Source organism: Cupriavidus sp. PB-02, from assembly GCF_058252315.1.
The window spans coordinates 3,335,500-3,391,874 of the sequence record NZ_CM177694.1; the positions used below are offsets into that span (position 1 = coordinate 3,335,500).

A 56,375-nucleotide genomic window follows, 5' to 3' on the forward strand; every position below is an offset into this window, starting at 1 on the left:
GCCGGTGTGAAGCTGAACGCGGCGGGCGCATCCTTCGGGGAGGGCCTGTTTGTGCTCGGTGAAATCGAGACCGATGGTCGCATCTACATCTGCGAAGGCCTCGGGCAAGCGTGGGCTGTGGCGCGCGCCGACTATAACGCCGCCGCCATAGTGGCCTTTGGCTGTGGCCGCTACCCTGCCGTGGGACGTGTCCTACGTGAGCGCTTCCCCAATGCCCAACTCGTATTCGTGGCCGACCGTGGCAAGGAGTCCCAGGCCGAAGCCATCGCCCGCGAGGTAAACGGCGCATGGGTGGAGATGCCCACCGACAAACCCGCGAACTACGACGCCAACGACTACGAAGCCGAGCACGATAGCGAAGCCTTGGCGAACCTGTTGCAAGGCGCCAAGACGCCGCCCATGCGCTACCGGCTGCAATCGGGCGATGACCTGCTGAACGCTCCGCCGCTGCGGTGGTTTGTGCGTGGTGTGCTGCCCGCCGATGGCCTGGCCGCTTTGTATGGCCCGTCTGGTTCTGGTAAGTCCTTCCTGGCGTTGGACCTGTGCGCCGCCATCGCTGACGGTGCGCCGGAATGGTTTGGCAAGCGCGTGACCCCTGCCTCTGTCACGTACTGCGCCCTGGAAGGCGAGCGCGGCATGGGCAAGCGCGCCCAGGCATGGAGCATCAAAAATCGCCGCCCTCTGCCCGGTCGCCTGCGCTTCGTCACGCAATCCCTGGACCTGCGCCAAGAGGCCGATATTGCCGACTTGGCCGCCGCCGTGCTGGCCGCTGGTGGGCGTGATGGCCTGCTGGTGGTAGATACCCTGAACCGCGCCGCACCGGGGGCCGATGAGAACGCCAGTAAGGACATGGGCGAGCTTATCGAGTCCTGCAAGGAATTGCAGCGCCGTATTGGCGGCGTGGTCCTGCTGGTGCACCACACAGGCAAGGACGGCACCAAGGGCCTGCGCGGGCATAGCAGCCTCTATGCAGCACTGGATGCCGCCATTGAGGTTTCGCGGACAGACAGCCGCCGCGAGTGGTCGATTGCCAAAAGCAAGGACGACGAGGATGGCGAGCGAACCGCCTTCCGGCTGCACGTGGTGGAACTTGGCGACGATGAGCACGGCGAGCCGGTTACGTCCTGCGTCGTGGAGCCGGATGAGAGCGCGCCGACCGCTTCCCGACCCATGCCCAAGGGAAAGACGCAGAACATTGTCTATTCCGTCTTGAAGGCCCTGTTGCGCGACTCAAAGGACTTCGCCAAGGGTGGCGCGCCGATGGGCCGCCCCTGCGTGGAGGTGGAAACCGTCGTGCCAATCATCGCAGAGCGGCTGCTGTGTCGACCGGACCAAAAGACATACCAAGTCCGCCGCGCGCTCGCGGCGATGACCGGCGAAGGGGAAATCTATCAAACGGGGGGCGGCTGGCTATGGGTGAACTGATGGCACGCACAAATCGCACAAATACTCACTTTGTGCGGTCTGTGCGCACCGCACACACAACACCCTTTAAGGGTGTGTGTGCTGTGCATGAGTTTGTGTGTGAGGACTCTTCTCTGGAGCAGGGGGTTTAAATGGGCGTGAAATCTCGGGACAGGGGCGACACGCTCGCCTCGCTTCATCTGGCACTGGTGCGTGCTGCCATATTCGTCAGGGAGGTGATGCCATGGGCCTGACATCGAGGGACAAGGACCGGGCGGGAACCGTGCCACTACCGTAAGTTATGGCGACCTTCTCGCGACTCTATTTTCAGCGGTCAAGGCTAACTTTAATTAACTTTAGCCCAACAAAAGTTAACAAAGCATCACCCTTTGGCTTGCGCTCTGCTCCGGTCATCGAAGGGGCGCGCGGCTTTGCGAGGCGCGGTTACCTCTCCGGCGGCAGCAGAATGTCCGGCATCACGAACTCCTCCGCCTGGTGCTTGGGCATGCCCGCTGCCATCAGTGTCGCCACCTGCGTCGCCGCCTGCTTGCTCAGACTCTGGGCGAACTCCTGCAGCGTCCCGTCCTTCTGCATTTCCTTGTACGCCTTCGGGCGCCACTGTTTCCAGTGCCGGAGTATCAGCCCCGTGTACTGCAGTCCTAGCATTGACTCTCCATCATTAGTGGTATCCCGGGATTCAATCGTTGTCGCTGCCGATGGCGTTGCAATGTTGAGCTACAAATCCGGCACCGCGCTCATCCCTGCTACAGCGTCTTTATTTCTTCTTGGCGGCATACAGCGCGAGCGCAAAGTTCAAAACTATAGTAATGGCGCAATAGGCTATGTTGGCCTGCGAGGGACGCCATACCGTGAAAGTCAAAGGAAGGACGTTCGAAGCGGCCAGACATGCCAACATAGTCGCCGGGCGTGCTCGTTGCTCCTCAATTAAATCGCGGAGCAAGACGATGAAAGTGTATGGACCCAAAACGGCCATTGCTAGCGCAGTTCCGACCCCAGTCAGAACACTTCGCCCAATAGCCCTTCCTTGACGCTCCATCCAGACAGAAACGTATAAGGTCAAACCAAAGCCTGCCAACACGCTGTAAAAGTACAGCGCCAGAACATGCTTCTCCATGAGGATTCCTTGTGAATTACCTGCGCCGCTACTCTAGCCGTCGGCACGCTTCGGATTCAGTCCGTCGGTAATCCGCATCGCGCTCATCCAGGCACCTGAAGTGACCGAAAATGTCGTGACCGCGTGCTGGCGCGATGGTTTGGCGACTACCTAAGCCTGCCCCATCTGAGCCTCACCCCTTGCAACTGACAATCAGGCTGCGAGTAACGAGTGGCCCATAGCCCGTTGGCGTGCTGTTGCCGCTGGAATTAACGATGTCGTAATTCCCGCCGCACGCTTTCGCGGCCGCGTTGTAGCACTTCGACCAGCTATCCGCCGACCCATCACAGGAAATGGAATACCCCTGTTTTCCATTCGGCCCGGCGATGGGTTCAACCACTGCCGCGCAGGCGGTCAGCGCCAGCGGCAGCGCAAGCACATACAGCGCACGTTTCATGCTCCTCTCCCTTAGCAATTAACTACTTTTCGATGTTGTTGCGTACTACCGGATTTCCGGCAGTAGCGCCGCCACGCGGCCAGCAGCACAGCGTGAAAGGTGCGCTGGTTCCTGAGCCAGTCTCCCACGTACTAGCGGCCGCAGTCTGTGCCATTCCGGCAAACCCGGCACGGTTGATGGTGCGTTGTGTTTGTCCGGCGTTTTTTCCCGGCAACTGTCTACTGGCTGTCCGCTCAATCCCTGGAAGCTGCGTTTGCCGCGCGGACCGGGTCGGTCAGCTTCGGACTCCGTTTGCGGCCCGCAATGGGACTACAGACGACTACGCCAAGCAAAAGCACACGTGCGGACATGCCAAATATCTCAGTTGAGCTATAGGGATTGGAATTGATTTGGGTATCCTATCCCGTGGTATCGGGTCCGTCAAATGCAGAACATTGGCGCATGGCGAGACCCTCACCGAAACACGCTGGCAATCCCGCACTTGCATCTATTGGCAAGACGGTGCGTGCAATTCGGAAGGTCCAAGGGTTTTCGCAGGAAGAGCTAGCACTCGCTACAGATATGGACCGCTCCTACATTGGCGGAATTGAGCGAGGCGAGCACAATCTGACAGTGCTGAATTTGGTCAGAATCGCCAGTGTGCTGGGCACCTCGGCAGGTGAGCTACTCGCTCAGTCCGGCGTATAGTCGCAGCATTCAGAGCCCCTGCGGCCACCCTATTGAAAGCTAAGGCGGCGTGCTCCACGTGCCCGGCCTAATTGCACCACCGCCAGCGACGGGTAAGAGCTAAGACGCCGCGACCGCTGGCTGACGGGGAGCCGGTTTTCCCTGCCTGCGCGCTCAAGCCGGGTACGGGCGACAACAGCGACGCGGCGAACCTGCCAACAACGCTAGAAGTGGGCAGACCGGGACATCTGCGTGTTAAGGATTGTCCAACGGAAAAGAAATTGCTCTCGACGGTCCACGGCTTCGCAACAGGTACTCGTCTCTTACAGCGACGCATTCAGCGTCTCTTGTTCCGCGCCCCTCCTGAATTAAGCGCCTCTAGTCAGCCAGCGCCTTCATCAACGCATCCCGCCCGTCCTGGTAAAACTCAACATCAAGCTTCGTCGCCATTTCATCCGACAGGTCAAATAGTTGTCGACGGCAGGACACTGGCAGCAGCAATGACTTGGCGCCCTTCTCAACCGCCAGCTCAGCCAAACTCACGGCGTTGTGAATTGGCTCGATGGTGCCGCCGAGTGTCACTTCGCCAACGACCACCAGCCCCCCACGTACCGACTTCTTGAGAAGGGCACTAGACAGAGCAATCAAGGCGCCAACCCCGGTCTTGGCCCCAGACTTGGCGGCGTCGAAGCCCCGCAGTTGAACGGAGAACTCATGCGAACGCGGGTCACGGTCTCCAACAAGTTGCTGGGCGCGGGCATACAGATTCTGCTCGGCACAGCGAATCGATTCCTTGAAGGAGGCCGGCACCGGATTGTTGAGTACTCGGACACCGCTTCCGGGCCCTTCTGTTGCTTCCAGCCGGAACAGTCCCGGGTGCTCGTCCTGCCCCCCCGGGCTCAGGACCCACACCTGGCCGCACTCGAGCGGCTCATCACCGATGCCTCCCTGGCTCTGCAACTCGGGAGTACTAACGAACTTCTCGACCCCCTCTGTCCCCATGGTGTAGCTAAAGTGAGTATTACGGAACTCCGCTGCACCGATGCGCTTCTGCTGCTCCTTAACGCGGCGGCGCACTTCTAGAGCTAACCGGACCGCCCACTCCAGGTCTTCATCGCTGACCGAAGTCTCGGCGCTCGGGTAGAGCAATTTGAGCAAGCCGCTTACTGTCTTGTTGACGCCGTTGAGGTCGCGCCCAGAGAGTGCTCCGCCCCAGTACACACGACCCTGCAAGGTGGAGACGCGGCTTTGGTTACGCAGTTGCGTGAAGCATTCCGACAGGAAGTCGCTCACCAGGCCGAAATGCTCGGTAAACAGGCTAGGGTTGAGCTTGGGTACATCCCAGCCTGGCAGGAAGCAGTGGATTCGGTCCATAAAGGCCGTGTCGTCTCGCATCTCTGGCGGCAACGGCCCGAACAAATGGCTGATGCGCTGCTGATGCTCAACGTCAACATCGAAATTGCCGACCAGCACAATGGAGCCGTCAGCACGGATGCTCTCCTTGCCCCGGGAGAACTCGCCGCTCTCCATGTAGCCCTTCATGATGTTGACGCCGTCCTTCTGGTCAAAGGAGACGCCCGACACTTCGTCGAAGCAGACCACATCGTATTGGCACACCAGACCGCGTTGCCCGGTGGAGTTGTTGACGAACATGCGAGCCACGGTAGCCTTGCCACCGGAAATAAGGTGCGCATAGGGCGAGACCTGTTGGAACAGGTGCGATTTCCCTGTGCCGCGCGGGCCCAATTCGACAAGGTTGTAGTTTCGCTCGACGAAGGGGACCATACGTAATAGCAGCGAATCTTTCGCGCGCTCTGGTAGGGTCTCCGGCTCAAACCCAACACTGCGAAGCAGCAGGTCTCGCCACTCAGCGGTCGAGAAACTCTCGCGCCCTTTGGCCAGCACATCCAGCACCTCACGCTTGGACAGTTGAATGGCACGCAGTGCGTCGACGCCAAAGGGCCTGCCCCCCTTCTCCTGCGCAATCGATGCGTCGTAGCCCAGCGTGACCTCGGCGTAGAAGCCACCTGTCAGCATACGCTCGTTCTCTTTGACCATCTCTGGTGTCAGCCGGACATCCGTCAGCCGCAAGCTGGGAAGTGTGGCGATGTAGGAGTCAGTCTTGGAGTCGAGCCGAGCGGTAATGATGTCGATGATTTTGACCGAGCCAGACTCCCGGGCCCGGGCCTTGAACAATTCCTCCTCGCCCGCCTTGACGGTACGGGAAGCCAGCTGACGCTGGACGATGTCGAGGCCCTCTTGGATTTCAGCCTCATCCGTTGTCGCGCAATAGCGGCCAAGCAAAAACTCGACGACATAGGTTGGCACCGGGAACTGGCGACTGAACGTGCGAACCAGGTCCTTCCGAACTACATAACCCTCGAAGGCAGTCGAAGCTATTCTGTCCAAGTCATCGAGTTGCATCTTTTCTACCTATTCTTGTGCCCTGGTCTTAACCAGAATCCTACTTTGGGTCTTGCTTCGGCGGTCATGCGGCAGTGTGGGTCACACCGCATTCCGTCATCCTCCTACCGTGGTCGCCTGCTTCTGCAGCACATCGCCAGTTGTACTTAGGACCACCACCACCGCAGCAGAACCCATGTGTTCATCGTCGGCAATGGCTAGGCTCGCCTTGCCGCCATCCACTGGCTTTGCTCTTGCCACCAACGAGGTGGATGCCAGTGCGGGCTTGGTGCGAACATCGACACTCAAACCCGGGGAAGCGCTATCCACTTCGACAACGCATCGCAGACCTTTCCAGGTGACTGCTTTGATGGTGACCGCCATTACTGTTGTGGCCGAGTTCGTTGCCTCTAGCTCTAGTACTGGCACAAGGCACTCCTGCAAACTGATGCCGCCATGGGCGTATTCCGCCCCCGCTATGAAAGATGCTACCCCGGGGGCGTAGGCCACCTGTACATCCTTGCACCAATCCCAGCCGAACGTCAGTGGGGTGCCATGGGCGGTGTCCTTTAGCACCGCGCAGCGGCCCCAACGGGTCTCCGCCTGGTGTTTGGGCAGCTCGGTCTTGGGCAATCCCCCGGGAAGCAGCAACCAACCGTGGTCCGTCACGATGCGCACGCGCTTCCAGCCGGCCTGGCACAGCTCGCTAATCCGCTCCACCACTTGGTCCAACTGAGTCTCCAAGTCACGCGCCAGGCGTACGCCGTGCTCGTGGCCGTAGTGGTCCAGGTCGCCCGCCTCGGTCCAGGCGCAGCCCTGTGGGTCTCCGGTCTCGTGCTTATCCAACGGCTGTACGCCGTGCTCGGCCAGCAGTTTGCGGAAATTGTGCGCCGACAGCGGTTTGCCGTCTGCGGCCACGCGGGGCTCGAACTCCACGTCGTCAGCCGCGCCTGATACTTGGCCTGCAACGGGCGAACACCACGCCTTGCCGGAAGCCGTCACCGAAGGCAAGCTGGTCCAACGGGCGGAAAGGCGCGTTTCGCCCAGCCCCGACAGGCGCTGACGCAGTTGCACCGCCACGTCGTAGCGCAAGCCATCGACGAATAGCGTGCAGGTGCCTGCGTTTTTTTGTCCTACCGGGTCCGCGGACAGAGGCGTCAGCCCGCCAGCGACCTTCGTAGCCTCCTGCAGCCGCTTGGCTGCTTCCTCGACCCAGGGCAGGTAGACCGCGCGAAGGGCCGCCGAGACGGCATCCACGTCGGCCTTCAAATGCACAGAACCCAGAGCCTGCAGCGCGGCCTTATCCACCTGCCAACCCGTCTGCTGATAGCTGGCGGCCAGCTCAGCCGGTGTCTGGCCGATGGGAATCGTTGCGCTCAGCTCAGCAGCTTTGCACAGATGCGCCAGCGCCGCCGCCAGCGGTGAACGGCCCATGCGGTTCCATAACCACCCGCGCCGTATGCCGTGCTCTGTCTCGGCAGCCAGAATGGCTGTGCGTGCCAGTTGTGCATCCATCGCGGCGCATGCCAACAACACATTTCGCAGCGCAGACTCACTCTGCTCGTTCGCTTGCGGATAGCCGGCCAGTTGGTCGAGGTCAGGAAACAGCCCCATCTGTGGGGGCTGAACCGTAGCAAGCAGCGCGAATACCTTCGGAAAGCTGGTGTACGAGTCTTTGTAGAGCTCGGCGACCGCTGCCCATTTACCTCCGGCCTTGGCCAACAACTCGGCCGCCACAAGCGCTCCATCGGAGATAGGGTCGACGCCAAAGTCCGACCTGCACCGCTTGGTAAACACATCCCATCGAACACCTTTCCACTGATTCCGGGTGCTCTCCGGGTCGTTCAGCCAAACCAGCAGGTCGCGTGTGGGATTGGGCGCCAGCAGACTGTGCAGCCACTCGGCGTTAATTTGCCGGCCTCTGAGCTCTTCCAAGCTGCGCTCCAGCAGCACGCCCGCCTCGAGCGCCTGGCCCAGGGCTTCCTGCGTGGCCTTGTCCTGTGCCACATCCAGACCCAGTCCCCCGTTCTTCGATGCCAGAAAGGCGCTCAGGGTCCAGTCTTTGGTGTTGGCCTGGCTCCAGAACACACCGCGGTATTGAAGCTCGGCCAGGGGCTGCAGGTCGCGCGGGCAGCTTTCGATAGCGCGCAGGTCGGCGCGGCTGACGCCGTGCAGGTAGACCACGGGCACGCCCTCGAGTTCAACGCCTGCAAGAGCGCCGGAAATAGCGCACTTTAGCCAGAGGGCGGGACCGCTGCGCTGCTCGTGCTCATAGGGGCCGAGTACACACAGGCTGGGGAGCAGCTTCCTCAGTGCGGGTAGCGCGGCTTGCCAGTGGCCGTCCTTGTCGGGCCAGAGAATGGCAGCGGCCGGTGCCGCCGTGTGCGAGTTGCCCTTGGCTGCGGACATCACTGCAGTCGCCAACAACTCGCCAACATTGGCGGGCGAGGATGGTCCGCGAAACTGTGCGCCAATGTTCTTCTGGGTCATGATTGTCTTTGTTGCTCCTTGGCAGCCCCCCTCGCTGCCGTCTTCTCTGCTACCGTCAAGTGGTAGTCGTTAACGCGCTCGCCCTCGAATACCTTGTACCAAGGTGCACTTTCCACGTCCTTGCCGCGGTCCTTGTCCCAGGTGATGTTGAGCTTGGGCTTCTTGCTGTGACGCAGGACCTCGGCGGCCATGAACGGCCGAATGTTCAGGCGCACGCCGTCGTTGAGGTCGGGGTTCCAGCCGATGGGCTGCTCGGCCAGCGGCTTCCAGCGCACGAAGATGTCGTAGCCAACCCTTCCGTTGAATTCGCCTTCGAGGATGAGTTCCAGGCGGAGTTTCAGGTCTTGGGCGGCGGCAAGACGGGTCTGGGCGCCATCAACACCATCGCGCACACCGAACTCCTGCAGGCGTATCCAGTCGCCCAGGTAGGTGTGGATAAGGCGCTCCAGGTTCTTCTTGTCGAGCCGGTGGTAGTTCACTAGCGCGGCAAACCCATCCTTCAGGCCGTCCCACACATGCCAGATGAAAGGGCGGTGCTGGAAGCGCTTGGCATGCTGCTCGAAGAACTTGTCGCGCAGCCAGACGTCCATTCCCTTTCCCGCGCAGTCGGCATCGGCGAGCAACTTATCGAGCACAGCGGGCTTCCAGCTACCGGGCCGTACCGTCTCCCAGGCGGCAATCAGCAGCTTGAGCAGCCGCTCGTGCGCTGGCGGTTCGCCGCGCACCGAGGGCAAGCAGACTATGCCGTCGTCGTCGGTGTACTCGGCCAACCGCTCGCAGCGGGCAATCCAGGTGCGCGCCTCGTCGGCGAGGTCCATCGAAGTATCGCTCTCGGCCGGCCAGCGGTATCCGGCCAGTCGGGCGACGGCTACTTGCAGCGGGTCGGTAGCGGGTTGCGGGTGGCCGTGGAACAGCCACTGGGCGGGGTCGTCAGAATATGGCTTGGGCAGGCCGTTGGGGTAGCGCTCGACAGCGATTTTTTGCCAGTGAGCAAGGTCGAACTCAATCTTGCCAACATAGCCATTGTCTACGCTCAGTTTTTGGTTAACCGCCCTAAGCCTCTCGGCAAACTCTGATGAAGAACAGAACGCCCAAACAGATGGCAAGTCCTCCTCCCTATGAGGAACAATTACCGGCGTTGTGTTTGCGAACAGTTGACCTCCATAAAGTGTCGCTGGTAGACCGTTCATCTGGCCAATTGCAACGCCGGAGCGGGACCACGCAGCCTCACCTCGAACTGCTGAGCTAGCAAACTCTTTCACAACTGACCATCGCACAGAGGCTTGACGACCATCGTACGAGCTAGTGGCTCTGGCCGGTCCTTGGAAAAACCGATACTCGTCGCCAACCGTCACCTCCCAGAAGAGCTGAACGAATCGCGCGTTATCGCCTGTAGATGTCCCCTGATAACACCCTGCGACTGCCGAGAAAAGCTTGGCCGAATCCACAGCGCCGAAGCTAATCGCTGAGTCGGGATTGGCAAGCATCGCTTTTTGTCTCATGGCCACCAGCGTGCAGTCATGCATCAAGTCTGCCTTCTCAGCGGCACTTCTCGGGGCACTAACATTCAAGCCACGTACCTGAAAATCTTCGGTAGCAATCGCACGGGTAACTGACAGCAACTGAACATTGAAATCCCACATGGGCGTCTGAAAACCCTTGGCGCCAAGCAACGCAATTAGGTTGAATTGCACGCACCTCAACAGTGTCTCGCGCTGTTTTTTGTAGCTTGCGAGAAACAGCCAGTTCTGCGGCATCACGATTTGCACCACGCCCGCGCCTTGGTTGCCATTGGGCTCGCGCGCCAGTTCCAGGCAGCGCATCAAAAACACGTTGGCCAAGTCGTTCTTGGCCTCGGAGAAGTGTGCTTCGCAGTAGTCCTTCAGCGTGTCGTTCTGCTTGCCGCGGGCCAAATAAGGTACGTTGGTCACCACTAGGTGGTAGCGCGCGTCTAGCAGCCGCGCGGCGTCCAGCAGGCCCCGGGCGGTTAGGGCCAGGTCCCACGTGTCGTCCCGTAGCTCGCTGGGCTCACCCCACAGCGTGGCGGGACGCTCGGTGGCCAGGGCGCGTTCCAGCAGGTCGCGCAAGGTGTCGAAGCTGGAGGTAGCCAGGTCGTTCCTCAGGCTGCGGGCCGGGTCCAGCAGGCTGCCCAGCAGCGGCGCCTGGGCGAATCTTGCGTGCAGCAGGCGCAGTTCCTGCCGCAGGTAGACAGCGTTGGGCGCGTCGTCCGGTACCAGGGCCACCCAGTCCTCAGGCTTGGCGGCCACCGTCAGGCCGCAACAGGCCACCTGCGGCGCGGGCATGTCAGCGCGCACACCCAGTGGGTCGCCGTTTTCGTCCGGCAAGCGCCACGCCGCCAGGGCCAGCGCGAAGACGGCGATTTCCACGCAGCGGGCGTCCAACTCCAGGCCATGCAGGTTGTCGGCGAGCACGGCATCCACTGCATCCCTCGCGCTCAGACCCTCGGCTTCCATCCGCATGGGCACCAGCATCAGGAAGGCCGCCACCAGGAAGTGGCCCGAGCCGCAGCAGGGGTCGAGCAGCGTGAAATCTTCCAGGCGGTCGGGCCAGCCTTCGAACTTGCCGGCGGCGGGCGTGCCGTCCTCGAGCTTCCGCAGGTAGGTCAGCGGCACCGGGCAGGTCTTGCCCGGGTGTCGCGTCACCCACCAGGCGCCCAGAGAATTGTGGAGCAGGAAGTCCACCATATAGGGCTCGGTGAAAAGCTGGGTGACGGCGGGCAGCTCGTCTGCGCCTATCTTCACCTCCGAGTCGTTGACCTCGTCCTTGCGCTTGGCCTGCCAGAACTGGTAGACCCAACCCAGGCTGTCGCTGGCCTTGAACACCTCGGGGGGCAGTGCGGCCAGCAGACGCTCCAGCTCGCGTTGGTGCTCAGGCGCGAAGACCAACTCGAACACAGGGCTGTGCGGCTTGAACACCTGCGGCAGCATGCGGGCGGCGAGCTTAGCCGCAAGCTCCCACTTGGTCTTGGCGCCCAGGTTCATCGCTGGGTCAGGCTCCTGGACCAGCGCTTCGCAGTCGTCCAGCGACACTGCCGCACCCGGCTCCCACAACAGGAGGCCGTTCTCGGCCAAGAAGCGGGCGAACAGCATGCGGTGCCAGTGCTCGTAGGCCGCTTCCCACACCAGGTGCTGCACTCCCTGAGTGTCGTCCTTCGCCTTGGCATCGCCCAGCGCGCGGCCGTGCGCGCGCAGGCGGCGGCGCAGAGCCTTGAGCTCGTCCGTCAAGTAGTCGGGCGCCTTGGCCTCGGCTACCGCCAGTTGGCTGAGGGCGGCGCGGGCACCCTTCTCGGCAACATCGCGCGCTGCTTTGACGGTGTTCTCGAGCTGGGTGCGCAGTGCTTTGGCCAGCGGTTGGTTGTTTATGCTGTGTGTCGACATGGGCTCATTCTGTCTTATCTGCGACGCAACGCGTGTAACGAGATAACGTTACCCGCCCTCTTGGTTTATGGGTCAGAGTGCCACCGGCCCCTGCTCGAGCTTCGCGGTCAACAAGACCTCCACCTCAGCCAGCCAGGCTTTTAGCTCTGCCTCGTCGTTCAGGGTCCGGCGCGGGATGGTCACGTGCACAACGTTTGGCTTGAGCAGATGCACGGCGGCATGGCGGACGCTCTCAAAGCGGCTCGACAAGGCTTGCGTCTTTGCCACCCAGTGGTCGAGGTCACACTCGTCAAGCGCGTCTTGCAATAGCTCGGGCGTGCCCAGTGCCCCCGCAATCGGTGCGGCTAGGTGATGAGTCTGAGTCAGCTCTGTACGTTGAGCGTCGGTGAGCTTGGCCCAATCAGCGTCCGCCTGCAGTTGGGCCTGCTGCTGCGAGAAGGTCTGCTGGAACGTATCGAGCTTGGCCTTGAGCGCCTGGCGTAGCAAGTCCACAACCTTATCCAGCAGCGGGCGCACCGTGTCGGGCTCGGCCAGCAAACTACGCTGCGCCTCGATGGCATCCAGTTCAGCCTTCAGCGCGGCATAGGGACCCAGGCCTTTGGCGTGGCGCAACAGCTCGGTGAGCTGACGCCAGACGGGTAAACGCTTGGCGATAGCATCGGCCGTTTGGGTCCAGGACTTGGATAGGCCAACGATTTCATCAAAACCTGCAAAAAGGGCCAGCAGTTGCGCATTGCCTGATTGACCTTCGATGGCTTCAATGAGCGCAAGTTTGGGCGCTTCTGGCGCGGGGGCGGAGCCGCCAGCCCTGGCGGCCTGTTCGCGTAGCTTAGTCAGCAGTGCGGGTACCTTGGCCAGTTCCTCCTTCGGCTGGCACGGCACGCCCACCGTGCTGAACAACGAGCGAATCTTAATGAGCTGCGGCGGCGTGATGTTGACGCTCTCGCACTGGAAGCTCGTCTGCGTCAGCTTGGCGCGGTCCAAGCTCCTGGCATCAACCGCCTTGGATGTCACATCGCTGGCTTTGAGATGGCCACCCGCTAGCAAGGCATAAAGAGCGCCATCGATGGCATCGCGCGGCCAGCCATAAGGCGGCGCTTCGAACTGCTCACGAATCTCGGCGCCCTTCTTGCCCGGACCGATATAGCTCAGCAGCTTTTGGCAGACGGGGTGCTTGTCGGCCTCCTGACTGTGCCCCACGGCCTTGAGGGCCTCAAGGTTACCTTTGCGCGCTTCGTCGAGCACCTTGCTCCATTGGTCGTGGTCGGCGGCATCGAACTGGCTGTACAGACGGATGGCGGAAGCTTTGGCAGCGCGGTTGATGCGGTCGGCCAGGTCGTTGCCGTCCTGCGCTTCTTGCCCGCCGGCCTGGAACACGCGCACGCCACCAAAGAGCTGGTCCAGCAGCTCGGCCAGCTCCCTTTCGGCGGTGCGTTGGCGGCTCTCCATTGAGCGCTGGGCATCGCGGCCCTCTTCGGTGGAGGGGCTACCCTTTTTCTGCAGCGTGGTGCGGGCCGCTTCCAGCGCCACGATAGCGTTTGTGAGCTCGGTTTTATGCTGCGCCGGCAGGAAAGCGAACAACGTAGGGTTGTCGGCCGATTTGGCCCTTGCCTCGGCGATAACGGACCTCTCATCCGCTTGCCAGCCGTCCTGTATCCACAGATAGAGGTTCTGCGCGTGGTCCTTGGGCAGGGAGTCGTCGTAGGTAGGTGTGAGGCGGCGCTCAACGTTGTCCTTGCCCTGCACCACACGCACTTTCTTCAGCACCTCGCCGAAGCGGGTCTTCAGCAGGTCGGCTCGTTTTTGCTCCACGCGCTGCGGCGCGGCCTTCAGTTCGGCCTCCTGGGCGCGGAATTCGTCGTACCAGGCACTGGATTCGCGGGTCTGCAGTCGGTATTCGGTGCCGCTGCCGCCAACCAAGGCCATGACAAGTCGGTCCTTGTTCTGCAGCTCGTCCAGCAGCGCGGGCAGCTTCTTGCGCAGCTCGGCGGAGCCGGCGGCGAGGTCGGTCACCAGCAGGTCGGCTAGTGCATCTTCTGTGGCCTTGAGGCCGATGTCCAAAGCGGCATCGGCGGGCAACTTGTTGATGAGATAGACGAGCTTGAGCAACCTAGCCTTGAGCTGGCTGTCCGCATCGCCAGCGGTGAAGCGCTGGACGTTCTCGAACACCTCCTTGGGCAGTTGGGCGGTAGAGACCAGGTTCGCGGCAATCTGGTCGTAAAGGAAGTCGCCCGAAACCACATGGCCCAGCGGTGCTTCGGCGGTGGCCAGCACCGCCTCATGAACGACTCGGAGCTGGCTGCGGAGTTGCGAAACAGTCCCAGTAGTATCGATGGTTCGGAGAACACGTTCCCAAAAGCGGCGGCGCACTGGCAGCAGCGGGTAGTCCGAGGTCATCACGTCTTCGTCATCTGTGACGTGCTCGAGCTTGGTGCCGCGCAGGTGACGTGAAATCTCGCCGAGATTGATGCGCCAGACGTGCTCCACGTCAGGCTGGGCGGTGGGCTTCTTGGCCAGAATGATTTGCCGCGTGACGTTCTCAACGTCCCAGTCGCCGAGCATAACCTGCACCGGAAAACGGCCCATCAGCCGCTGCAGATTGGGCATGCCGGAGAGCGCCGACTGGCCAGTGCCCACAAAGAGCAGCTTGCCGTTAAAGTGCTTGGAAAGGGTCTCGGTGACCTCTTGCACCTGGAAAGCCTTCTCGGCATCGGCGCCGATATATTGCTGCACCTCATCGAGGACAATCAGAGTTAGCGGAAACTTGCCATCGACCGACAGAGCGTCGGCAATCGCGGTGGTCATCTGTTCGCTCGTGATATCGGTGACCTGGGGGAACTGTTCCTTAAGCAGCTTGCGGGCATCCGCCTCGGTGTGAGCAAGGTCAGGCCGGGCCTTGAGTAGCGCCCTGGCCAAGTGGCTGGAGACGTATATGTGCGGGAGCTCCTGCGTCAGGGAGCGACCAGCAGCTTGCAGTTCTGCTTCCACCATGGGAAGGATGCCCTCACGCCTCATCCACAGAACAAACTGGGCCTGATTGTATTGCTCGGGCAGGCCCGTTGACTTGAACACGATTCCGAGCAAGGCTAGCCGCACTTTGTCACCGGCTCCGGCGCCCAGCTTGCCAGCAGCAGCATGCAAGGCTCCGTGGCGCTTGCCTTGGGCACTGAGTTCCTTCAGATGCTCGAACACGCCCGTAGGCAACTTGGCACGGCTGCGGGCGGTGGCACCATCGGCGAATTGGTAGTCAGTCCAGAGCGTACGCAGCATCTTGGCCAAGTGCGACTTACCGCTACCGTAGAAGCCGGAAATCCAAACCCCGGGTTGCTCGGCGCCTGCGTCCAGATTGAGCAGAAATTTGTCGAGAATTGTCTCCAGGCCTTTCTCGTACTGGCCGTCGCAGACGAACGTCTCCAGTTCGTAGCGCAAGATGGCCTGGGCGGCATCGGAGTGGTCTTCAGAGACCTCCGCAACACCGTTGTTAACGAGGCGATTGTCCTTCGGAGGCTTGTTGTAGATGTCCCTATTCAGCATGGTGGTGTGTGGTCTTTTTTTATTGGTCGCGTGCTCAGTCTTGGGCCAGCAGCGGAACGGCAAGGTAGTTCCAGCCGTCCCGCGCGTCCAGCAGACGATAGGTATGGGTTTCTGGGTGATGTTCGCCTGGGAAAAACACCAGCAGCCGGCCTTGAACGGCTTCCTTGATGCCTTCGACGACTGACGAAACTCGCGCCAACCCGAAAAGTGTGCCCACGCCTAGTAACGCCACTACGGTGTCGGGACCGGCTTCGGCGCGGATGCGGGCCTTCAGCTTGGTATTTAGGTCGGCAACGAATTCGGTGAGCTCTCCAGTCTGGTAGCCGGCCAAGTCCTCGGGGGACTCGAAGTAGGCGTCGCGGTATTCCTGCGCCGCCATCCACTCGGGAAAGGCTTGGGTCACGTCCAAGAGCAGCCACTGCTTGCCGGCTTGCTGCGTGACAAGTTCGAATTCGCCGACGTTGGAGCGCAGGCGTAGTTCGTCGGTCTTGTCATAGACCGCGAAGATGACGCGCTGGATTGCCGCGAGCCCTGCCTGCCAGGGCACCGTGAGGTGTTGGCGGTAGGCGGACACCAGTTTGGCGACCTTAGACGACATGCGAAGACTCCTGACGAATCTGTTCTTCTTCGGGGGTGAGATAACCAGGGAAGCGCACCTCCTTCACGCCGCCAGCGTTCATGAAAACTAGCAGCCCCCGATGAGACGCCGAGTTTGTAAGCGCCTCCAGCTCATCTGGTGAGCAGCCCAGCAAGGCCACCCACTCCGATGAGAAAAGCCGCTGGCCAGTACGGCCTTCGAGGTAGCCCATGAACAACAGCAGCGTGACGGATTCGGGATGCAGCAGGGGCATGGCTCTCACCTTGCGCACCTTCCCGTGCAGCAGGCCGGCAGCGGTCCAGGTGCCGGCGACATTCTGCGCGAAGGATTTCAGCGATGCCGGGCTGAAGCGGTCTGGGTGATTGGCGCCGAGGAAGTCCTCGACAGCCTCGCGAGGGACGGTCGCCCCTGGGGATTGCGCCAGAACAAAAGACTGAGTGCCACGCAGCAGCGGGTCGCGTGCTAAGGCAACGGCAAGGGCCAGCAGTGGCTGGGCTGCTTCGTCCAAGGCCCACAAGCGACGCAACGCGCGGAAGATGGGGTTTGCGGAGTCCAACGCGTACAGTGTCGCAAGGTGGCGCAACGCGAGTTCTCGCGCCTTGCGAGTGGGCTTCCCCAATACATTGTCGTCGACCACCGCGGTGGTGTAGTCCGCGCGCGTGGTCTGCGGGGGGGTGTGCGACAGCAGCAGGCGCAGGTCGTCCAGCATCATGGTCCGAGCGGCATGCGGGCCATTGATGCCAAACCGGAATCCCAACTTCGAGAGGAGGGCTTCCCGTTGTTCAGTCACGTTGCTGTTCCCTCGGCATGGTGTTAGGCAGCGCGTCGTTTAGAACCCCATCCAGGGGATAGCCTTGGGAACGACAATAGGCCACCACCATGACCTCAACCATATTGGCCAGGCTACGCAGTTCGAGCTCAGCGGCAGACTGCAGCGCTGTCTTGATGTGCGGCTCCACCCTAACACTGACCACTTGGGATTTGGCGATGGCCATGCCGTGGCTCCTGTAAGTAAAACGCTAGCAATGCGCGAGCATAGCGCAGCATGCGTGTGCTTTACTAGCCGGGCGGGCGGTATGCACATAAGTCCGCGGCCGTAGGCCCTCCTGTACCATCAACAGCAACCCAACCCTCCGCGTGCCGTGACCGCGCGCGATAACGCTGAAAAGAATCAAGGCGCACATGTGGCTCGCCGACTTCCGCTTCCACGGCTCGTCAGCTGGGCTAAGCCGGACAATCTCTGCCTAAGGTGCAAATTCGCGTATCCCGAATCCGCTTACATAGCGGTTACATGACGCGGCACAAAATAGAAAGGGTTTGCAAGCGCTAACCTGCAAACCCTTTTGACATCTGGTGGGTCGTGCGTGACTCGAACACGCGACCAACGGATTAAAAGTCCGCTGCTCTACCGACTGAGCTAACGACCCCAAAAAACAGAACCGCGATTATAGTGACACGATTCCCGATGTGTCAAGCGCACGGCAGCTCAGGCCATGCGCTCCAGCCGCCATATCTGGTAGCGGAACGCCAGCACCGCACCCGATAGGATACCCCCCAACGCGATAAAGGAGCCGATCGCCAGCGTCGACACGCCCGACAGCCCCTGCCCCACCGTGCACCCCAGCGCGGTCACGCCGCCGGCCCCCATCAGGATGCCGCCGACCATATGGTTGGCGACGTCCTCCGCATTGCCGAAACCTTCCCAGCGGAAAGTGCGCGTGGCCAGCGCATAAACCGCCGCACCGGCGATCACGCCGAACACGCTGACGATGCCGATAGTCAGCACCTTGCTCTTGTCGCTGAACATCATCAGCCAGTCAAGCGTATAGGCATACGGCGCGACGAAGCTCAGGCTTTCCATGCGGCCGCTGTTGGTCGACACAAACAGTTCTTCGAGCGTGTTCGGGTCTTCCGACACATAGCCGAGATGGCCCGACACGTACCACATCGCCACGATGATCAGGCCGACGCCGATGCCGCCGAGAAGGTTATCGAACGAGCGGAAGCCACGGCCCGCCAGCGCCCACAGCACCAGCACGCCGCCCAGCAGCAGGCCCAGGCCGAGTTGCAGCGCGCCGCGCGCGAGCCCGGTGCCCAGCGCCAGCACCGACGGCAGGTCCTGCGTGGTCGGCAGCGTTACCGCGACAGCATCAACGGTGTTCACACGCACCACGCCAAACAGCCCGCGCAGCGTCATATAGGCCGACAGCCCCAGGAACACGAACACCACCAGCGACTTCAGGTTGCCCGCGCCGATGCGCACCAGCGTCTTACTGCCGCACCCCGACGCCAGCACCATGCCGAAGCCGAACATCAGCCCGCCGGCCAGCGCCGACAGCCAGCCCAGCTTGCTGGCGGTGTAGATGGTCTTGGTCGGGTCGACCGCGCCCATCCACGCCAGCACGCCGGTGCCGATCATGGCCACGCCGATCGCCAGGCCCCACATGCGCATGCGGGTCCAGTCGCCCATGTTGACCACGTCGGAGACCGCGCCCATGGTGCAGAAGTGCGTGCGCTGCAGCACGGCGCCGAACAGGAAGGTCAGGACGAAAGTGCTCAGCAGCACGGTGCGCGAGAGCGCGGCGAGGTCGATATCGGGCATGTGTGGGGGGCGGAACGGCGGCGGGTGATGAGGCGGTCTGGGTGCTCAGGCGGCGCCCTGGTAACGCGTGGGATCGGGCACGCCGGCGGCCTCGAAGCCGGCCCGCCGGATGCGGCATGAATCGCACACGCCGCAGGCACGGCCGTCGTCGTCGGCCTGGTAGCACGACACCGTCAGGCTGTAGTCCACGCCCAGGCCGATGCCGGCGCGGATGATCTCGGCCTTGGTCAGGTCGATGATGGGCGCGTGCACGCGAAAGCGGTCGCCCTCGACCCCGGCCTTGGTGGCGAGGTTGGCCAGGGTCTCGTAGGCGGCGACGTATTCCGGGCGGCAGTCCGGGTAGCCGGAGTAGTCGACCGCATTGGCGCCGAAAAACAGGTCGCGCCCGCCGACGGCCTCGGCCCAGCCAAGCGCCAGCGATAGCATGATGGTGTTGCGCGCCGGTACGTAGGTGACGGGGATGCCGGTGGAAGCGCCGTCGGTCGGCACCTCCAGCGTATCGTCGGTCAGCGCCGAGCCGCCGAAGCGGCGCAGGTCCAGATCGATGATCTCATGGCGGGTGGCGCCCAGGGCCGCGGCCACGCGCCTGGCGGCTTCCAGTTCGGACGAATGGCGCTGGCCATAGCGCATCGACAGCGCATAGGTCTCGAAGCCCTGGGCGCGGGCCATGGCGAGTACGGTGGCGGAGTCGAGTCCGCCGGAAAGCAGGACGATGGCGCGTTTGGTCATGATGGGGGGCGCGCGCCGAATCAGGCGCGCAAAACGTTCAGGCGAATCGCATATTCTAGCGCGAGCCAAGAAAAAGGCCCGCCGGAGCGGGCCTTGCGGACAGCCAGCGGCAAGCCGCCGTCGCCAGTTACTTCAGCGTCTTCAGCCGGTTGCTCGCCGCCTGCGCGCCTTCGGTGCCCGGATACTTGGCCACCACCTGCTCCAGCGTCTTGCGCGCGGCCGCCTTCTGGCCGGACTCGAGCTGGTTGTTGGCGACCGCGATCATCGCATCCGGCACCTTGGGGTGCGTCGGATTGTTATTGATCATGGTCTGCAGCACCGAGGTGGACCCCTTGTAGTCGCGCTGCGCGTAGAGCGAGTTGCCGAGCCAGTACTGCGCCAGCGGCAGGTACGGGCTCTGCGGGTACTTCTTGACGAAGGCCGAGAACGAATTCCCGGCGCTTTTGAAGTCGCCCGCCTGGAACTGCTTGAGCGCGGCATCGTATTCGGGCTTTTCGCCCGGCTGCGCCACGCCTTCGCGGCCTTCGACCGTGACCTGCTGCGGCTCGAATTTCTTCAGGCGCGCATCCAGGTCGGCGTAGTAATCCTTCTGCTGCTTCTGCAGCGCGTCCACCGTGTTCTGCAGCACTTCGTTCTGGCCGCGCAGCCGCGCCACTTCCTGGCGCAGGCCCTCGAGCTGGTTCTGCATGTCGAGCGTGGTGCGGCTGTTCTGCTCGATGCGCTGGGTCGCGGTCGCCTGGAAACCGTTGAACTGGTCGCGCAAGGTGATGACCGCTTTGCGCGCCTCGTCATCGTCGAACACTCCGGCATGCACCTGCGTGAGCGGCAGCATGCCGCCGCCGGCGACGGCGGCGAGCCACAACAGGGTGGAAACGCGTGCTTTCATGGATGGCAATCCGCAGATCAGTAGTTGATGTCCGCGCGGCGGTTTTCAGCCCACGAGGCTTCATCATGGCCGGTGGCCTTGGGCTTTTCCTTGCCCAGGCTGACGGCTTCCATCTGGCCGTCGGGCACGCCCATCGAGCCCAGCGAGCGGCGCACGGCTTCAGCGCGCTTCTGGCCCAGCGCCAGGTTGTACTCGCTGGTGCCACGCTCGTCGGTGTTGCCCTGGATCAGGATCTTGCGGCCCTTGTTGGAACCCAGGTACTTGGCGTGCTCGGTCAGCATGCCCTGGTAGTCAGACTTGACGGAGTAGCTGTCGAAGTCAAAGTACACGCTGCGCTTGGCCAACGGGCTGTTCGGGTCGTTCAGCGGGTCGGCGGCCGTCACCGGGGTGACCGCGCGCGGATCCGTACCGACGCCGCCCTTGCCGGCGCCGGCATTGGCGGTGTCGTCCAGCTTGACGCCGGAGCTGCAGGCGCCCAAGGCCAGCAGTGCGGCAACGGCAAGGGTTTTGCTCATCAGTTGGGGCATGGTGAATGACTCCTGTTATTGCATGAAAGGACCCCAGGACGGCTCGCGAACATCGCCGGACTGGAGGGACAGAACCTGCCGGGTACGCCCGTCAGTGGAAACCGCCGCCAGGACCGCGCGACCGCCCACGCGGGTGGCATAGAGGATGTACTTGCCGTTGGCGGCGAAGCTCGGGGCCTCGTCGTTGGCCGTATCGGTCAGCGACGTCACGTCGCCGTTGCTCAGGTCCTGCAGTTGCAGCTTGAAGCCACCCGCGCGCGAGATGTACGCCAGGTACTTGCCGTCCGGCGAGATGCGCGGGCTTACGTTGTAGCTGCCCTTGAAGGTGACACGCTGCGCCCCGCCGCTTTCCTCGCCGCCGGCGGGCATACGGTAGACCTGCGGCGCGCCGCCGCGGTCGCTGGTGAAGTAGATGCTCTTGCCGTCGGGCGAGTACTGCGGCTCGGTGTCGATGGCGCTGCTGCGGGACAGGCGGCGGATGCCGGAGCCGTCCGCGTTGACCTGGTAGACCTGGGTATTGCCGTCGCGCGACAGCGCCAGTGCCAGGTGCTGGCCGTCAGGCGACCACGACGGCGCGCTGTTGTTGCCCTTCTGGTTCGACACCAGCGTGCGCTTGCCGGTAGCCAGGTCGTGCACGTACACCACGGGCTTCTTGGCCTCGAACGAGACATAGGCCACGCGGCGGCCGTCCGGCGACCACGACGGCGAGATGATCGGCTCGTTGCTGGTCAGCGCCACCTGCGAGTTCTGGCCATCGGAGTCGGAGATCAGCAGCTGGTAGCGGCCACCCACGCGCGACACGTAGGACAGGCGCGTGGCAAACACGCCGCGCTCGCCCAGCAGCTTTTCGTAGATGTAGTCGGCGATCTTGTGCGCGGTCACGCGCAGCTGGCCCTGGTTGACGGTGAAGGCCAGCCCGCCCAGGCTCTGGCCCTTGACGGTGTCGTACAGGCGGAAGCGCACTTCGTACTGGCCGCCACCGGCCGGGGTTACGCTGCCGGCGACGAAGGCGTCGGCGCCGCGCGACTTCCAGCTGCCGAGGTCGACGTTGGCGGATTCCGCCACCGTGGCGCCGCCGGGATCGACATTGCGCAGGCGGCCGCTGCGCGCCAGATCCGCGCGGATGATGGCGGTCAGGTTCTGCGGGGCCTGGGCTTCGCCCTGGAAGTTGGCGGTGGCGACGGGGATCTGGCTGGAGCCGACGCCGGAGATCTCAACATTCAGCTGCGCGTGCGCGGCGCCTGCCGCCATCGTCAGCGCCGCAGCCAGCCACGCCATCAGCGCGCGGCGGCCCGCCAGGGGACTGGCGGAAAATGCGGGTAGGGTTGCGGGTTGAGTTGCGTTGTGCCGCCTCGCGGACAGCCAGTTGGGGGCCCAAAGCTTTCGCATGCTGCTCCTCAGTCGATTTCAAGATTCGTCGGGCACGGCAGGCATCGGCAACACGGGCAGGTCGGGCGCTGCGCATGGCGCACTCCCGTTCTGCGTGCGCGTTGCACACTGCCGGCTGCGTCAGGCAACCTGCCATGGTAGCGATGGGACCGGACCCCGGCGATGATGGTTGCATTATGTTGCAAATCATGACGCCCGGGTCACTCAGTCCTTCGGCCGGAAGGTGATGGTAAAGCTGCCTGGCGCCTTGCCATCCTCATCGCGCGGCAGCGGGTCGGAACGCTCGACCGCGCGCAGCACGGCGTTGTCCCAGTCCGAATTGCCGCTGGACTTGGACAGGCGCGCCGACATCAGCGAGCCATCCGGCGCCAGCCGCACCGACACCACCGCGGTCGGGTTGCCCTGCACGTCTTCGGTGAAGACGATGTTCGGTTTCACGCGGCGGCGCACGCGGTCGGCATAGCCCGGCGACGCCTTGCCGCCGCCACCGGCGCCCGCGCCGGCCGAACTGCCGACTCCGCCACCGCCCGCGTTCGAGCCGCTGGCCAGCGCCTGCAGGCGCGCCAGTTCGCTCTGGCGCTGCGCATTGGCCGCGGCCTCGCGCTTGGCCTTGGCGTCGGCATCCGCCTTGGCCTTGGCCTTGGCCTCGGCCTCATTCTTCGCCTTCGCGTCCGCCTGGGCCTTGGCCTTGGCGTCCGCTTCCTTGCGTTCGGTTTCCTTGCGCTCGGCCAGTTCCTTGCGCTGCTGCTCCTGCTGCGCAGCCTTCTTCTTCGCGTCGTCCTTGCGCTGCGCTTCCTTGCGCTCGGCCTCGCGCCGCTCGTCTTCCTTGCGGGCGGCTTCCTTGCGCTCGGCCTCCTTGCGCTCGGCCTCCTTGCGCTCCGCTTCCTTGCGGGCGGCTGCTTCCTTGCGCTCGGCCTCTTCACGCGCAGCCGCTTCGGCTCGGCGCTTCTGGCGCTCGAGCGCGATGTCGGCGTCTTCCTCGACCTTGCTCTTCACCTGGGGCGGCGGCGGCACCGGGCGAGGCTGCACCACCGGCTCAGGCTCGGGCGGCGGCGGCGGCGCTGTGGCAGCGGGGATTTCTTCCCACAGCTCGGCCTCGGCGCCGACCGGCGTGCTGCTCTGCCAGCGCACGCCGTAATACAGCACGATGCCCAGCAGCAGGTGCATGACGAGCGCGAACAGGAAGGAACGCAGGGTTCCTCGCTCCTTGACCGGCTGGTAGGGATAGGCGGCGACGGTATTCATCGGGCGCAACGGCAATCGCAATGGCAATCAGATAGGCGCTTCAATGCGTCAGGAGGTCTTGGACTTGACCATCAGGCCGACGCGCTTGATGCCGTCGGCCTTCAGGATCGACATCACGTCGAGCACCGCCTCGTACTTGACCGAGCGGTCGGCGGCGATCACCACCGGCTGGTCGGGATTCTCGTTCTGGCGCTGGTGCACGAAGTCGAGCAGGCCCTGCTTGTCGAGCTTGCGCTCGAAGGCATTGCCGGCGTTGTCCTTGCCGCGCGCGGTGAGCTGGCCGCTCTCGTGCACGGTGACCACGATCGGCGGCGCCTTCTGCTGCGGCGTGGCGTTGGCCACGGTGGGCAGGTCCACGGTGGCAGGACTCACGATCGGCGCCGCCACCATGAAGATGACCAGCAGCACGAGCATGACGTCGATATATGGCACGACATTGATGTCGGCGCTTGCCCGGCGGCGCGAGCCGCCGCGGCGCTGAATGGCTGCCATTGCAGGACTCCTGGAAACACCGGTCCGGGCTTGCGCCCGGACCGTTTGTATTAGATTCGGTTAGCGGGCCTGGCGTTGCAGGATGTTCAGGAACTCTTCCATGAAGCTCTCGAACCGGATCGCCAGGCGGTCGATCTCCGTGGCGTAGCGGTTATAGGCGATCACCGCCGGGATGGCCGCGAACAGGCCGATGGCCGTGGCTACCAGCGCTTCGGCGATGCCGGGGGCCACCGAGGCGAGCGTCGCCTGCTGCACATTCGACAGACCACGGAACGCATTCATGATCCCCCACACCGTGCCGAACAGGCCGATATACGGGCTGACCGAGCCGACCGATGCCAGGAACGGCAGGTGCGACTCGAGCACGTCCATCTCGCGCTGGTAGGCTGCGCGCATGGCGCGACGGGCCGCGTCGAGCAGCGCGCCGGCTTCGTTGCCGCGCTCGCGTGCCTTCAGGAACTCGCCCATGCCGGATTCGAAGATCCGTTCCAGCGCGCCGGTGTTGTGGCGGTTGTTGACAGCACTGTTATATAGCGCCTGCAGGTCGCCGCCGGCCCAGAAGTCGCGCTCGAACCCCTCGGTCTGGGTTCGCGCCGAGCGCACCGCCAGGTGCTTGCGGAAGATATAGGTCCACGAAAACAGCGACATGACGAGCAACAGCACCATGACGGCCTGTGCCAGCAGGCTGGCGTGGAGCACCAGCGTAATGATCGACATGTCTTGTGTGACGGTCACGGGATTCATCGGGCGGACTTGATGGTAGCTAGGACGGGGGCGGGAATCGGGGCGGGACGGAAAGTGCTTCGATCGACACATCCAACGCGAATGGCGCCGGTGGCCAGCAACAGCTCGGCGCGCCAGGCTTCCTGGGTGAACTGGACCGAGGCCGGTCCGACCCGGTCGATGCGCGTGCGGATATCGAGCTGGTCGTCCAGCCGGGCGGGCGCATTGTAGTCCACCGCAGTGCTGCGGACGATAAACACCACGCCCGCCTCGTCGGCGAGCGCCTGCTGTTCGATGCCGAGCGAGCGCAGCCACTCGGTGCGGGCTCGTTCGAAGAACTTCAGATAGTTGGCGTAGAACACTACGCCGCCCGCGTCGGTGTCTTCCCAGTACACCCGCAGGGTCCAGACAAAGTTTGTCATGGCCGCGATTGTAACGGAGAGCGCCGGCGCTTCGTGTAAACCCGCACGACTAGTTTGCAACAGCAAGTTGCTGGCCAGCCCTTGCCAGGGCTTGGCTGGCGGGCCGACGGCTTGCGGCGGGCGCACTCTCCGCGCTACACTGCGCGCAACCATTCCATCTTGCGCGACTGGCGATGTCAGTGGGCACTACCACGAGGAAGCGCAAGTTCTCTGGCGTGAAGTTCAGACGCCTGCCGCTCGCCTGGGCAGCGAATGGGAAGCAGGGTGCGCCCTGTAGCGACGGTCTTATATAGAACCGCCGGTACCGGACGCCATCAGCCTTCCCCGCGCGCCCTACCCCCGATGCGCTAATCGGATTCCCTTTTTTCAGACGAGTTTCGCCATGTTCGAACGCAGCCGTTTTACGATCGACCAGATCGACCCCGAGGTCTTTGCCGCCATCCAGAAGGAAAACCAGCGCCAGGAAGATCACATCGAGCTGATCGCTTCCGAAAACTACACGTCGCCGGCCGTGATGGCCGCGCAGGGTTCGCAGCTGACCAACAAGTACGCCGAGGGCTACCCCGGCAAGCGCTACTACGGCGGTTGCGAATACGTCGACGTCGTCGAGCAGCTGGCCATTGACCGCGTCAAGCAGCTGTTCGGCGCCGAAGCCGCCAACGTGCAGCCCAACTCGGGCTCGCAAGCCAACCAGGGCGTGTTCTTCGCCATGCTCAAGCCGGGCGACACCATCATGGGCATGAGCCTGGCCGAAGGCGGCCACCTGACCCACGGCATGGCCCTGAACATGAGCGGCAAGTGGTTCAACGTGGTCAGCTACGGCCTGAACGCCCAGGAAGACATCGACTACGATGCACTGGAAAAGCTGGCGCAAGAGAAGAAGCCCAAGCTGATCATCGCCGGTGCCTCGGCCTTCGCACTGCGCATCGACTTCGAGCGCATCAGCAAGGTCGCGAAGTCGATCGGCGCTTACTTCATGGTCGACATGGCCCACTACGCCGGCCTGATCGCCGCGGGCGTCTACCCGAACCCGGTGCCGCACGCCGACTTCGTCACCACCACCACGCACAAGAGCCTGCGCGGCCCACGCGGCGGCGTGATCCTGATGAAGGCCGAGCACGAGAAGGCCATCAACTCGGCGATCTTCCCCGGCATCCAGGGCGGCCCGCTGATGCACGTGATCGCTGGCAAGGCGGTGGCGTTCAAGGAAGCGCTGACCCCCGAGTTCAAGGAATACCAGCAGCAAGTGGTGAAGAATGCCGCCGTGCTGGCCGAGACCCTGATCGCGCGCGGCCTGCGCATCGTCTCGGGCCGCACCGAAAGCCACGTGATGCTGGTCGACCTGCGCGCCAAGAACATCACCGGCAAGGAAGCCGAGCGCATCCTGGGCGAGGCGCATATCACCGTCAACAAGAACGCCATCCCCAACGATCCGGAAAAGCCGTTCGTGACCTCGGGCATCCGCCTGGGCTCGCCGGCCATGACCACGCGCGGCTTCAAGGAAGAAGAAGCCCGCGTCGTCGGCAACCTGATCGCCGATGTGCTGGACAACCCGCACGACGCAGCGAACATCGCCAGCGTGCGCGAGCAGGTGGCCGCCCTGACCAAGCGTTTCCCGGTCTACGGCTGATGCATCAAGGCCGCCCCCGCATGTCGTGGGGCGGCCGGCAGCCCCGCAAGCCACGCCTTCATCCGGCGCCCGGCTTGCGGGCCTGGCCAACCCGCCCCCGCCACCGCAGAACGACAATACGGACAAGGCGACGGGGTTCAACTGAAGGTGGTCGGCATGAAATGTCCCTTTTGCGGTCATTCCAATACCCAGGTACTCGACACGCGCATGTCGGAAGACGGCGATGCCGTGCGCCGGCGCCGCCGCTGCGAGGCCTGCGATCGCCGCTTCACCACCTATGAGCGGATCGAGCTGTTCTTCCCCGCCATCGTCAAGAAAAACGGTTCGCGCGTGGACTACACGCGCGCCAAGCTGAAGGATTCGATGCGCCTGGCGCTGCGCAAGCGCCCGGTCTCGGCCGAGGCCATCGATGAAGCCATCACCCGCATCGAAGAAAAGCTGCTGTCGCTGGGCGAGAAGGAAATCCCCAGCAGCCAGGTCGGCGAACTGGTGATGCGCGAGCTGCGCAAGCTCGACAAGATTGCCTATATCCGCTTTGCTTCGGTGTACCGGAGCTTCGAGGATGTGTCGGAGTTCTCCGACGTGCTCGCGGAAGTGACCGCGGGCAACAGCAAGCGCTAGCCTCTCCCCCTCGCTCTCTTATCGCTCCCAGCAGTTCTGCAGGTACACGGCCGGGTTGGCCCCGACCGTGTTCAGCCGCGCGCCCGCCTGGTCGAGCAGGTAGATGCCGCACGCGTCCGCCGCATCCACCGGTACCGCCTGCAGCCAGTAGCCATTTGCCGTCAGCGTATTGGCCACGATCGAGATGTTGTAGCGCACCCGGTTGCTGTCGCGCGGCGAAGTCCGCAGTGCCGCCGGCAGCGCGAACGCCACGCCGGCCGGGGTCTGGTCATAGCGGCCGTTGACCGAGCGGAAGCGCTCGAGCTGCTGCGCCGCCTCGGTCATCATGCCGCGCGCATCGGTGCGGTAGCCGCGCCGCATATACTCGGTGTAATTGGGGATGGCGACCGAGGCGATGATGCCCAGGATCACCACCGTCACCATCAGCTCGATCAGCGTCACGCCGCGCATGCCGCGGCGGTTGCGGAAGCGGTTCGTCATTGGGATATCTGCCTCCACGACAGCCGGTTGCGGGCGATATTGCCTTTCTCCACCACGCTGATCACATCGCCGGTGGTGGCACTGGCGACCTTGAGGTGGTCGCTGCTGCCACCGCCCCCGGTGAAGATGGTCGAACCGAAATTGCCCTGCTGCGCAATACCGGACACCACCAGCACCTTATTGTTGATCTTCAGGCTGTCGTCACCGTCGATCTTGCCGTCGCTGCTTACGTCGAGCACAGAGTACGTCAGCGCCCCGCCGGTCAGCGCGGCAAAGTCGAACAGGTTGGAGCTGATGCCACCCACGCATTCATCGGTGGACGGTGTCAGCGTGGTGACCACCAGCCGTTCCGCATCCACCTTGGGCTTTACCACCACGCGCTCGCCCTGGGCCAGCAGGTCGATATACCAGCCGCGCTGCGTGGTGTAGTCGATGGTGTTGCTGCTGAGCGTGAATACCGTGCGCGCTGCCCCGTCCACCATCATCGAGCCGGTGGCCAGCGCCTGCGCGCGCAGGTTGCCGCGCGTGGCCGACGAGACATTGTTGTCCCACACGCCGTAGACCGAGTTGTAGCCGGTGGCGGCGGTGTCGGCGGCATCGTAGAAGCGGCCGGTGCCGAAGGTCAGCAGGAAGCCCTTGTTCGGGTCCTTGGGATTGATCAGCGCGGTCGGTGCCGCCGTGATCGGCTGGGCCACGTTGGACGCGCTCACCGCGGTGAACAGCGGCGCGCCCTGCGTGGTACCCATGCGCGCGGCCCATGCCGACGGGTTGGCGCCGGACAGGTCGAACTTCCACAGCCGGCCCTTCAGGTCGCCGGCATAGACGGCCTGGATGGTCAGGTTGTCGTCATAGACCACTTCCGGGCTGCTCAGGCCGTTGCCGTTGCCGGTAGCCGTGGTTTCCTTGGGATCGGCATAGATCTTCTGGATGCCGCCGGTGGCGAATGGGTTCGCCAGGTCGACGATATAAAGCACGGCCTTGCCAGAGCTGCTCTCATAGCCGTTGCCGAAGATCGCCACCCACTTGCCGCTGTTGACGCGCCCGATCACCGGCGTGCCGATGGTGTAGCCCAGGTCGGCCTCGGTATCGCCGGCGATCTCCCACATGACCTTCTTCTCGTCGAAGTTCGCCGGGTCGGTCACGTCGAGTGCGAACATGCCCTTGCCTCCTGCCCCCATGCCGCCCACCAGCACCGTGCGCCAGCTGGCCGTACTTCCGGAGCCGCTGGGGATAAAGACATCGCCGGCGCTCGGCGTGGCATCGACGAAGAAGCGGTGGACATAGTCCGGCGAGGCCAGCGCCTTGACCGAGTTGGTGCCGACGATCGCCTGGTTGGGCAGGTAGGCGAACTTCTCGACGCCGGTCAGCGCATCGAAGCCGTGCAGCATGCCGTCGTTGGCGCCGACATAGATCATCGGCCTGCGGTTGGTGCGGTTGTTGGCGAGGAAGGAGAAGTAGCTGCCGCCGCCGTCTGCCTTCAGGTAGTCGTAGCCGGCGTCCGCCGCCTTCACGTAGATCGGCGAGGAGTTGACGATATCGCCCAGCACGTTGGACACCGCGCTGCCGCTGCCGTTGTCGGTCACGCGGTCGCGGTATTTGCCGCCGTTGCGCTTCTCCAGCGTGGTATCGCCGCGCAGGTAGGAGACGATGGCCTTGTCGCCGCCCAGCGCGGTCTTCTGCGCGGTGGACAGCGAAGCATCGCTGTCGCTGGCCCAGGTGAAGGGCTTGCCGACGGGAGCGGTGCCGCCCGGCGACCATGTATAGATTTTGCGCGACGCGGCAGCGGGCATCTTCTGGTACGCGTTCCAGTTCTGGATCGAGAAGGTGCGATCGGTCGCGTTAAAGCTCTGCGACAGCAGCTCGCCGGTCCAGGCCCCGGAGCGGAAGCGCGTCAGGAACAGCGCGGTATCGGTGTTCAGCGTGGTCGAGTTGGTCGCGGCCGATGACGACGAGCCGCTGCGCGAGGCGATCTGCGTCAGTGCGTTGTTCAGCGCCTCGGCAAGGCCGGTAGCATCGCCGGCGCTGTAGTTGTCGCCGCGCGTGTTGACCGCCGCGTGCCAGAGGTCATCGATCTTGGTCTGGTCGCTGCTGGACGCCTTGGGCCAGGAAATCGTGCCCGCCTTCAGCTTGGCCAGGATGGCATCAAGCACGTCACTGCGCGAGGCATTGGGGTTGCTCGGCTGGTTGTTCGGATCCGACTCCAGCGACCCCTTGACGCCGAGCCCCAGTGTGAACGTGACCAGGTGCTGCCAGAAGGCTTCGTCGCGGGCATTGGTCGGCACGCGGTTCTCGGTCGTGCGCAGGTCATTGACCCAGTACTTCATCGCCGCGTCGGCGAGCGTGTTGGAGTAGTCGTCCTTGTACGGCGTCACCGGCTGGTATTGGTAAGCCGTGCCCGACACCGGCGAAATCTTCGATCCCTTGTTGTTATCGATATTGCCGACCGAGGTGCTGTCCGAATAGTAACCATCGGTCGACAAGATGTGGTAGCTGGCGCGGCAGGCGCTTTCCTTGGTGCTACCGGGCTCCGTCCACGGCTGGGCGTTGTTCTGGAAGTACTTGCCTACAGTCTCCATCCCACCGAGCAGCGGCGTGCCGTTGGCGCTAATGCCCAGGCTGTAGAAGTCCTGGTAGAACTGGGGCTTGTTGGTGGTATCGAAGGGCGCCACCGCGCGGCGGATGCCGGCGTAGGTCGAAGTGCCCGACTCGGTGTCGTCGTTGATGGAGGTAAAGCCCACGCGGATGGCTTCGTTCTGCCCCGCGAACGCCTGCCCTACCGCGGCGCGCATGGCCAGGATGCGCGAGCGGTAGTACTGGAACCAGTTGGCGAAGTTCTGGATTTCCTCTGCGTAGGTGCAGCTTGTCGCCGCTGCGCAGTCCGTGCGCTTGCCGTTGTGCGGGAAGGTGAATCCGGACTTGACCTCGTAGCGCTTGAAGCAATCCAGGTCCGACGTGGTCTTGTTGCAGTTGCTGAGCGTCGGATCGTATCGGTAGTAGAGCGCGGGGTAGAAAGTGACTTCTTTTTTTGAATAGCTCTTCCCGTCATTGCTGAGCCAGTATGTCTCTACCGTCTTGTCGCTGGTCAGGTCGATCGAGCCCTTGCCCGTCAGCATCGGGTTGTAATACGCCTGCTTCGGGTCGGCGTTGACCAGCTTGTTGGCCGGATCGAACCACGGGCGGTAGGTGACGTCGGGGTTGTAGTAGGAAACGTTCAGCGTCGCCGTCCGATATCGCGCTGCCGCAAGCGAGCTGCTGCTGAAGTTCACTACCGAGGCCTTTCTGCCGGAGTAGTAACTGCCATTGCCCGAATAGACACGGCCGCCGGATGGCAACGGGAAGGTATAAATCAGCCAGTTGTCGTCATCACCGCTCGGCGTCAGGTCCCATTTCGATTCCGTTCCATTCGGCGACAGACTCTCCGGCGTGATTTCGAACATCATCGAGCCCGAGTCATCCAGCGTGAACATCACGTTCGGCGCCACCGACGTGCTGAAGATCAGCGGCTGCTGCGAAATCGCGGCATGGCCGGCCGATACCGGCAGCATCGCCGTCGCGCATGCCACCGCGGCCGCGACGGCCCGGCGGAACCCTTTGCTGAAGACTGTCATTGCCGTACCTCCGACTGGAGCGTGACCTGCGTGCCGGTGTTGATGCCGGTACCCAGGGCAGTGACGCGGTAGTGGATATTGATCGGCATGCCGGTCTGCGTATTCCTGACCTTCGACGGCTTGCGGATCTCTTCGATAAAGCAGCGCGGCGCCGCCGCGGCTTCGCGCAGGGTCACGCCATCGCTGGCGGGAATGACGATGACGTTGGTATTGGGCTCGGCGTTCACGCTGGTATCCCAGTTGGACGGCACCTCCCAGAACTGGCGGCCGTTGGCATCGAGGTAGCCGAGCTTGAGCTGGCCGGCGCTGTCGACCGGCGGGGTTGCCGCGTTGACGATGGCACTCATGTCCTTACGGTACATGCGGTTGAACAGCGCCGCCGGCTGCCCGGAGACCACTACTCCCTCGCAGAAGCGCAGCCCCAGCTCCGCCGCCTGGAACGCCACCTGGTGGTCGCGGTTGTTCCCCGCCAGCCGTTCGTCGAACAGGCTGCCGCGCATGCTCCAGACCGTCAGCATCGAGACGATCACGATGATCACCAGCGCCACCACCAGCACCACGCCGCGCGCATGGCGCCGCGTCCGCAGGACTGGGTGCATCCGGCTTGTCGACCTTTTCCTCATCTAGCCCACCCGGTTGCGCAGCGCGAAGCTGCTGGTGAAGCGCCGCCGCACGCGGCCGTCGGCATTGTTCTGGACGTTGTCGCCGCAGTCGCGGAAGCTGGTCGCCACGTCCGCGTTGACGGCGCTGGGATCGCTCACCAGCAGGCACACGCGCACGCTGACCACGCGGTTCCAGTCCGCCGCCGCCAGCGCGCTGGCCGGCTGGTACTGCGTCACGTTGGCCGAGTCGGCATCCTGCGCCAGGCCATAGGTAATCTGCAGGTCCTGCACGTTTTCAAGGATGGCCTCGGAGCGCGACGCCGCCATGGTGGCGCCGTCCGAGCCGCGGCACATCAGCGTCGAGCCCGCCAGGTAGAAGGCGTTCTCCGCCGTGCCGCGCGCTACCGGGATGGCGCGGCCGTTGCAGTCGGTCATGCTCGACAGCGAGCCGTCCAGGCGCAGGTAGCGCACGGTGACGGCATCGGGATTTGCATTCGCCACGGCAATGCAGGCACCGGTGTTGACATCCGCCATGCCGCCGTCGCATCCCTGCACCGGCGCGCCGTCAAAGGTCACCGGCCGCGCGCTCAGCAGCGACAGGTCGACCCGGCCAAGACCGGCCAGGCGCAACTGGTCGCCCATTACCGACAGCGCCCAGCGCGCGCCGTCATCGATGCTGCGCAGGCCTTCCTGCGTGCGCGTGCTGCGCTGCGTGGTCACGTAGAACGCGGTGATCGAGCCCAGCAGCAACAGGCTGAGCACCAGCGCGATCATGATCTCGATCAGCGAGCGCCCGCGGCTGCGACGGATCAGGGCCGAAGGGTGACGGTAGCGCATGTGACTCCCCTGGTATCAAACCCGGCCAGCGTGGCGAAATAGTTGTTCGCGGCCTGCGAGCAGTCCGCCGCGGCAGCCGTGGAGGCCGGATCCTTCCAGTAGAGCTCGAGGCGGTAGCTGACAAAGCCGGCCGGAATGGTGCCCGCGGGCGCCGCCGCGGCAGGCGAAGTCCATGAAGCGACTCCGGCGCCGGGCAGTTGCGCGATCAGGGTTGCCCACCATTGCGACACGTCCCAAGCGGCGTATTCCGCGCCGTCGCAAGTGACCCGGCTGCAGTCCTTGGCCGGCGCCGCGGGCGGCTGCACGGCCAGCGCATCGAGGTAGGCGTTCGCGCCCTCGGGAACGCCCTCGGCCAGGGCCGAGGTATTGGCGCGGATGCGCTCGGACAGGTCGGTCGCCGCGTCGACGATGGTGTAGCGCACGCTGGCACCGGAGCGGTAGCGTAGCGACGCCGCCTGCAGCGACATCATGCCGATCAGCACGATCGCAACCAGCACCATCGTGATCAGCACCTCGATCAGGCTGGTGCCGGACTGGCGTCGCTTGTAGCGTGGGATCAACTGCATGTCGCAGTCCTCTGATCCACCCGCCCCGATTGCGACACGCAGACATTGCGTGCGAGGCGATCCGAGCCGGACGCCGCAACGTGGAACGCCAGCGCGTTGCCGGCGGACAGGAAGCCTCGCGACGTGATCTGGATCGCCTGCACCGGCGCCGCCAAGGACAGCGCCAGGCCGGCATTGCCCGCATCCCGCACGCGGATGATCTCCTCGGTCGCGGCGCGGATCTGGTCGTTGTCGGTGTCCTGGAACAGGATCCAGCGCCCGCCCCAGTCCGCCTGCGCATCCTGCGCACAGACCGTGCTGGTGTCCGTGGTGGTGCGGCAGATGGTCACCGGCGCGTTGCGGCGGATGGCTTCGCTGCGCGCCAGTGAAAACAGGCCGGCCACCTCGGCGGTAGCCGCATCGGTGCGCGCGCGCTCCAGGAAGCTCTGAAAAGAAGGCACGGCGAACGACGTCGTGATGGCGATCAGCGCCACCACGACCAGCAGTTCGATCAGCGTGAAGCCCGCCGAAGGCTTGCGGCCGGCCCCGGGTGAAGCACGCACGCCATCAATGCCCGCATCCTGCCAGCGGCCATACAACGACGAGCGCCCTCCACACCCGGCGCGGCGGGTGCGAAATGGGCTGCCCATGTCAGCGCAACCGGCGACTGACTGGCGAACCGTCCTGCAAAAACCTCGGAATGACCCTGCTCATGATGACCCCCGGAATAACCGTTCTGGCGTCGGGCGCCTCTCTGCGGAGGCGCGCCGTTGCCACACCCGACTGCTTCTTTTGATTTTTCAGCCTGTCCAGACCGGCCGGCACAAGCCCAGAAACTGTGAGCCAATTTCTGGCTGTGGCGATACCCCGCAATAGTGGGGAATTCACTATGCGGTGTCAATAGCACTTGGCAAGGGGACGATTCCCATTTTGTCGCCGGCTGACAACGATGCCGGTGGGCACCAGTGCCGATGCTTGCAGGCCCGCGTTCACCAAATTTCGCAGACTCATATCAGGCATCAACACTCCCGCGGCACCGGGATACCTGTATGTGCAGACGCGCCTGCCCGATGGCTGGCAACGCGGCTACCTGGTGCTGGCGGCGAGCGGGGAATCGCTGGGCCGTCTCCACGACGGCGCGCCACGGCTCCACTACGCCACGGGTCACAGCCTCGGCCTGGCGGGCACCCTGGCACTGACCCGCGACAGCGTGGCCGTCCGCCCGCCGGTGGCGGGCACGCCGGGGCGTGAGGCGCATGCGCTGGCGCTCTGGTCGGTGGACAGCAGCACAGCAGCCCGGCTTGCGCAAACCGTAGCCAGCCGGCGCACTGGCCGCCTGGCCTGGCGCGAACTGGTCGGTCCCGTGCAAGAGGCGCCGCCATGAACGCAACCAGGCCGCGCGGCAACGCCATGCCGCAGCGGGGTGTCTCCCTGATCGAACTGCTGGTCGTGCTCACCGTGCTGGGGATCCTGGCAACCCTGGCCATACCGGCCTGGACCGAGCACCTGATGCGCGGCTGGCGCGCCCAGGCGCGGGCGGAACTGGCCGGCGCCCTCCTTGAGCTGGAACGGCATGCCGCAGTCGCTATGAGCTTCGCGACCCAGGCCGGCGGCGACGCCGTCGCGGGCGACTGGCCGCGCCTGGTGCCGGCGGCCGGCCGCGCTCGCCATGCCGTCTCTGCCGGCCCATGCCCGGCCACCAGCCTCGATGTCTGCGTCGAACTGCATGCCGCGCCGCTGTTCGCGGACCCGCGCTGCGGCGTGCTGATTCTGCGCAGCACCGGCCAGTGGCTGTCCCGGCCAAAGGCCGAAGACAGCCCCCGGCAGCTGCCGGCGGAGTGCTGAGGTGTGGATCCACGCCCCACCCGCCTGGGGCGGCCTGACGCTGGCCGAACTGCTGGTTGGCCTGACCATCCTGTCCGTGCTGGCCGCGGCCGGCTGGCCAGCCTTCACCCGGCTGCTCGCCCACCAGACCGTCGACCAGGCCGCCGACCGGCTGGCGGCGTCGCTGGCGCTGGCGCGCTCGATGGCGATGGCACGGCGCGTCGAAGTGGCGCTTCAGCCGCTGGACGGACGGTAGGACCTGGACCAGGGCTGGCAGGTGGTGGCGGCAAGCGAGGCCGGAGGGGCCGGGGCGGCCGCGACCGTCCTGTCAGTGGTCGAGCTCGCCGCGCCATGCCTGCGGGTTGCGCTGCGGCAGACCGCACGTGGCAGCCACGCGGTGCGCTTCACAGCTGTGGGATACTCACGGTCGGAGCAGGGCGGCTTCCAGGCTGCCACCTTCTCGCTCAGTTGTCGCGGCGCGCAGCGCCAGGTCCGTCTTGGCGCACAGGGACGCATCCGGCTCTGCACGCCGGCGCGCGACAGCGATTGCGACGCAGCGGACGGCCCGGAGCCGCCGTGACCCTGGAAAGACACCCTCCGATCGACAGCAAACCGGCCAAGAGCTACAGGCGCAATGTTTTCCGATACCGACCACGCCGCCATGCAACAGGCCCTCGCGCTCGCCGCGCGGGGCATGTTCACCACCACGCCCAATCCGCGCGTCGGCTGTGTGCTGGTCAAGGGTGGCCAGGTCATCGGCCAGGGCTATACCCAGCCTGCTGGCCAGGACCATGCCGAGATCCAGGCAATGAAGGATGCGCTGTCGCGCGGCCTCGACCCCTCCGGCGCCACCGCCTATGTCACGCTCGAGCCGTGCAGCCATTTCGGGCGCACGCCGCCGTGCGCCGATTCGCTGGTGCGCGCGGGCGTGGCCCGCGTGGTGGCGGCGATGGAAGATCCCAACCCGTCGGTGTCGGGGCGCGGCCTGCAGCGGCTGCGCGATGCCGGCATCGACGTGCGCTGCGGCCTGCTGGAAAAGGAAGCGCGCGACCTGAACATCGGCTTTGTCTCGCGCATGACGCGCGGGCTGCCGTGGGTGCGCGTCAAGGTGGCCGCGTCGATGGACGGCGGCACCGCGCTGCACGACGGCACCAGCCAGTGGATCACCGGCAAGGCCGCGCGCGACGACGGCCATGCCTGGCGCGCGCGCGCCTGCGCCATCCTGACCGGCATCGGCACGGTGCGCGACGACAACCCGGCGCTGACCGTGCGCGCCATTGCCACGCCGCGCCAGCCGCAGCGGGTGCTGGTCGATTCGCGCCTGGAGGTGCCGCTCGACGCGCAGATCCTGGCACCCGACACCGGCGAGTTCGCCAAGCCGGTGCTGGTGTTCTGCGCGGTGGAAGACCGCGAACGCCAGCGGGCGCTGACCGCGCGCGGCGCCGAAGTGGTGGTGCTGCCCAATCCCCACGGCAAGGTCGAGCTGCGCAAGATGCTGGAAGAACTCGGCCGGCGCGGCATCAACGAATTGCACGTGGAAGCCGGCTTCAAGCTCAACGGCTCGCTCGTGCGCGAGCACTGCGCCGACGAGCTGCTGATCTACCTAGCGCCCAAGCTGCTGGGCGACGCCCAGGGCATGTTCAACCTGCCGCCGCTGGCGCGGCTGCAGGACGCAGCCCAGTTCCGCTGGCACGAGATCCGGCAGATCGGCGACGACCTGCGGCTGATCGCGCGGCGCAACGATGCGTGAGGCGTTGCATCGGACTGCGCCTATCCACCAGATACCCAAGATTCACGAAAGCAGAAGACACCATCATGTTTACAGGCATTGTCGCGGCGGTCGGCCGCATTGAATCCGTTACCCCACTGGGCGCCGCCGATGCCGGCGTGCGCCTGCGCATCGCCGCCGGGGGGCTGGACCTGTCGGATGTGATCATCGGCGACAGCATCGCTATCCAGGGCGCCTGCATGACGGTGATCGCCATGGGCCCCGACAGCTTCGACGTGGAGGTTTCGCGTGAATCGCTCGACAAGACCGTCGGGCTGGGGGGCGCCGGCCGCGTCAACCTGGAAAAGGCGCTGCGCCTGGCCGACCGCCTGGGCGGCCACCTGGTCTCGGGGCACGTCGACGGCCTGGGCGAAGTCGTGCACTTCGCGCCAGTAGGCGAATCGCATGAACTGCGCATCCGCGCGCCGCGCGAGTTGGCGCGCTACCTGGCCTACAAGGGCTCGGTGGTGGTCAACGGCGTGTCGCTGACGGTCAACCGCGTCAGCGATGAAGCCGACGGCTGCGTGTTTTCCATCAACCTGATCCCCCACACCGTGGAAGTGACCACGCTTCAGGAGCTCAAGCCGGGCGCGCGCGTGAACCTGGAGATCGACCTGATCGCCCGGTACGTGGAGCGGATGCTGTCGGCAGGCCAGGCCGCGTCGTAAGCGGCCAGGGCAGCGAAGAACGGCGGCGGTTACTTGCCTTCGTCCGGCACGTTGTACAACGCGCGCAGCTGGTCAGTGAACGGGCGGATCGCTTCGACACAGGCCGCACTGTTGCCGCCTTCCATCGTTGAGAGGCTCCAGTTGCAGCCGCTGGCGTCTGGCGCGTGGCAGACCACATCGCCAAAGCAGGTGCCCTCGCAGGCCGGGATCTTCGCCTGCTCGGCGCGCACCATGGCGCGGATTTCGGCCTTGTTCTTGATCTGCCTCGAAATGGTTGCTTCCGACATGCGTGCCTCCCTTGGTTATGCAAAGCCTGGGGGCGCGGTCAGGCTGGCGCCCTGATTCGAAGAACGTCGCGCCGATATCTGTTCGGGCGGATCCGGGACAGGCGTCGTTCCCTTTTGCCCTGAGCATACGCTGCCAGCCCGCCTCTGTGGCGATTAACTTCCCTACCGCCCGGCAAAGGACCCTTGCGCACGCTGAGGAATCTCCACCGTCGGCAGCAGCGGGGTGCGCAATACGGGGCCTGTGCTCCTTTGTTGTAAGTGTGCTGGGTTCGTGGCCCGCCCGGGCCTACACTGCTTAGGCAGCGCTGTCAGGACATGTATGCTCCCAGGCGCTCGCAACTCGTTTCCGGGCTTCCCCCTCGACAACGTCTTAGGACCGGTGACTCCTGAAGTCACTCACGGGGATTTCCGGAACCTCCATGCAAGCTGCCCTGCCGCGTCTCCCGTTCGCCCGCGAACTGACGCTTACGCCGTCGTTTTCGTTTGCCGGCGACCTCGCTGGAGAAGTGGTCAGGTTCCCGCCCACCGCCCTGCGCAAGCCGATCGCCGCGTTGATCCGCACCATCTTCGGCGGCCTGGCCCGACCGTGGAGGCAGGCGCCGGGATGGCGCGCGGATTCGGATGCCCTGCTGATCCTCGGCCATGGGACCCGGATGCGCGCCCTGAGCTGGGCGCAGTGGCATCCCGACCACCATCGTGCCGCCCCGCTGCCCGCACCCGCCGGCCGGCCCGGCAACCACCCTTGAAGGAGGCACCGTGCCAGTTCACCCGACCAAGATCATTTACCGGATGGTTCCGGCCATGCGCCTGCTGCGCGGCCGGCACCAGGCCGCCCGGGGACACACCAGCGCGGGCCTGGTCCGGCTGACCGCCACGCGCCTGCACCGCGCCGTCACGCTGCTGATCGACTGGGATAGCGCCGTCGACCAGGGCTGGCCCCGGCTGCAGACACCATCCTTGCCATTACCCAGGCAATTCCGGCGTCCCGGTACCAGGCGCTACGCCGGCTTTCCGTGGTTCAACGGCAAGCTCAACTGACCCGAATTGAGGTACCACCATGCGCACGCTCTTGTATTTCCGGCTGGACGACATCGATACGGCCCGGCGCGCGCTAACGCGATTGGGCGAACTGGCGGATACGGCCGACCGCATCGCGGGGCCATGGTTCTCCCGGGGCGACCACCAGCCCGTTGACGGCTTGCCGGCACCGCGCGCCGGCCAGATCACGTACCGCGATGAAGCCACGATTGGCGGCCTCGTCATCGGGGCACTGCTGGCAGCGTGGGTGTTGTTCCGCTACGGCACACCGGTCAGCGTAGCGGCGGGCGTCGTGGCGTGTGTCGGCGGTATGGCGCTGGGCGCCGTGATCGGAGGCTGGCTTGGCGGCGTGCTCGGCGCCAAAGTCACGCGCGCCGGTCTGCGTCGGCAGCACCGGCAACTGGCGGAGGGGCAGATGCTGATGACCTGTGCCTGCGCAAGCAATGCCAGGGAACGGCTCTGCCAGGCCGTCCAGGAACTGGGCGGCGCGGCCAGCGTGGCTCCGAACATCGACCCGCACAACGCGCCACACAACGGCCTGCTGCCCAACCGCGGCTGGCTGGCGGACCGTCACTGGCCCGCATGGCCCTTCGGCCACGGCCAACGTGCCGTCACCAACCGGAATTGACAATGAGTGAGAGTTTTTTCTATCAAAAATGCCACGTCGTCGTGACGCTGTCCGAAGTTACGTTCGGTAGCTGGGAGTGGTCCTATGCGCTGGACGCGCACGCGAGGTTCACCCGGCGCGACGCCGGCTTCCTCACGCGCGAACTGGCGCTGGCCGACGCGACCCGCGCGGCCAAGTCGCGCATCGCCAGGACCTCGCGCCTGCGCACGATCCGCGCTGACAACACGCCGCTGGCTGCCGCAGCGTAGCCACCGGCAAGGCCCGGCGGCGGCCTGCCGCTTGCCGGGCAACCAGACACACCCAGCCACACCCAAGCTTTACCCTCCCCGCCCCACCCGCTTCGGGCAGGCGCCGCACTTTCCGGCGCGGTCCGCTCCAGCCTAGCCTGCCTTGGCGTACAATACCCGGCTTGACTGGGCAACCTGCCGGGCGTATATGACCTGGCCGGCCCGGCCCCAACGCCCCGCCTCAGTCCGGCTGCTTTCAAACGCGGCCACCTGCCTGCTTTCGCATCGCCTTTTCGCTTCATTCGCCCGTTTCGCTTCAATTTGCCGTCCAGCACGCCATGACAATCGCCCGTACCGAAGACATCATTGCCGACATCCGTGCCGGCCGCATGGTTATCCTGGTTGATGAGGAAGACCGTGAAAATGAAGGCGACCTGGTCCTGGCTGCCGATTTCGTCACGCCGGAAGCCATCAACTTCATGGCCAAGCACGGCCGCGGCCTGATCTGCCTGACGCTGACCGCCGACCGCTGCCGCCAGCTGAACCTGCACCCGATGGTCAGCCGCAACGGCACCCAGCACGGCACCAACTTCACGGTGTCGATCGAGGCAGCCGAGGGCGTGACCACCGGCATTTCCGCCGCCGATCGCGCCCGCACCGTGCAGGCCGCCGTCGCCCGCGACGCCAAGGCCTCCGACCTGGTCCAGCCCGGCCATATCTTCCCGCTGACGGCCCAGCCCGGTGGCGTGCTGATCCGCGCCGGCCATACCGAAGCCGGCTGCGACCTGGGCGCGCTGGCCGGACTGACGCCGGCGGCCGTGATCTGCGAGATCATGAAGGACGACGGCACCATGGCCCGCCTGCCGGACCTGGTCGAGTTCGCGCAGGAGCACAACCTCAAGATCGGCACCATCGCCGACCTGATCCACTACCGCAGCCGCACCGAGAGCATCATCGAGCGCGTTGGCGAACGCGCCATGCAGACGCCCTACGGCACCTTCCACAGCATCGCCTACCGCGACAAGCCCACCGGCCAGGCGCACCTGGCGCTGGTCAAGGGCACGCCGGAGCCGGAGCAGGAAACGCTGGTGCGCGTGCACGAGCCCTTCTCGGTGCTGGACCTGCTGGAAGTGAAGTGCACCACGCATTCGTGGAGCATCCCGGCGGCGATGAAAGCCATCGCCGAGGCCGACAGCGGCGTGATCGTGCTGCTGAACTGCGGCGACTCGGCCGACCAGCTGTTCACGCAGTTCAGCGCGCTGGACACGCCGCAGTCGCGCCCGCGCCGCAAGCCGGACCTGCGCACCTACGGCATGGGTGCGCAGATCCTGAAGGACGTGGGCGTGGGCAAGATGCGCGTGCTGGCCTCGCCGCAGCGCATGCCCAGCATGACCGGCTACGACCTGGAAGTGACCGGCTACCAACCGATGAACGGCCAGGCCGCCTGAGCCCGGGCCACCCGAACACACCTGCAGCGGCGCAACGGCGCCCTGCCGAACCCGAAAACTGGAGAACTGAACAATGGATCACGGCTTCTACCCCAGCAACCTCGACGGTGAAGGCCTGCGTATCGGCATCGTGCAGGCCCGCTTCAACGAGCCGGTCTGCACCGAGCTGCTCGAAGCCTGCGTGGCCGAGCTGGACAAGCTCGGCGTCGAAGGCGAGGACACCCTGGTGGTAACCGTCCCCGGCGCGCTGGAAGTGCCGCTGGCGCTGCAGAAGATGGCCGAGAGCGGCCAGTTCGACGCCCTGGTCGCCCTGGGCGCCGTGGTGCGCGGCGAGACCTACCACTTCGAGCTGGTCTCGAACGAGTCGGGCGCCGGCATCACCCGCGTCGGCCTGGACTTCAACGTGCCCATTGCCAACGGTATCCTGACCGTGGACACCGACGAGCAGGCCCACGCCCGCACCCGCGAAAAGGGCCGCGACTGCGCCCGCGCCGCGGTGGAGATGGCCAACCTGGTCGTCGCGCTGGATTCGCTGCGTGGCCAGGACGAAGACGAGGACGATGATGAGTGATACGTCCAGCAATGACGCCGGCAAGCCGGCCGGCGGCAAGCCCGCGGCCCGCACCGAAGCCAAGGCGCCGCCCAAGAGCGCGCGCCGCCGCTCGCGCGAACTCGCGCTGCAGGGCCTGTACCAGTGGCTGCTGAACCGCAACGACATCGGCGCGATCCAGGCCCACCTGCATGACGCCCAGGGCTTCAACAAGGCCGATCGCGAGCACTTCGACGCGCTGCTCAACGGCGCCGTGCGCGAGGAAGCCCGCCTGACCGCCGCGTTCGAGCCCTTCCTGGACCGCACCGTGGGCGAGCTGTCGCCGGTCGAGCGCGCCGCCCTGCTGGTCGGCAGCTACGAGCTGGTGCACTGCATCGACATCCCGTACAAGGTCGTGATCAATGAAGCCGTCGAGCTGACCAAGACCTTCGGCGGCGTCGAGGGCTACAAGTACGTCAACGGCGTGCTGGACAAGCTCGCGGCCCAGGTACGCGCGGCCGAGGTCGCGGCGCGCCGCTGAGCCGCAACCAGCCGGACCCAGGCCGGGCCTGCGCGGCCGGCCGTTGCATCACGGGGCACACGCGCGCCCCGGATGAAGACGACACCCGCCCAGGCGGGTGTTTTTGTTCCTACCTACACTTTTTGCTGAACCCCGGATCACCATGGACCTGCAGCGCCTCGCCACCGCCTCCCGCCTCGCCAATATCGAAGCCTTCCACGTGATGGAGCTGGCCAAGCAGGCCGCCGCGCTGGAGCGCGCCGGTCGCCACATCGTGCACATGGGCATTGGCGAGCCTGACTTCACCGCCGCCGAGCCCGTGGTGCGCGCGGCGGAAGCCGCCATGCGCCGCGGCGTCACGCAATACACCGGCGCGCTCGGCATCCACCCACTGCGCGAGGCCATCGCCGGCTATTACAAGACCACCTACGGGCTCGATATCCCGGCGCGGCGCGTGATCGTCACCGCCGGCGCCTCGGGGGCGCTGCTGCTGGCGTGCGCGGTGCTGGTCGAGATCGGCGCCGAGGTGCTGATGCCCGACCCCAGCTACCCGTGCAACCGGCACTTCGTCGCCGCCTTCGACGGCGCCGCGCGCATGATCCCGAGCGGCCCGGCCGAGCGCTTCCAGCTGACCGCCGCGCAGGTCGAGGCCAACTGGCGCGAGCAAACCCGCGGCGTGCTGCTGGCTTCGCCCTCCAACCCGACCGGGACCTCGATCCTGCCGGACGAGCTCGACCGCATCCTGCAGGCCGTGCGTGCCCGCAACGGCTTTGCCATTGTCGACGAGATCTATCAGGGCCTGTCGTACGACGCCCCGCCGGTCTCGGCGCTGAGCCTGGATGACGACGTGGTCACGGTGAACAGCTTCTCCAAGTACTTCAACATGACTGGCTGGCGCCTGGGCTGGCTGGTGGTGCCGGAGGCGCTGGTCGAGGCCTTCGAGAAAGTCGCGCAAAACCTGTTTATCTGCGCGTCGGCGGTGGCGCAGTACGCGGCACTGGCCTGCTTCACCCCGGAAGCGCTGGCGATCTACGACGAACGCAAGGCCGAGTTCCGCCGCCGCCGCGACCTGATCGTACCGGCGCTGGAGTCGCTCGGTCTGCGCGTGCCGGTGCGCCCGGACGGCGCCTTCTACGTCTACGCCGACTGCCGCGGCGTCAACCACCCCGCCGCCGGCGATGCCGACCGGCTGACACAGGCGATGCTGCACGACGCGGGCGTGGTGATGGTGCCGGGGCAGGATTTCGGGCCGCATACGGCCAAGGACTACATCCGGATCTCGTATGCGACCTCGCGCGAGAATATCGAGGAGGCGATGGCGCGGCTGGGCAAGCTGTTCGCCTGAGCGGCACAACGCGGCGCCAGGCAGGCAAAAGAAAAGCACCCCGCGGGGTGCTTTTCTTTTTGGCGCTGCCAGTGGCAGCGTAGCGTCAGGCGTTGTGCGGCCCGTTGTTCGCTTCCAGCTTCTCGGTCGGTGCGCGCTCGGTGGGCGCCTTTTCGGCCGGCTTGTCGGCATCGGCCGGCACGCCGCGCACGCCGAGCAGCTGGCGCAGGCGGGCACGCTCGGCCAGCACCTTGGCGCCATAGCCGCCGTCGGTGCTGGTGGTGGCGCCGACGTAGTACTTCAGGCCGCCCTCGATCGAGCCGGCGCGGGCGATGCAGTCCTTCAGCACCAGCGCGCCGATCTTGATATTGGCGTACGGATTGAGCGCCGCGGCCACGCCGCCGACGGCTTCGTACTTGTCCCGGTGGACCTTGGTCATGACCTGCATCAGGCCCTGCGCACCCACGCCGCTCTCGGCGTACGGATTGAAGCTGGACTCGATCGCGATCACGCCCAGGATCAGCAGCGGATCGATGCCGACCTCGCGGCCGGTCAGGTAGGCCGCCTTGACCAGTTGCGCGGTGGCCTGCGCCGCCACGCGGTACTTGCGGGCGATATAGTCGGCCACGGCCGCCTGCTCGCGCGCGGAGCCGAGCGTGGCGGTGTTGCGGGCGTCCTGCGCCACGCGCGTGACCGGGATCTTCGCGGCGAGGTGCGCGACCGACGGCACCTTGACGGATGCCGCCAGGCTGTGTTCGTCCACGCCCGACACCGTCGGCAGGCCAGCCCTGCCCAGGCCGAGCTTGGTCGCGGCAACGTCCGCCGAACTCGCCGGCACGCCATGGCTGGGCGCAGCGGCGGCCGCCGCGGCAGGCGCGGCCGGCATGGCAGCGCTGACCAGCACCGCCGGAGCCTCGTCGCCAGCCAGCAATGCGGCCAGCGTGGTGCGCCATTCCTGGCTCAGCCACAGCGAGATGGCCGAAACGACCGCCACCACGCCGAGGCTGTTCAGCGCGTACTTCAGTGTTGTGCGGCCACCGCGCAACGCGCGGCCCGCGACCGGATGCGCGAGACGGACCTGCAATGCCCGCCTCACTCCGGGTACCGGCTGTCGGAGGCGAACCTGCAAGGCGCGCCCGATGCCGGGAAGATGAAGGGTTTTCCAACCGCTCATGCTTACCTCCATCCGTTGCCCGCTTCGCATGCCAGACTGCGGCAAGCGCCCGATCTCAACGTACTCAAGTAAGGATGCCGCGCCGTCTAGCAGTGACGACCAAGCATCTGTTGGCAGGCGCTCCCCGTGCGCCCAACTGGAAACAGCGTACGCTCTGGGGGAGCGCACCCTGCCACGACAAACTCACAAATTCGGTCTTTGCTGGAGGGACTTTCAAGCACATTTTCTTTATGTGCACCCCTTGACACAGGGCGAAAATCCATGTTGCGACGCAACACTCCTTTGAGCAAGACCGGATTGTAGGAACGCTGTTATATCTCGTCAAGAATAATAACTACGATTTCTACTACTTATAGTTATTTGTAACAAGAGTCACCATGTCGGCATCGGATCACCCGATTGCCCGCAAACGCAGGCCTGGCCTTGGCTCGTCGCCCGGAAAAGTACGCTGTCAGCGACAAAAAACTTACAATTTGCGCGGCTTCGCTCTGACGATTTTTTTGCCGCGGCGCCGGTGAATGTGTATCGTCACCGACTTGGACGCCGTCTTGCGGACGCCTTCCCCCGGCCCCGCACCACAACAGAATTCACTATGCAATACAAAGACTTGCGCGATTTCATCGGCCAGCTCGAAGGCATCGGCGAGCTGCGGCGCATCGCCCGGCCCGTCGCGCCCAACCTGGAAATGACCGAAGTCTGCGACCGCCTGCTGCGTGCCGGCGGCCCCGCGGTCCTGTTCGAGAAACCCTCGGGCGCCGGCACCAATGGAGGTATCTATAGCGTCCCGGTCCTGGCCAATCTGTTCGGCACGACACACAGGGTCGCACTCGGCATGGGCGCCGAATCGATGGGAGACCTGCGCGACATCGGCCGGGTCTTGTCAGCACTGAAGGAACCAGAGCCACCGCGCGGTTTGCGCGAGGCTGGCAAGCTCTTCACGCTCGCCAAATCTGTGTGGGATATGGCACCAAAGCGCGTCAACAGCCCGGCTTGCCAGGAGGTGGTGTGGGAAGGCAACGATGTCGACCTGGCGCGCCTGCCGATCCAGACCTGCTGGCCCGGCGATGCGGCGCCGCTGATCACCTGGGGCCTGGTGGTGACCAAGGGCCCGCACAAGAAGCGCCAGAACCTGGGCATCTACCGCCAGCAGGTGATCGGCCGCAACCAGGTCATCATGCGCTGGCTGGCGCACCGCGGCGGCGCGCTCGACTTCCGCGAGCATGCGCTGGCCAACCCCGGCAAGGCCTTCCCGATCGCGGTGGCGCTGGGCGCCGACCCGGCCACCATCCTGGGCGCGGTGACGCCGGTGCCGGATACGCTGTCCGAATACCAGTTCGCCGGCCTGCTGCGCGGCAGCCGCACCGCGCTGGCCGGCTGCCTCACGCCGACGCTGTCCGAACTGAGCGTGCCCGCGTCGGCCGAGATCGTGCTCGAAGGCCATATCCAGCCCGACCCGAACCACCCCTCCGGCTACCAGCATGCGCTGGAAGGCCCGTTCGGCGACCACACCGGCTACTACAACGAGCAGGACTGGTTCCCGGTGTTCACCATCGACCGCATCACCATGCGGCGCGACCCGATCTACCACTCCACCTACACCGGCAAGCCGCCCGACGAACCGGCGGTGCTGGGCGTGGCGCTGAACGAGGTGTTCGTGCCGCTGCTGCAGAAGCAGTTCCCGGAGATCACCGACTTCTACCTGCCGCCCGAAGGCTGCAGCTACCGCATGGCGCTGGTGCGCATGAAAAAGCAGTACGCCGGCCATGCCAAGCGCGTGATGTTCGGCGTGTGGAGCTTCCTGCGGCAGTTCATGTATACGAAGTTCATCGTGGTGGTTGATGACGATATCGACGTGCGCGACTGGAAGGAAGTGATCTGGGCCATCACTACCCGCGTCGATCCGAGCCGCGACACGGTGCTGGTGGACAACACGCCCATCGACTACCTCGACTTCGCCTCCCCGGTATCCGGGTTGGGCTCCAAGATGGGAATCGACGCCACCGACAAGTGGCCCGGCGAGACCACGCGGGAATGGGGCACGCCTATCACGATGGATGCCGCGGTCAAGGCGAAGGTCGACTCCATGTGGGAAAGCCTGTTCGAGCACCCGGCCGGCAACTGAGCGTGAGCGCCGTTATCATGTCCGACTGATGCCGGGTGCCGCTACAGGCGCCCGACATATCCATCGCCACCATCCGATGCCCGCGACAGACGGGCCCAAGGAGGAGACAGACATGAGCACCCCCGCCCCTCTCACCGAAGGGAACCTGATGTGGACGCCTGCCGAGGCGTTCCGCGACAGCAGCCAGATCGCCGCCTTCATGCACTGGCTGCGGGCCGAGCGCGGCCTGGCCTTTGACGACTACGACAGCCTGTGGCAGTGGTCCGTCACCGAGCTGGAAGCCTTCTGGGACGCCGTGCGCGCCTATTTCGACGTGCATTTCGACACGCCCGCGGCGCGTGTGCTGGATCGCCGCACCATGCCGGGCGCGCGCTGGTTCGAGGGCGCGACGCTGAACTACGTGCAGCAGGTGTTCCGCCACGCCGGCAGCGGTGACGCGCGCCAGCGCGCCGCAATCCGCTACGCCGCCGAGGCGCAACCGCTGGCCGAAGTGAGCTGGGCCACGCTCGAAGCCCAGGTCGCGTCGCTGGCCCATGCGCTGCGCCAGATGGGCGTGCAGCGTGGCGACCGCGTGGCCGGCTACCTGCCCAATATCCCCGCCACCATCATCGCCTTCCTCGCCACGGCCAGCCTGGGCGCGGTGTGGTCCGGCTGCGCGCCCGACATGGGCCAGGTGGCGGTGACCGACCGCTTCCGCCAGATCGAACCCAGGGTGCTGATCGCCGTCGATGGCTACCACTACGGCGGCAAGGCCTATGACCGCGCCCCGGTGGTGGCCGAACTGGTCGCGGCCCTGCCCTCGCTGACCGACCTGGTGCTCGTGCCGCAGATCGGCAGCACCGCACCGTCACCCGCCGGCGTGCGCACGCATGCCTGGCCGGACGTGCTGGCGCACGACGTGCCGCTGGCGATCGAGCCGGTGCCGTTCGACCATCCCTTGTGGATCGTCTATTCGTCCGGCACCACCGGCATGCCCAAGCCCATCGTGCACGGCCATGGCGGCATCGTCATCGAGCAGCTCAAGCTGATGGCCTTCCACAACAACCTCGGCCCGGACGACGTCTTCCACTGGTACAGCAGCAGCGGCTGGATCATGTGGAACGCGCAGGTGGCCGGGCTGCTGCTGGGCACCACCATCGCGCTGTATGACGGCAACCCGGCTTTCCCGGATGCGGGCGTGCTGTGGCGCTTCGTCGACGATGCCGGCGTGACCATGTTCGGCGCCGGCGCGGCGTTCTTCACCAATTGCATGAAGGCGGGCATCGAGCCGGCGCGCATTGCCGACCTGTCGCGCCTGCGCGGGCTGGGCTCGACCGGCTCGCCGCTGCCGGCGGAGGCCTACGACTGGATCTACCGCCATGTGCGCGAAGACATCTGGCTGGTGCCGATGTCGGGCGGCACCGACTTCGCCGGATCGTTCGTCGCCGGCTGCCCGCTGCTGCCGGTCTACTCCGGCGAGATGCAGTGCCGCTGCCTGGGCGCCAAGGTGCAGGCCTTCGACGACAACGGCCAGCCGCTGATCGACGCGGTCGGCGAGCTGGTGTGCACGGAGCCGATGCCGTCGATGCCGCTGTTCCTGTGGGGCGATGCCGATGGCAAGCGCTATCGCGACAGCTATTTCGATACCTACCCCGGCGCCTGGCGGCACGGCGACTGGATCAAGATCACAAAGCGAGGCGGCGCGGTCATTTATGGACGCTCGGACGCGACCATCAACCGGCACGGCATCCGCATGGGCACCAGCGAGTTGTACCGCGTGGTGGAAGACCTGCCGGAAGTGCTCGACAGCATGGTGGTCGACCTTGAGTACCTGGGCCGCGAATCCTTTATGCCGCTGTTCGTCGTGCTGCGTGAAGGGCTGGTGCTGGACGATGCCCTGCGTGACACGCTGCGCGCGCGCATCCGCGACGCACTGTCGTCGCGCCATGTGCCCAACGAAATCGTGCAAGTGCCGGGCGTGCCGCGCACGCTGTCGGGCAAGAAGATGGAAGTGCCGATCAAGAAGCTGCTGCTGGGCCATGCGCCGCAGGGCATCGCCAACCGCGATGCAATGGCCAACCCGGATACGCTGGACTGGTACTTCGATTACGCCGCGCGTTTCCTGAAGGCGCGGCAAGCCGAATCCACCACTGTGTAGCGTTAGCGGCGGCCGCTAGAACTCCACATCCAGTTCGCTGATTTCGTCGGGTTCCTCGCGCGCCGCCGCGATCCATTCCTGCAGCTCCGGCATCGACAGGATCTGCTTGCAATAGGCGACCGGCTCCGGATCGAGCATCACGCCGTAGGTCACAAAGCGCGTCACCACCGGCGCGTACATGGCATCCGCCATGGTGCGCGTGCCGAACAGGTACGGCCCGCCGTAGCGGGTCAGGCATTCGGTCCAGATCGCCGTGATGCGGTCGATGTCCGCCTGCGCACGGGACCACACCTTCATCCCCGGGAAATGCCCTTTCAGGTTCATCGGCAGCGCCGAGCGCATCGCGGCAAACCCTGAGTGCATCTCGCCACAAATGGCGCGGCAGTGAGCGCGCGCGGCGCGGTCTTCCGGCAGCAGGCCGGCCTTGGGGCGGATCTCGTTCAGGTATTCGGCGATCGCCAGCGTGTCCCACACCGTCACGCCCTGGTGGCGCAGGCAGGGAACGAGGATCGACGGGGACAGCAGCAGGATCTCGGCACGCGCCGCGGCGTCGTCGGGCGGCACCAACACTTCCTCGAATTCCAGGCCGGCAAAGCGCGCCAGCAACCAGCCGCGCAGCGACCACGAAGAATAGGTCTTGCTGCTGATTGTGAGTGTGGTCTTGCTCATCACGCCTCCTTAGCCGCGCCTCGGAGCCCGTCGGCGCGTTTGCGATATTGGTGTCGCATCCTGAGGCCAGCGCGCCGCGCACCCATGCGGTGCGCTCATGCGGCACCAGTCTGGCGCCGGCGGCCCGGTTCGTGCAACGATGCGGCGCCATGCCGCTGCCGCAGGCGCATCTTGCACAACTTGTGCACGCTCGTGCCCGCCTTTCGCGTGGCACCGCGCAAAGCGCGTGCCAAGCGCGTGCCGATGGCATATATATTGCGGAATGCGGAAACCAGAATGACGGGGGCCGAGCCATGCTGTACCAGGCGTACCAGACCTACGCGGACATGATACTGCCGGCGTGCACGGTGGCGGAGCTTGCTGCCGCGACGCTGGCGGCGAGCCCCAGGCCAGGCGGTTTCGACGCCGCGCACCGCCTGCGCGCCGTCTGCGAACTCATCGCGCTGGCGCGGCTCACGCACCACCGGCCGGCCTTCGGCATCGACAGCACAACCGTTGGCGGACGGCCGGTGCAGGTCACCGAGGAGGTTGTCGCGCGCACGCCGTTCTGCTCGCTGCTGCACTTCCGCCGCCACGGCATCGTTGGCCAGCCGCGCGTGCTGCTGGTGGCGCCAATGTCCGGCCACTTCGCCACGCTGCTGCGCGGCACGGTCCAGACCATGCTGGCCGACCACGACGTCTATATCACCGACTGGCACAACCCCCGCGACATTCCCTTGCTGGCCGGGCGCTTCGGCTTCGATGAATTCGTGCAACACTTGATCGGCTTCCTGCAAGCGTTGGGCGGCGGCACACACGTGGTGGCTATTTGCCAACCTACCGTGGCGGCGCTGGCGGCGGCGGCCATCATGGCCGAGGACGGCGACCCCGCCCAGCCGCCCAGCCTGACGCTGATGGCCGGCCCCATCGACGCGCGCGTCAACCCGACCAAGGTCAACGAGCTGGCCACCAGCCGGTCCCTCGACTGGTTCGAGCGCACGCTGATCGGCATGGTGCCGCTGCGCTTTGCCGGCGCCGCGCGGCGCGTCTACCCGGGCCACGTGCAGCTGCTGGCCTTCATGAGCATGAACCTGGAGCGGCACGAACAGGCGCTGCGCGAGCTCTACGCGCTGCGCGAGCGCGGCGAGCACGACAAGGCCGACGCCATCCGCGACTTCTACATCGAGTACTTCGCCACCATGGACCTGACGGCGGAGTTCTACCTGGAAACCGTCAGCCTGATCTTCCAGCGCTTCCTGCTGGCGCAGGGCCTGCTCGACGTGGGCGGGCGCCGTGTCTGCACGCGCGCCATCCACCGCACCGCGCTGCTCACCGTCGAGGGCGAGCGCGACGACATCTGCGCGATCGGCCAGACCGTGGCCGCGCAGGAGCTGTGCACCAGCCTGCCTCCCTACCTGCGCATGCATCACGTGCAGACCGGCGTCGGGCACTATGGGGTATTCAACGGCAGGCGGTGGGAGACACAGGTGTACCCGCTGGTGCGCGACACCATCTACACCACCAGCTGAGACCGCTGCCGCCAGCGCGCTGGCATATCATGGCGGCTGCGCCGCTTCAACGATCATCATGCCATTGCTTCCGACACAAGACTTCCAGGGCCAGCCGCTGGTCCGGGTCGGCGACGCCGACAACTTCCTGCTGCTGGCCCCGCAGCACGGTGGGCGCCTGGTGCGCTGGGTCCACCGCGGCCAGGACATACTCTACTGGCCCGATAACGCCGACTGGAGCCGGCCGGCCAAGGTGCGCGGGGGCAACCCGCTGCTGTTCCCGTTCATCGGCCGGCATTTCGTTGCTGGCAATGCGGGGCAATGGCGGGACGAGAGCGGTGTCGTGCATACGCTGGCGCAGCATGGCTTTGCACGCGACCTGCCCTTCGACATCACCGCCATCGATGCGCAGGCGATCACCATGACGCTGCGCGATAGCGAGGCAACGCGGGCCGGCTACCCGTACGCGTTTGCCTTCGACGCGGTCTACGCCCTGCTGCCTGACGGGCTGGAAGTGACGCTGCGCACCACCAATACCGGCGAGCGGCGCCTTCCCTGCTACCCGGGCCATCATTTCTACTTCGCACTGCCGCATACGCAGCGTGCATCCGCCTCGCTGGCACTGCCACGCGCTGACCGCCTGCGCCAGCTACCCGATGGCAGGCCCGGTCCCGCCGAAGCCGGCGAGTCGACTTACCGGCTCGACGATCCGCGCCTGCAGGACACCTTCCACGTCTTCCGGGATGGCGCGGCAGCAACGCTGGCGATGCCGGAACGCACCATCACATTCGAACTGGAATTCCCCGGCAGCGCGCCGTGGCATGCCGTGACGACGTGGTCGGAGAGCGAGGCCTCGGACTTCTACTGTGTGGAACCATGGGTAGGACTGCCCGATGCCATCCACCACGGCCAGGGGCGGCGGTGGATCGAACCGGGGCAAGCGCAAAGCGCGGTGTGCCGGCTGCTGGTGACGGGCTAACCAACCCGGCGCTGCTGGCGCTATAGGTAACTCATCAAGATCTACCGTCATTCCCGCGCAGGCGGGAATGACGGTGGTGCGAGAGTTTCAGTGCTCGAAATCCAGCCCGCCGATCAGGATCGCCGGGTCCACCTGCGACAGCGAGCCGAAGTCGATGCCGCGCGGCTCCTGCCACGCGCGCAGCTTGCCGGGGAGCGCCGCAAGATAGCCTGCAAAGCGCGCCTCGCCGCCGGCCGCGAACAAGCGCTGCACTTCCAGCCCGTCCCATGCCAGCGTGATATCGAGCGCAAACGGATGGCGCCGCAATTCGGCCGGCCCTTCGCCGGTCAGGCGCAGGCGCGCGGGCCGGTTGGGGCCATCGGCCGGCAAGGTGTGGAGTTGCACGCGCCGTTGCAGCTTGCCGATGGTCTCGGCGATGCGCGGCAGGCATTCCGCTTCAAAGCGGGCGAAAAGATCCGTGGTCAAGGTGGGGGCGTCCTGACGTTGCGAGTTGGGCGATGGCGGCACGCTGCCGTGCGCCAGGTTGCCAGCAACTATACGCCGGGCCGCAGTGGCCAACGAGCCTTGGACAGGATTGGCGCCCGTTCGTACGCAAGCAGGGACAGCACGGGCGTGGGCCGCGGCCCTCGATCTTCACCCGGGGTCAGACGTCGGATTTCCGCTCACAGCTTGCTGTGCTTCGAAGCTACCGATATCGTCGCGAGCCTTGGCAAGGCCATGGTCAAGCGCGGCTTCAACCGTTGGGAAGAGCTCCGTCCCTACGTTGAATTCATAGGAGGTCACCGTCTGGAAGCCCGGACGCACTGGGGCTCAGTCGCTGCGTGCCAGGGTGTACCGCACGGAATATCCCGTGACTTTACCCTGGGGTTACCCCGTTTCATCGGACAGATTCGCATTGGAATTTTATGTCGATGGGTTTCCTCCTTGTGATGGGGCAGTGTAGGCCCGGTGTAGCGCCGGATTCATGCCATTGACAGGCAGCTTTTCAAATTCCTGCGGGGAACGATAGCCCAGGGCGCTGTGCAAGCGGTGCGAGTTGTACCAGCCCTCAATCCAAGTGAACAACGCCTGTCGGGCGTCGTCGTGGGTGGCGAAGTGCGAGCGGTTCAGCAATTCGCACTCGAGCGTGGCAAAGAAGGCCTCACACATGGCGTTGTCGTAGGCATCGCCCACTGAACCCATGGAGGGGCGTACGCCCGCATCCCGACAGCGTTGGCCAAAGGCCACCGACGTGTACTGGCACCCCTGGTCCGAATGGTGGATCACCGACGTGGGATGTCGCTGCGCGAGCGCCATGTCCAGCGCCTGCAACATCAGCGCGGTGCGCAGGTGGTTGTCCATGGCCCAGCCCACGATGCGTCGGCTGTATACGTCGAGGACGACAGCCAGATAGTAAAAGCCGGCCTTGGTCGGAATGTACGTCGCATCGGCAACCCAAAGCTGGTTGGGGGCCTCAGCACGGAAGTGCCGCTGCACCAGATCGGCAGCGGGTCTGGCCCGCGCTGCGCGGTGCGTCGTGCAGATGAAGTGTGGCCGGCATGCCCCGCGCAGCCCGGCCTCACGCATCAGTCTCGCCACGCGCTTGCGCCCCACCCGGATGCCCTGACGCAGCAGAGCCGCGTGTACCCGGGGCACGCCATAGGTGCCGCAGGAGTGCGAGTGAATTGCTCGGATCTGCACCAGCAGCAGCTTGTCACGCACGACACGGGGGCTCGGGCTACGCCCGTTCCACGCATGGAACCCACTGCGCGAGACCTTAAGCAGCCGGGCCATGGTGGACAGCGGATAACGAGCTTGGTTCGCCTTCATGAATTCGTACCCTTGTCGGGCAGCGAGTCGGTCTCCCGGGCGAACCAAGCCGCGGCTTTTGCAAGTATCTCCCTCTCCATTTTGAGCTGCCGGTTCTCACGGCGTAGCCGTGTGAGCTCCTGGTGCTCGGCACTGGTCAGGCCATCATGACGTGTGCCTGCGTCACGCTCGGCCTGTGCAACCCAGTTGTAAATGGTCTGAGCCGTGGGTTCGAATTCTTTGGCCAGATCTTCGGGGCGGCGACCTGCATGGACCAAGTCAACCATTTGCTGACGGAAGACAGTGCTGTACGGTGGGCGCGTTTTCGGCATAGTGCACCTCCTGTTTACTCAAGATAGGCACTGTCCGAAAAAGCGGGTCACCTCCAACCCGCCTCGCTACCCTCGCATTTTGGTTCTGCCCGAATCGAAACCAGATACTGGCCAACGACTACATCTCGTTGCATGGCTACCTCCGTTCCATAGAGTCGTTGCACCGCGGAACCAGTATGGCAGCGAGCCCTATGCCGCCCTTCGCAGTATAGGCGTCGGCCAATACGGCGATGATTCATACGTGAACAGTCTGCTGAGGCGGTCGCTCGGTCGGGCACGAGTTCTTCCCGTCAGTTTTGGTAGTTGCAAGGAATATCACGACGGTCGTCAATAGAAAAGAAACCAGTGGAATGGGGAACGTGCAAATCATCTCGGGTGAACCATAGTCCAGGCTGCTGGACATGCGCGCAGGGATGCTCAGTGCGCGGCACAGGGCGATCATCAGGTGGGCGAAATCCCTGCAGACGCCAGTGCGCTTCACGATGGTATCGGCCGCCGAGGTGCGTTCGTTGGTTGAGCGCGCCAGGAAGCGCACGTGATTGCGTACCCACTCACGAACGGCGTAGACGCGCGCGTAGCCCTGCATGCCGCCGAACTCGCGGTTGGCGAACTCCATCAGGCGGTCGGATTCGCAATTCCGGCTCGGCGCCAGGTAAGGCAGGACCCGAACGGAAGTTCGGTGACGGGCACCTCTGACAGCTTGTGGCCCTCTTCCCGGTGTTGATCGATGTCGACGATCGCCTCATAGCGGATGGCAAGACGGCCCTTGGGCGCGCGCAGCCTGAGTAGCCGGTTGGCCAGCACGGGATCGGTCCGGTTGCATGCGGCCTCATGGACGCTTTCGATCAACCGGCTGCCTCAGGAGTGGCGGCTGCATCCCGGTTCGCACCCGCCCAAGAACACCTCCGATCACGATGGCGATCGTGCCGCTTAGGACGAAGACGAGGGAAATTCCCAAAAGTTTGGCTAGCGCCGCGCCTGCCAGCGGTCCCAGTACCAGGGCCGCGAGCTGCACGCTCCTGGCAGTGGCGCTGACAGTCCCAATTGACTGGATCTGGCATTGTTGCTGCATGGCGACCACGAAGCTCATGGCGGTCAGACCGTAGAAGCAGCCGTTTGCTACCCAGAATGCCAGCAACAGCCAGACCGGCATGCCGATAGCCGCCCATGCCAGCAATCCCGGGATCGCCACAGTCAACCCAAAACCCGCCAGGCCGACGGTTGCCGTGCAATGCCTGCTTCCCGCATGAACCCGCTTGAAGATCAGGGCGCCAAGAATGGCACCGGCCGCGGTACTACTGACGATCATGCCGAAGGTGGCAGCGGGCATGCCTTTCTCTTTCAGGAAAAGCGCAAGCAAGGGGTCATACAAGCCCAGAATTGCCGTCTGGGAGACGGCAGCGACGAAAGCCCGCCGGAACACTGCGTTGTCGCGCACCAGCAAGAACAGTGCATGGAGGTGGCGGCGTGCCTGCTTGCCGGCTACTTCACGCTTCGACATGCCGACATGCTTTCGCAGCAGGTACACACACAGGACGCCGGCCAGCCCCAACGTCGCGGACAGGCTGAATCCGGCCATCGGATGATGCAGGCTTGCCATGCCCGCTCCCACCAGCGGCGCACATATCTTGGTCAACTGATCGATGGTGGTCATGATGCTGGCGTTGGAAACAAACTGTTCTTTGGACAGCATCATCCGGACAATGACCTGCTCTGCGGGCATGGCACCAAGGTTGGCCAGGCCTTTGAGGAAGACCAACAGAACAAAGAGGTGAATGTCAGGGGCGAAGAGCAGCAGAAGGGAAGTGAGAGCGCGCGCCAGGTAGCTGACGGCAAGCATGGCGACAGGATTGACACGATCCGCGAGCGCGCCAAAGAAGGGCCCGAGAACTAATCCCGGCAGGCCATACAAGGCGGATGCGACGCCGATGGTGGCCGCATCGGCGTGCCAGTAGTACCCAAGCAGAGAAAAGACCAGCGTGAAGTCCACCCAGAGAATGGTCGAACTCAGCACGCGGGCGGCA

At 64.9% G+C, this 56,375-nt stretch carries 54 protein-coding genes, 1 tRNA gene and 1 riboswitch (2 of these 56 only partly in view); of the genes, 21 read left to right on the forward strand and 34 right to left on the reverse strand.

Annotated features, from left to right (window positions below; all coding sequences use genetic code 11):
- On the forward strand, positions 1–1,425 hold the 3' portion of the coding sequence (locus tag AC10V3_RS15640) for an AAA family ATPase (RefSeq protein WP_490923680.1). The gene continues 564 nt to the left of window position 1, outside the view; the window shows 1,425 of its 1,989 coding nt (coding positions 565–1,989); the start codon falls outside the window, past its left edge; the stop codon is at positions 1,423–1,425.
- Positions 1,426–1,848: 423 nt separating this feature from the next.
- On the opposite strand, the gene AC10V3_RS15645 is transcribed toward AC10V3_RS15640, so the two are convergent.
- From AC10V3_RS15645 to AC10V3_RS15655, 3 genes are all read right to left on the reverse strand, one after another.
- The gene (locus tag AC10V3_RS15645) at positions 1,849–2,070 is read right to left on the reverse strand and encodes a hypothetical protein (RefSeq protein ID WP_490922465.1); all 222 of its coding nucleotides are present in this window, start codon (positions 2,068–2,070) and stop codon (positions 1,849–1,851) included.
- Positions 2,071–2,179: 109 nt separating this feature from the next.
- The gene (locus tag AC10V3_RS15650; protein ID WP_490922466.1) at positions 2,180–2,539 is read right to left on the reverse strand and encodes a hypothetical protein; all 360 of its coding nucleotides are present in this window, start codon (positions 2,537–2,539) and stop codon (positions 2,180–2,182) included.
- 172 nt (positions 2,540–2,711) lie between these two features.
- Positions 2,712–2,975 (reverse strand): hypothetical protein, encoded by a 264-nt coding sequence (locus AC10V3_RS15655; RefSeq protein WP_490922467.1) that lies wholly within the window; start codon positions 2,973–2,975, stop codon positions 2,712–2,714.
- A gap of 441 nt (positions 2,976–3,416) precedes the next feature.
- Between AC10V3_RS15655 and AC10V3_RS15660 the strand changes: the two genes are divergently transcribed.
- The gene (locus AC10V3_RS15660; protein ID WP_490922468.1) at positions 3,417–3,662 is read left to right on the forward strand and encodes a helix-turn-helix domain-containing protein; all 246 of its coding nucleotides are present in this window, start codon (positions 3,417–3,419) and stop codon (positions 3,660–3,662) included.
- Between the two features lie 357 nt (positions 3,663–4,019).
- Here AC10V3_RS15660 and brxL read toward each other — a convergent pair whose 3' ends face one another.
- The 17 genes from brxL to ybgC form a co-directional block, all read right to left on the reverse strand.
- Positions 4,020–6,065 carry a protease Lon-related BREX system protein BrxL gene (gene brxL, locus AC10V3_RS15665; RefSeq protein WP_490922470.1) on the reverse strand — a complete coding sequence of 682 codons (2,046 nt, stop codon included), beginning with the start codon at positions 6,063–6,065 and terminating at the stop codon, positions 4,020–4,022.
- A 96-nt stretch (positions 6,066–6,161) separates the two neighbouring features.
- Positions 6,162–8,534 (reverse strand): BREX-1 system phosphatase PglZ type B, encoded by a 2,373-nt coding sequence (gene pglZ, locus AC10V3_RS15670; protein ID WP_490922471.1) that lies wholly within the window; start codon positions 8,532–8,534, stop codon positions 6,162–6,164.
- Positions 8,531–11,932 (reverse strand): DNA methyltransferase, encoded by a 3,402-nt coding sequence (locus AC10V3_RS15675; protein ID WP_490922473.1) that lies wholly within the window; start codon positions 11,930–11,932, stop codon positions 8,531–8,533. Before AC10V3_RS15675 ends, pglZ begins: the two co-directional genes overlap by 4 nt.
- Before the next feature lie 72 nt (positions 11,933–12,004).
- Complete coding sequence (gene brxC, locus AC10V3_RS15680) at positions 12,005–15,529, reverse strand: BREX system P-loop protein BrxC (RefSeq protein WP_490922474.1); 3,525 nt, start codon at positions 15,527–15,529, stop codon at positions 12,005–12,007.
- Positions 15,501–16,064, reverse strand: coding sequence for a BREX protein BrxB domain-containing protein (locus tag AC10V3_RS15685; protein ID WP_490922475.1), 564 nt, complete (start codon positions 16,062–16,064; stop codon positions 15,501–15,503). The genes brxC and AC10V3_RS15685 overlap by 29 nt, the downstream gene beginning before the upstream one ends.
- The gene (locus AC10V3_RS15690; RefSeq protein ID WP_490922477.1) at positions 16,054–16,854 is read right to left on the reverse strand and encodes a hypothetical protein; all 801 of its coding nucleotides are present in this window, start codon (positions 16,852–16,854) and stop codon (positions 16,054–16,056) included. Before AC10V3_RS15690 ends, AC10V3_RS15685 begins: the two co-directional genes overlap by 11 nt.
- Positions 16,847–17,059, reverse strand: coding sequence for a hypothetical protein (locus AC10V3_RS15695; protein WP_490922478.1), 213 nt, complete (start codon positions 17,057–17,059; stop codon positions 16,847–16,849). The genes AC10V3_RS15690 and AC10V3_RS15695 overlap by 8 nt, the downstream gene beginning before the upstream one ends.
- A gap of 356 nt (positions 17,060–17,415) precedes the next feature.
- Positions 17,416–17,491 (reverse strand) — tRNA-Lys (locus AC10V3_RS15700).
- Between the two features lie 59 nt (positions 17,492–17,550).
- Positions 17,551–18,666, reverse strand: a complete 1,116-nt coding sequence (locus tag AC10V3_RS15705) for a YeeE/YedE family protein (protein ID WP_454752276.1) — start codon at positions 18,664–18,666, stop codon at positions 17,551–17,553.
- Between the two features lie 45 nt (positions 18,667–18,711).
- On the reverse strand, positions 18,712–19,395 hold the full coding sequence (gene queC / locus AC10V3_RS15710) for a 7-cyano-7-deazaguanine synthase QueC (RefSeq protein WP_454752277.1): 684 nt from the start codon (positions 19,393–19,395) through the stop codon (positions 18,712–18,714).
- 127 nt (positions 19,396–19,522) lie between these two features.
- On the reverse strand, positions 19,523–20,281 hold the full coding sequence (gene ybgF, locus AC10V3_RS15715; RefSeq protein ID WP_022536199.1) for a tol-pal system protein YbgF: 759 nt from the start codon (positions 20,279–20,281) through the stop codon (positions 19,523–19,525).
- Between the two features lie 17 nt (positions 20,282–20,298).
- Entirely contained in the window at positions 20,299–20,808 is a 510-nt protein-coding gene (pal, locus tag AC10V3_RS15720) for a peptidoglycan-associated lipoprotein Pal (protein WP_022536200.1), read from the reverse strand.
- A 15-nt stretch (positions 20,809–20,823) separates the two neighbouring features.
- Entirely contained in the window at positions 20,824–22,197 is a 1,374-nt protein-coding gene (gene tolB / locus AC10V3_RS15725; RefSeq protein WP_022536201.1) for a Tol-Pal system beta propeller repeat protein TolB, read from the reverse strand.
- Positions 22,198–22,401: 204 nt separating this feature from the next.
- Positions 22,402–23,442, reverse strand: coding sequence for a cell envelope integrity protein TolA (gene tolA, locus AC10V3_RS15730; protein WP_454752278.1), 1,041 nt, complete (start codon positions 23,440–23,442; stop codon positions 22,402–22,404).
- A 48-nt stretch (positions 23,443–23,490) separates the two neighbouring features.
- Positions 23,491–23,934, reverse strand: a complete 444-nt coding sequence (gene tolR, locus AC10V3_RS15735) for a protein TolR (protein WP_022536203.1) — start codon at positions 23,932–23,934, stop codon at positions 23,491–23,493.
- A gap of 60 nt (positions 23,935–23,994) precedes the next feature.
- Positions 23,995–24,678 (reverse strand): protein TolQ, encoded by a 684-nt coding sequence (gene tolQ, locus AC10V3_RS15740; protein WP_022536204.1) that lies wholly within the window; start codon positions 24,676–24,678, stop codon positions 23,995–23,997.
- Positions 24,675–25,079 (reverse strand): tol-pal system-associated acyl-CoA thioesterase, encoded by a 405-nt coding sequence (ybgC, locus tag AC10V3_RS15745; protein ID WP_041681124.1) that lies wholly within the window; start codon positions 25,077–25,079, stop codon positions 24,675–24,677. The genes tolQ and ybgC overlap by 4 nt, the downstream gene beginning before the upstream one ends.
- A gap of 153 nt (positions 25,080–25,232) precedes the next feature.
- Positions 25,233–25,333, forward strand: a riboswitch (ZMP/ZTP riboswitch).
- A gap of 128 nt (positions 25,334–25,461) precedes the next feature.
- Here ybgC and glyA point away from each other — a divergent pair.
- Both glyA and nrdR read left to right on the forward strand, forming a co-directional pair.
- Positions 25,462–26,709 carry a serine hydroxymethyltransferase gene (glyA, locus tag AC10V3_RS15750; RefSeq protein ID WP_454752279.1) on the forward strand — a complete coding sequence of 416 codons (1,248 nt, stop codon included), beginning with the start codon at positions 25,462–25,464 and terminating at the stop codon, positions 26,707–26,709.
- Between the two features lie 156 nt (positions 26,710–26,865).
- The gene (gene nrdR / locus AC10V3_RS15755; protein WP_022536207.1) at positions 26,866–27,330 is read left to right on the forward strand and encodes a transcriptional regulator NrdR; all 465 of its coding nucleotides are present in this window, start codon (positions 26,866–26,868) and stop codon (positions 27,328–27,330) included.
- A gap of 18 nt (positions 27,331–27,348) precedes the next feature.
- Here the strand turns inward: nrdR and AC10V3_RS15760 are convergent, their stop codons facing one another.
- The 6 genes from AC10V3_RS15760 to AC10V3_RS15785 are packed head-to-tail and all read right to left on the reverse strand — an operon-like array spanning position 27,349 to position 33,965.
- The gene (locus AC10V3_RS15760; RefSeq protein WP_454752280.1) at positions 27,349–27,810 is read right to left on the reverse strand and encodes a type IV pilin protein; all 462 of its coding nucleotides are present in this window, start codon (positions 27,808–27,810) and stop codon (positions 27,349–27,351) included.
- On the reverse strand, positions 27,807–31,418 hold the full coding sequence (locus tag AC10V3_RS15765) for a pilus assembly protein (RefSeq protein WP_454752281.1): 3,612 nt from the start codon (positions 31,416–31,418) through the stop codon (positions 27,807–27,809). Before AC10V3_RS15765 ends, AC10V3_RS15760 begins: the two co-directional genes overlap by 4 nt.
- Positions 31,415–32,017, reverse strand: a complete 603-nt coding sequence (locus tag AC10V3_RS15770; protein ID WP_454752282.1) for a pilus assembly PilX family protein — start codon at positions 32,015–32,017, stop codon at positions 31,415–31,417. The genes AC10V3_RS15765 and AC10V3_RS15770 overlap by 4 nt, the downstream gene beginning before the upstream one ends.
- Before the next feature lie 24 nt (positions 32,018–32,041).
- On the reverse strand, positions 32,042–32,857 hold the full coding sequence (locus AC10V3_RS15775) for a PilW family protein (RefSeq protein ID WP_454752283.1): 816 nt from the start codon (positions 32,855–32,857) through the stop codon (positions 32,042–32,044).
- Positions 32,830–33,423, reverse strand: coding sequence for a type IV pilus modification protein PilV (pilV, locus tag AC10V3_RS15780; protein WP_022536212.1), 594 nt, complete (start codon positions 33,421–33,423; stop codon positions 32,830–32,832). Before pilV ends, AC10V3_RS15775 begins: the two co-directional genes overlap by 28 nt.
- Entirely contained in the window at positions 33,414–33,965 is a 552-nt protein-coding gene (locus AC10V3_RS15785; RefSeq protein ID WP_490922482.1) for a GspH/FimT family pseudopilin, read from the reverse strand. Before AC10V3_RS15785 ends, pilV begins: the two co-directional genes overlap by 10 nt.
- Positions 33,966–34,453: 488 nt before the next feature.
- Here AC10V3_RS15785 and AC10V3_RS15790 point away from each other — a divergent pair, with 488 nt between their 5' ends.
- The 5 genes from AC10V3_RS15790 (at position 34,454) to AC10V3_RS15810 (ending at position 37,662) form a co-directional block, all read left to right on the forward strand.
- Positions 34,454–34,786, forward strand: a complete 333-nt coding sequence (locus AC10V3_RS15790) for a hypothetical protein (protein WP_041681125.1) — start codon at positions 34,454–34,456, stop codon at positions 34,784–34,786.
- Positions 34,783–35,247 (forward strand): prepilin-type N-terminal cleavage/methylation domain-containing protein, encoded by a 465-nt coding sequence (locus AC10V3_RS15795; protein WP_022536215.1) that lies wholly within the window; start codon positions 34,783–34,785, stop codon positions 35,245–35,247. The genes AC10V3_RS15790 and AC10V3_RS15795 overlap by 4 nt, the downstream gene beginning before the upstream one ends.
- Position 35,248: 1 nt before the next feature.
- The gene (locus AC10V3_RS15800) at positions 35,249–35,482 is read left to right on the forward strand and encodes a pilus assembly FimT family protein (RefSeq protein WP_490922483.1); all 234 of its coding nucleotides are present in this window, start codon (positions 35,249–35,251) and stop codon (positions 35,480–35,482) included.
- 378 nt (positions 35,483–35,860) lie between these two features.
- Positions 35,861–36,976, forward strand: a complete 1,116-nt coding sequence (gene ribD, locus AC10V3_RS15805) for a bifunctional diaminohydroxyphosphoribosylaminopyrimidine deaminase/5-amino-6-(5-phosphoribosylamino)uracil reductase RibD (protein WP_022536217.1) — start codon at positions 35,861–35,863, stop codon at positions 36,974–36,976.
- A gap of 65 nt (positions 36,977–37,041) precedes the next feature.
- Entirely contained in the window at positions 37,042–37,662 is a 621-nt protein-coding gene (locus tag AC10V3_RS15810; RefSeq protein WP_022536218.1) for a riboflavin synthase, read from the forward strand.
- A gap of 29 nt (positions 37,663–37,691) precedes the next feature.
- Here the strand turns inward: AC10V3_RS15810 and AC10V3_RS15815 are convergent, their stop codons facing one another.
- Positions 37,692–37,934 carry a hypothetical protein gene (locus AC10V3_RS15815; protein ID WP_041681567.1) on the reverse strand — a complete coding sequence of 81 codons (243 nt, stop codon included), beginning with the start codon at positions 37,932–37,934 and terminating at the stop codon, positions 37,692–37,694.
- A gap of 434 nt (positions 37,935–38,368) precedes the next feature.
- On the opposite strand from AC10V3_RS15815, the gene AC10V3_RS15820 reads away from it, so the two are divergent.
- The 8 genes from AC10V3_RS15820 (at position 38,369) to AC10V3_RS15855 (ending at position 43,684) form a co-directional block, all read left to right on the forward strand.
- The gene (locus AC10V3_RS15820) at positions 38,369–38,695 is read left to right on the forward strand and encodes a hypothetical protein (protein ID WP_490922484.1); all 327 of its coding nucleotides are present in this window, start codon (positions 38,369–38,371) and stop codon (positions 38,693–38,695) included.
- Positions 38,696–38,705: 10 nt separating this feature from the next.
- The gene (locus tag AC10V3_RS15825; protein WP_022536221.1) at positions 38,706–38,987 is read left to right on the forward strand and encodes a hypothetical protein; all 282 of its coding nucleotides are present in this window, start codon (positions 38,706–38,708) and stop codon (positions 38,985–38,987) included.
- A gap of 19 nt (positions 38,988–39,006) precedes the next feature.
- On the forward strand, positions 39,007–39,615 hold the full coding sequence (locus AC10V3_RS15830; protein ID WP_022536222.1) for a hypothetical protein: 609 nt from the start codon (positions 39,007–39,009) through the stop codon (positions 39,613–39,615).
- A gap of 2 nt (positions 39,616–39,617) precedes the next feature.
- The gene (locus tag AC10V3_RS15835; protein WP_022536223.1) at positions 39,618–39,863 is read left to right on the forward strand and encodes a hypothetical protein; all 246 of its coding nucleotides are present in this window, start codon (positions 39,618–39,620) and stop codon (positions 39,861–39,863) included.
- A gap of 317 nt (positions 39,864–40,180) precedes the next feature.
- A complete protein-coding gene (ribBA, locus tag AC10V3_RS15840; RefSeq protein WP_022536224.1) occupies positions 40,181–41,290 on the forward strand; it encodes a bifunctional 3,4-dihydroxy-2-butanone-4-phosphate synthase/GTP cyclohydrolase II in 1,110 nt (369 codons plus the stop codon).
- A 73-nt stretch (positions 41,291–41,363) separates the two neighbouring features.
- A complete protein-coding gene (ribH, locus tag AC10V3_RS15845) occupies positions 41,364–41,861 on the forward strand; it encodes a 6,7-dimethyl-8-ribityllumazine synthase (protein WP_022536225.1) in 498 nt (165 codons plus the stop codon).
- Positions 41,854–42,360, forward strand: coding sequence for a transcription antitermination factor NusB (gene nusB, locus AC10V3_RS15850; RefSeq protein ID WP_022536226.1), 507 nt, complete (start codon positions 41,854–41,856; stop codon positions 42,358–42,360). The genes ribH and nusB overlap by 8 nt, the downstream gene beginning before the upstream one ends.
- 142 nt (positions 42,361–42,502) lie before the next feature.
- On the forward strand, positions 42,503–43,684 hold the full coding sequence (locus tag AC10V3_RS15855) for a pyridoxal phosphate-dependent aminotransferase (protein WP_022536227.1): 1,182 nt from the start codon (positions 42,503–42,505) through the stop codon (positions 43,682–43,684).
- A gap of 85 nt (positions 43,685–43,769) precedes the next feature.
- Here the strand turns inward: AC10V3_RS15855 and AC10V3_RS15860 are convergent, their stop codons facing one another.
- Positions 43,770–44,837, reverse strand: coding sequence for a transglycosylase SLT domain-containing protein (locus AC10V3_RS15860; RefSeq protein ID WP_490922487.1), 1,068 nt, complete (start codon positions 44,835–44,837; stop codon positions 43,770–43,772).
- A 592-nt stretch (positions 44,838–45,429) separates the two neighbouring features.
- Between AC10V3_RS15860 and ubiD the strand changes: the two genes are divergently transcribed.
- Positions 45,430–46,959 (forward strand): 4-hydroxy-3-polyprenylbenzoate decarboxylase, encoded by a 1,530-nt coding sequence (ubiD, locus tag AC10V3_RS15865; RefSeq protein ID WP_454752287.1) that lies wholly within the window; start codon positions 45,430–45,432, stop codon positions 46,957–46,959.
- Between the two features lie 112 nt (positions 46,960–47,071).
- A complete protein-coding gene (locus AC10V3_RS15870; RefSeq protein ID WP_490922488.1) occupies positions 47,072–49,096 on the forward strand; it encodes an acetoacetate--CoA ligase in 2,025 nt (674 codons plus the stop codon).
- A gap of 15 nt (positions 49,097–49,111) precedes the next feature.
- On the opposite strand, the gene AC10V3_RS15875 is transcribed toward AC10V3_RS15870, so the two are convergent.
- Positions 49,112–49,765, reverse strand: a complete 654-nt coding sequence (locus tag AC10V3_RS15875) for a glutathione S-transferase family protein (RefSeq protein ID WP_490922489.1) — start codon at positions 49,763–49,765, stop codon at positions 49,112–49,114.
- Positions 49,766–50,058: 293 nt separating this feature from the next.
- On the opposite strand from AC10V3_RS15875, the gene AC10V3_RS15880 reads away from it, so the two are divergent.
- Together AC10V3_RS15880 and AC10V3_RS15885 are read left to right on the forward strand one after the other, a co-directional pair.
- Complete coding sequence (locus tag AC10V3_RS15880) at positions 50,059–51,273, forward strand: polyhydroxyalkanoate depolymerase (RefSeq protein ID WP_022536232.1); 1,215 nt, start codon at positions 50,059–50,061, stop codon at positions 51,271–51,273.
- A 58-nt stretch (positions 51,274–51,331) separates the two neighbouring features.
- The gene (locus tag AC10V3_RS15885) at positions 51,332–52,231 is read left to right on the forward strand and encodes an aldose epimerase family protein (RefSeq protein WP_490922490.1); all 900 of its coding nucleotides are present in this window, start codon (positions 51,332–51,334) and stop codon (positions 52,229–52,231) included.
- An 87-nt stretch (positions 52,232–52,318) separates the two neighbouring features.
- Here AC10V3_RS15885 and AC10V3_RS15890 read toward each other — a convergent pair whose 3' ends face one another.
- From AC10V3_RS15890 to AC10V3_RS15910, 5 genes are all read right to left on the reverse strand, one after another.
- Positions 52,319–52,696, reverse strand: a complete 378-nt coding sequence (locus AC10V3_RS15890) for a DUF5594 family protein (protein WP_454752290.1) — start codon at positions 52,694–52,696, stop codon at positions 52,319–52,321.
- A gap of 438 nt (positions 52,697–53,134) precedes the next feature.
- A protein-coding gene (locus AC10V3_RS15895; protein ID WP_414225148.1) for an IS3 family transposase occupies positions 53,135–54,351 on the reverse strand; the annotation gives its coding sequence in 2 pieces (ribosomal slippage) (positions 53,135–54,102 and positions 54,102–54,351; 1,218 coding nt in all).
- Between the two features lie 235 nt (positions 54,352–54,586).
- Positions 54,587–54,967, reverse strand: a complete 381-nt coding sequence (locus AC10V3_RS15900) for a transglutaminase-like domain-containing protein (RefSeq protein WP_349607112.1) — start codon at positions 54,965–54,967, stop codon at positions 54,587–54,589.
- Positions 54,967–55,200 carry a hypothetical protein gene (locus AC10V3_RS15905; RefSeq protein ID WP_490922492.1) on the reverse strand — a complete coding sequence of 78 codons (234 nt, stop codon included), beginning with the start codon at positions 55,198–55,200 and terminating at the stop codon, positions 54,967–54,969. The genes AC10V3_RS15900 and AC10V3_RS15905 overlap by 1 nt, the downstream gene beginning before the upstream one ends.
- Positions 55,181–56,375: the 3' portion of an MFS transporter gene (locus AC10V3_RS15910; protein ID WP_490922494.1), read on the reverse strand. 41 nt of this gene lie beyond the right edge of the window; the window shows 1,195 of its 1,236 coding nt (coding positions 42–1,236); the start codon falls outside the window, past its right edge — the gene reads right to left on this strand; it ends in the stop codon at positions 55,181–55,183. The genes AC10V3_RS15905 and AC10V3_RS15910 overlap by 20 nt, the downstream gene beginning before the upstream one ends.

Excerpts from the sequence above, each read along its gene's own strand:
- AC10V3_RS15645 (WP_490922465.1), bottom strand. The coding sequence starts at position 2,070 with ATGCTAGGACTGCAGTACACGGGGCTGATACTCCGGCACTGGAAACAG.
- AC10V3_RS15650 (WP_490922466.1), bottom strand. The coding sequence starts at position 2,539 with ATGGAGAAGCATGTTCTGGCGCTGTACTTTTACAGCGTGTTGGCAGGC.
- AC10V3_RS15655 (WP_490922467.1), bottom strand. The coding sequence starts at position 2,975 with ATGAAACGTGCGCTGTATGTGCTTGCGCTGCCGCTGGCGCTGACCGCC.
- AC10V3_RS15660 (WP_490922468.1), top strand. The coding sequence starts at position 3,417 with ATGGCGAGACCCTCACCGAAACACGCTGGCAATCCCGCACTTGCATCT.
- brxL (WP_490922470.1), bottom strand. The coding sequence starts at position 6,065 with ATGCAACTCGATGACTTGGACAGAATAGCTTCGACTGCCTTCGAGGGT.
- pglZ (WP_490922471.1), bottom strand. The coding sequence starts at position 8,534 with ATGACCCAGAAGAACATTGGCGCACAGTTTCGCGGACCATCCTCGCCC.
- AC10V3_RS15675 (WP_490922473.1), bottom strand. The coding sequence starts at position 11,932 with ATGTCGACACACAGCATAAACAACCAACCGCTGGCCAAAGCACTGCGC.
- AC10V3_RS15685 (WP_490922475.1), bottom strand. The coding sequence starts at position 16,064 with ATGTCGTCTAAGGTCGCCAAACTGGTGTCCGCCTACCGCCAACACCTC.
- AC10V3_RS15695 (WP_490922478.1), bottom strand. The coding sequence starts at position 17,059 with ATGGCCATCGCCAAATCCCAAGTGGTCAGTGTTAGGGTGGAGCCGCAC.
- AC10V3_RS15705 (WP_454752276.1), bottom strand. The coding sequence starts at position 18,666 with ATGCCCGATATCGACCTCGCCGCGCTCTCGCGCACCGTGCTGCTGAGC.
- queC (WP_454752277.1), bottom strand. The coding sequence starts at position 19,395 with ATGACCAAACGCGCCATCGTCCTGCTTTCCGGCGGACTCGACTCCGCC.
- ybgF (WP_022536199.1), bottom strand. The coding sequence starts at position 20,281 with ATGAAAGCACGCGTTTCCACCCTGTTGTGGCTCGCCGCCGTCGCCGGC.
- pal (WP_022536200.1), bottom strand. The coding sequence starts at position 20,808 with ATGCCCCAACTGATGAGCAAAACCCTTGCCGTTGCCGCACTGCTGGCC.
- tolB (WP_022536201.1), bottom strand. The coding sequence starts at position 22,197 with ATGCGAAAGCTTTGGGCCCCCAACTGGCTGTCCGCGAGGCGGCACAAC.
- tolA (WP_454752278.1), bottom strand. The coding sequence starts at position 23,442 with ATGAATACCGTCGCCGCCTATCCCTACCAGCCGGTCAAGGAGCGAGGA.
- tolR (WP_022536203.1), bottom strand. The coding sequence starts at position 23,934 with ATGGCAGCCATTCAGCGCCGCGGCGGCTCGCGCCGCCGGGCAAGCGCC.
- tolQ (WP_022536204.1), bottom strand. The coding sequence starts at position 24,678 with ATGAATCCCGTGACCGTCACACAAGACATGTCGATCATTACGCTGGTG.
- ybgC (WP_041681124.1), bottom strand. The coding sequence starts at position 25,079 with ATGACAAACTTTGTCTGGACCCTGCGGGTGTACTGGGAAGACACCGAC.
- glyA (WP_454752279.1), top strand. The coding sequence starts at position 25,462 with ATGTTCGAACGCAGCCGTTTTACGATCGACCAGATCGACCCCGAGGTC.
- nrdR (WP_022536207.1), top strand. The coding sequence starts at position 26,866 with ATGAAATGTCCCTTTTGCGGTCATTCCAATACCCAGGTACTCGACACG.
- AC10V3_RS15760 (WP_454752280.1), bottom strand. The coding sequence starts at position 27,810 with ATGACGAACCGCTTCCGCAACCGCCGCGGCATGCGCGGCGTGACGCTG.
- AC10V3_RS15765 (WP_454752281.1), bottom strand. The coding sequence starts at position 31,418 with ATGACAGTCTTCAGCAAAGGGTTCCGCCGGGCCGTCGCGGCCGCGGTG.
- AC10V3_RS15770 (WP_454752282.1), bottom strand. The coding sequence starts at position 32,017 with ATGCACCCAGTCCTGCGGACGCGGCGCCATGCGCGCGGCGTGGTGCTG.
- AC10V3_RS15775 (WP_454752283.1), bottom strand. The coding sequence starts at position 32,857 with ATGCGCTACCGTCACCCTTCGGCCCTGATCCGTCGCAGCCGCGGGCGC.
- pilV (WP_022536212.1), bottom strand. The coding sequence starts at position 33,423 with ATGCAGTTGATCCCACGCTACAAGCGACGCCAGTCCGGCACCAGCCTG.
- AC10V3_RS15795 (WP_022536215.1), top strand. The coding sequence starts at position 34,783 with ATGAACGCAACCAGGCCGCGCGGCAACGCCATGCCGCAGCGGGGTGTC.
- ribD (WP_022536217.1), top strand. The coding sequence starts at position 35,861 with ATGTTTTCCGATACCGACCACGCCGCCATGCAACAGGCCCTCGCGCTC.
- AC10V3_RS15810 (WP_022536218.1), top strand. The coding sequence starts at position 37,042 with ATGTTTACAGGCATTGTCGCGGCGGTCGGCCGCATTGAATCCGTTACC.
- AC10V3_RS15820 (WP_490922484.1), top strand. The coding sequence starts at position 38,369 with ATGCAAGCTGCCCTGCCGCGTCTCCCGTTCGCCCGCGAACTGACGCTT.
- AC10V3_RS15830 (WP_022536222.1), top strand. The coding sequence starts at position 39,007 with ATGCGCACGCTCTTGTATTTCCGGCTGGACGACATCGATACGGCCCGG.
- AC10V3_RS15835 (WP_022536223.1), top strand. The coding sequence starts at position 39,618 with ATGAGTGAGAGTTTTTTCTATCAAAAATGCCACGTCGTCGTGACGCTG.
- ribBA (WP_022536224.1), top strand. The coding sequence starts at position 40,181 with ATGACAATCGCCCGTACCGAAGACATCATTGCCGACATCCGTGCCGGC.
- ribH (WP_022536225.1), top strand. The coding sequence starts at position 41,364 with ATGGATCACGGCTTCTACCCCAGCAACCTCGACGGTGAAGGCCTGCGT.
- nusB (WP_022536226.1), top strand. The coding sequence starts at position 41,854 with ATGAGTGATACGTCCAGCAATGACGCCGGCAAGCCGGCCGGCGGCAAG.
- AC10V3_RS15855 (WP_022536227.1), top strand. The coding sequence starts at position 42,503 with ATGGACCTGCAGCGCCTCGCCACCGCCTCCCGCCTCGCCAATATCGAA.
- AC10V3_RS15860 (WP_490922487.1), bottom strand. The coding sequence starts at position 44,837 with ATGAGCGGTTGGAAAACCCTTCATCTTCCCGGCATCGGGCGCGCCTTG.
- ubiD (WP_454752287.1), top strand. The coding sequence starts at position 45,430 with ATGCAATACAAAGACTTGCGCGATTTCATCGGCCAGCTCGAAGGCATC.
- AC10V3_RS15870 (WP_490922488.1), top strand. The coding sequence starts at position 47,072 with ATGAGCACCCCCGCCCCTCTCACCGAAGGGAACCTGATGTGGACGCCT.
- AC10V3_RS15875 (WP_490922489.1), bottom strand. The coding sequence starts at position 49,765 with ATGAGCAAGACCACACTCACAATCAGCAGCAAGACCTATTCTTCGTGG.
- AC10V3_RS15880 (WP_022536232.1), top strand. The coding sequence starts at position 50,059 with ATGCTGTACCAGGCGTACCAGACCTACGCGGACATGATACTGCCGGCG.
- AC10V3_RS15885 (WP_490922490.1), top strand. The coding sequence starts at position 51,332 with ATGCCATTGCTTCCGACACAAGACTTCCAGGGCCAGCCGCTGGTCCGG.
- AC10V3_RS15900 (WP_349607112.1), bottom strand. The coding sequence starts at position 54,967 with ATGGAGTTCGCCAACCGCGAGTTCGGCGGCATGCAGGGCTACGCGCGC.